The sequence below is a fragment of the Streptomyces sp. NPDC048002 genome, from assembly GCF_040653275.1.
GTDB lineage: Bacteria > Actinomycetota > Actinomycetes > Streptomycetales > Streptomycetaceae > Streptomyces.
The window spans coordinates 27,882-84,565 of record NZ_JBEZNL010000008.1 but is presented as its reverse complement, the minus strand read 5'-3'; the positions used below and the strand labels follow the sequence as shown (position 1 = coordinate 84,565).

Annotated in this window: 49 protein-coding genes, 8 tRNA genes and 1 other RNA gene (1 of these 58 only partly in view); 26 read left to right on the top strand and 32 right to left on the bottom strand. The window is 71.7% G+C overall.

Going from position 1 to position 56,684, the window contains the following annotated elements:
- Positions 1-145, bottom strand: partial view of a hypothetical protein gene (locus AB0E07_RS13510; RefSeq protein WP_362249860.1) — the 5' portion only. The gene continues 41 nt to the left of window position 1, outside the view; the window shows 145 of its 186 coding nt (coding positions 1-145); it begins with the start codon at positions 143-145; its stop codon lies beyond the left edge, outside the window.
- Between the two features lie 93 nt (positions 146-238).
- Between AB0E07_RS13510 and upp the strand changes: the two genes are divergently transcribed.
- On the top strand, positions 239-874 hold the full coding sequence (upp, locus tag AB0E07_RS13505) for a uracil phosphoribosyltransferase (RefSeq protein WP_015659394.1): 636 nt from the start codon (positions 239-241) through the stop codon (positions 872-874).
- Positions 875-1,107: 233 nt separating this feature from the next.
- Here upp and AB0E07_RS13500 read toward each other — a convergent pair whose 3' ends face one another.
- Both AB0E07_RS13500 and AB0E07_RS13495 read right to left on the bottom strand, forming a co-directional pair.
- Positions 1,108-1,755: a LytR C-terminal domain-containing protein gene (locus tag AB0E07_RS13500; RefSeq protein WP_362249856.1), complete on the bottom strand. Its 648-nt coding sequence runs from the start codon at positions 1,753-1,755 to the stop codon at positions 1,108-1,110.
- A 146-nt stretch (positions 1,756-1,901) separates the two neighbouring features.
- Positions 1,902-2,198 carry a type II toxin-antitoxin system VapB family antitoxin gene (locus AB0E07_RS13495; RefSeq protein ID WP_030420160.1) on the bottom strand — a complete coding sequence of 99 codons (297 nt, stop codon included), beginning with the start codon at positions 2,196-2,198 and terminating at the stop codon, positions 1,902-1,904.
- 104 nt (positions 2,199-2,302) lie between these two features.
- Between AB0E07_RS13495 and AB0E07_RS13490 the strand changes: the two genes are divergently transcribed.
- Complete coding sequence (locus AB0E07_RS13490; RefSeq protein ID WP_362249853.1) at positions 2,303-3,967, top strand: helicase HerA-like domain-containing protein; 1,665 nt, start codon at positions 2,303-2,305, stop codon at positions 3,965-3,967.
- 19 nt (positions 3,968-3,986) lie between these two features.
- Here the strand turns inward: AB0E07_RS13490 and AB0E07_RS13485 are convergent, their stop codons facing one another.
- The 5 genes from AB0E07_RS13485 to AB0E07_RS13465 form a co-directional block, all read right to left on the bottom strand.
- The gene (locus tag AB0E07_RS13485; protein ID WP_362249850.1) at positions 3,987-4,118 is read right to left on the bottom strand and encodes a hypothetical protein; all 132 of its coding nucleotides are present in this window, start codon (positions 4,116-4,118) and stop codon (positions 3,987-3,989) included.
- 54 nt (positions 4,119-4,172) lie between these two features.
- On the bottom strand, positions 4,173-4,475 hold the full coding sequence (locus tag AB0E07_RS13480; protein ID WP_362249847.1) for a hypothetical protein: 303 nt from the start codon (positions 4,473-4,475) through the stop codon (positions 4,173-4,175).
- Between the two features lie 373 nt (positions 4,476-4,848).
- A complete protein-coding gene (locus tag AB0E07_RS13475) occupies positions 4,849-5,517 on the bottom strand; it encodes an HdeD family acid-resistance protein (protein ID WP_362249844.1) in 669 nt (222 codons plus the stop codon).
- A gap of 73 nt (positions 5,518-5,590) precedes the next feature.
- On the bottom strand, positions 5,591-6,184 hold the full coding sequence (locus AB0E07_RS13470; RefSeq protein WP_362249841.1) for an HhH-GPD-type base excision DNA repair protein: 594 nt from the start codon (positions 6,182-6,184) through the stop codon (positions 5,591-5,593).
- 47 nt (positions 6,185-6,231) lie between these two features.
- Positions 6,232-6,939 (bottom strand): siderophore-interacting protein, encoded by a 708-nt coding sequence (locus AB0E07_RS13465; protein ID WP_362250260.1) that lies wholly within the window; start codon positions 6,937-6,939, stop codon positions 6,232-6,234.
- Between the two features lie 96 nt (positions 6,940-7,035).
- Here AB0E07_RS13465 and AB0E07_RS13460 point away from each other — a divergent pair, with 96 nt between their 5' ends.
- From AB0E07_RS13460 to AB0E07_RS13450, 3 genes are all read left to right on the top strand, one after another.
- Positions 7,036-9,090: a penicillin acylase family protein gene (locus AB0E07_RS13460; RefSeq protein ID WP_362249839.1), complete on the top strand. Its 2,055-nt coding sequence runs from the start codon at positions 7,036-7,038 to the stop codon at positions 9,088-9,090.
- A complete protein-coding gene (locus AB0E07_RS13455) occupies positions 9,083-9,682 on the top strand; it encodes a GNAT family N-acetyltransferase (RefSeq protein ID WP_362249836.1) in 600 nt (199 codons plus the stop codon). Before AB0E07_RS13460 ends, AB0E07_RS13455 begins: the two co-directional genes overlap by 8 nt.
- Positions 9,683-9,850: 168 nt before the next feature.
- Positions 9,851-11,635 (top strand): copper resistance protein CopC, encoded by a 1,785-nt coding sequence (locus AB0E07_RS13450; RefSeq protein ID WP_362250257.1) that lies wholly within the window; start codon positions 9,851-9,853, stop codon positions 11,633-11,635.
- A gap of 36 nt (positions 11,636-11,671) precedes the next feature.
- Here AB0E07_RS13450 and AB0E07_RS13445 read toward each other — a convergent pair whose 3' ends face one another.
- A complete protein-coding gene (locus AB0E07_RS13445) occupies positions 11,672-12,175 on the bottom strand; it encodes a DUF4396 domain-containing protein (RefSeq protein WP_362249834.1) in 504 nt (167 codons plus the stop codon).
- Between the two features lie 203 nt (positions 12,176-12,378).
- Between AB0E07_RS13445 and AB0E07_RS13440 the strand changes: the two genes are divergently transcribed.
- Together AB0E07_RS13440 and AB0E07_RS13435 are read left to right on the top strand one after the other, a co-directional pair.
- Positions 12,379-14,598, top strand: coding sequence for a nitrate- and nitrite sensing domain-containing protein (locus AB0E07_RS13440; RefSeq protein WP_362249831.1), 2,220 nt, complete (start codon positions 12,379-12,381; stop codon positions 14,596-14,598).
- Between the two features lie 2 nt (positions 14,599-14,600).
- Positions 14,601-15,011 carry a roadblock/LC7 domain-containing protein gene (locus AB0E07_RS13435; protein WP_362249827.1) on the top strand — a complete coding sequence of 137 codons (411 nt, stop codon included), beginning with the start codon at positions 14,601-14,603 and terminating at the stop codon, positions 15,009-15,011.
- A 257-nt stretch (positions 15,012-15,268) separates the two neighbouring features.
- Here AB0E07_RS13435 and AB0E07_RS13430 read toward each other — a convergent pair whose 3' ends face one another.
- The 4 genes from AB0E07_RS13430 to AB0E07_RS13415 all read right to left on the bottom strand — a co-directional run bounded on the left by AB0E07_RS13430 (position 15,269) and on the right by AB0E07_RS13415 (position 19,525).
- Positions 15,269-15,691 (bottom strand): PIN domain nuclease, encoded by a 423-nt coding sequence (locus tag AB0E07_RS13430; RefSeq protein ID WP_362249824.1) that lies wholly within the window; start codon positions 15,689-15,691, stop codon positions 15,269-15,271.
- Positions 15,688-15,903, bottom strand: a complete 216-nt coding sequence (locus tag AB0E07_RS13425; protein ID WP_053752751.1) for a type II toxin-antitoxin system VapB family antitoxin — start codon at positions 15,901-15,903, stop codon at positions 15,688-15,690. Before AB0E07_RS13425 ends, AB0E07_RS13430 begins: the two co-directional genes overlap by 4 nt.
- A gap of 93 nt (positions 15,904-15,996) precedes the next feature.
- Entirely contained in the window at positions 15,997-18,426 is a 2,430-nt protein-coding gene (locus AB0E07_RS13420) for a helicase-associated domain-containing protein (RefSeq protein WP_362249820.1), read from the bottom strand.
- A gap of 1,011 nt (positions 18,427-19,437) precedes the next feature.
- Positions 19,438-19,525: transfer RNA gene (locus AB0E07_RS13415), tRNA-Ser, on the bottom strand.
- Between the two features lie 72 nt (positions 19,526-19,597).
- Between AB0E07_RS13415 and ffs the strand changes: the two genes are divergently transcribed.
- The 6 genes from ffs (at position 19,598) to AB0E07_RS13385 (ending at position 28,351) form a co-directional block, all read left to right on the top strand.
- An RNA gene (ffs, locus tag AB0E07_RS13410) (signal recognition particle sRNA small type) lies at positions 19,598-19,696 on the top strand.
- 43 nt (positions 19,697-19,739) lie between these two features.
- On the top strand, positions 19,740-22,007 hold the full coding sequence (locus tag AB0E07_RS13405) for a DNA polymerase III subunit gamma and tau (protein ID WP_362249817.1): 2,268 nt from the start codon (positions 19,740-19,742) through the stop codon (positions 22,005-22,007).
- A 105-nt stretch (positions 22,008-22,112) separates the two neighbouring features.
- Positions 22,113-23,363: a phosphoribosylamine--glycine ligase gene (purD, locus tag AB0E07_RS13400; RefSeq protein WP_362249814.1), complete on the top strand. Its 1,251-nt coding sequence runs from the start codon at positions 22,113-22,115 to the stop codon at positions 23,361-23,363.
- Positions 23,364-23,687: 324 nt separating this feature from the next.
- Positions 23,688-25,631, top strand: a complete 1,944-nt coding sequence (locus AB0E07_RS13395) for a hypothetical protein (RefSeq protein ID WP_362249811.1) — start codon at positions 23,688-23,690, stop codon at positions 25,629-25,631.
- A gap of 174 nt (positions 25,632-25,805) precedes the next feature.
- The gene (locus tag AB0E07_RS13390; protein ID WP_362249808.1) at positions 25,806-27,323 is read left to right on the top strand and encodes a N,N-dimethylformamidase beta subunit family domain-containing protein; all 1,518 of its coding nucleotides are present in this window, start codon (positions 25,806-25,808) and stop codon (positions 27,321-27,323) included.
- 128 nt (positions 27,324-27,451) lie between these two features.
- On the top strand, positions 27,452-28,351 hold the full coding sequence (locus tag AB0E07_RS13385; RefSeq protein WP_362249805.1) for a phosphoribosylaminoimidazolesuccinocarboxamide synthase: 900 nt from the start codon (positions 27,452-27,454) through the stop codon (positions 28,349-28,351).
- A gap of 44 nt (positions 28,352-28,395) precedes the next feature.
- On the opposite strand, the gene AB0E07_RS13380 is transcribed toward AB0E07_RS13385, so the two are convergent.
- From AB0E07_RS13380 to AB0E07_RS13345, 8 genes are all read right to left on the bottom strand, one after another.
- Positions 28,396-28,468 (bottom strand) — tRNA-Gly (locus AB0E07_RS13380).
- 22 nt (positions 28,469-28,490) lie between these two features.
- Positions 28,491-29,105: a response regulator transcription factor gene (locus tag AB0E07_RS13375; RefSeq protein ID WP_351922458.1), complete on the bottom strand. Its 615-nt coding sequence runs from the start codon at positions 29,103-29,105 to the stop codon at positions 28,491-28,493.
- Positions 29,102-30,418, bottom strand: a complete 1,317-nt coding sequence (locus tag AB0E07_RS13370; RefSeq protein WP_362249801.1) for a histidine kinase — start codon at positions 30,416-30,418, stop codon at positions 29,102-29,104. The genes AB0E07_RS13375 and AB0E07_RS13370 overlap by 4 nt, the downstream gene beginning before the upstream one ends.
- A gap of 50 nt (positions 30,419-30,468) precedes the next feature.
- Entirely contained in the window at positions 30,469-31,248 is a 780-nt protein-coding gene (locus tag AB0E07_RS13365) for an ABC transporter permease (protein WP_362249798.1), read from the bottom strand.
- Complete coding sequence (locus tag AB0E07_RS13360; RefSeq protein WP_362249796.1) at positions 31,245-32,207, bottom strand: ABC transporter ATP-binding protein; 963 nt, start codon at positions 32,205-32,207, stop codon at positions 31,245-31,247. The genes AB0E07_RS13365 and AB0E07_RS13360 overlap by 4 nt, the downstream gene beginning before the upstream one ends.
- A gap of 140 nt (positions 32,208-32,347) precedes the next feature.
- Positions 32,348-32,420, bottom strand: a tRNA-Gly gene (locus tag AB0E07_RS13355).
- An 80-nt stretch (positions 32,421-32,500) separates the two neighbouring features.
- Positions 32,501-32,572, bottom strand: a tRNA-Gly gene (locus AB0E07_RS13350).
- Positions 32,573-32,711: 139 nt separating this feature from the next.
- The gene (locus AB0E07_RS13345; RefSeq protein WP_186286515.1) at positions 32,712-33,029 is read right to left on the bottom strand and encodes an Lsr2 family protein; all 318 of its coding nucleotides are present in this window, start codon (positions 33,027-33,029) and stop codon (positions 32,712-32,714) included.
- Between the two features lie 309 nt (positions 33,030-33,338).
- Between AB0E07_RS13345 and purS the strand changes: the two genes are divergently transcribed.
- Genes purS through purL form a run of 3 tightly spaced genes read left to right on the top strand, consistent with a single transcriptional unit; the run spans position 33,339 to position 36,534 of the window.
- Positions 33,339-33,602: a phosphoribosylformylglycinamidine synthase subunit PurS gene (gene purS, locus AB0E07_RS13340; protein ID WP_020124274.1), complete on the top strand. Its 264-nt coding sequence runs from the start codon at positions 33,339-33,341 to the stop codon at positions 33,600-33,602.
- Positions 33,599-34,279: a phosphoribosylformylglycinamidine synthase subunit PurQ gene (purQ, locus tag AB0E07_RS13335; protein WP_362249792.1), complete on the top strand. Its 681-nt coding sequence runs from the start codon at positions 33,599-33,601 to the stop codon at positions 34,277-34,279. The genes purS and purQ overlap by 4 nt, the downstream gene beginning before the upstream one ends.
- The gene (gene purL / locus AB0E07_RS13330; protein WP_362249789.1) at positions 34,276-36,534 is read left to right on the top strand and encodes a phosphoribosylformylglycinamidine synthase subunit PurL; all 2,259 of its coding nucleotides are present in this window, start codon (positions 34,276-34,278) and stop codon (positions 36,532-36,534) included. The genes purQ and purL overlap by 4 nt, the downstream gene beginning before the upstream one ends.
- A 52-nt stretch (positions 36,535-36,586) precedes the next feature.
- On the opposite strand, the gene AB0E07_RS13325 is transcribed toward purL, so the two are convergent.
- Positions 36,587-37,171 carry a Uma2 family endonuclease gene (locus tag AB0E07_RS13325; protein WP_362249786.1) on the bottom strand — a complete coding sequence of 195 codons (585 nt, stop codon included), beginning with the start codon at positions 37,169-37,171 and terminating at the stop codon, positions 36,587-36,589.
- A gap of 162 nt (positions 37,172-37,333) precedes the next feature.
- Here AB0E07_RS13325 and AB0E07_RS13320 point away from each other — a divergent pair, with 162 nt between their 5' ends.
- From AB0E07_RS13320 to purM, 4 genes are read left to right on the top strand one after another with little or no spacing between them, the layout of a single operon-like run.
- The gene (locus AB0E07_RS13320; protein WP_362249783.1) at positions 37,334-38,131 is read left to right on the top strand and encodes a sterol carrier family protein; all 798 of its coding nucleotides are present in this window, start codon (positions 37,334-37,336) and stop codon (positions 38,129-38,131) included.
- A gap of 59 nt (positions 38,132-38,190) precedes the next feature.
- Positions 38,191-39,093, top strand: a complete 903-nt coding sequence (locus AB0E07_RS13315) for an META domain-containing protein (protein WP_362249780.1) — start codon at positions 38,191-38,193, stop codon at positions 39,091-39,093.
- Positions 39,094-39,150: 57 nt separating this feature from the next.
- On the top strand, positions 39,151-40,677 hold the full coding sequence (gene purF / locus AB0E07_RS13310; protein ID WP_362249777.1) for an amidophosphoribosyltransferase: 1,527 nt from the start codon (positions 39,151-39,153) through the stop codon (positions 40,675-40,677).
- A gap of 33 nt (positions 40,678-40,710) precedes the next feature.
- The gene (gene purM, locus AB0E07_RS13305; protein ID WP_362249774.1) at positions 40,711-41,784 is read left to right on the top strand and encodes a phosphoribosylformylglycinamidine cyclo-ligase; all 1,074 of its coding nucleotides are present in this window, start codon (positions 40,711-40,713) and stop codon (positions 41,782-41,784) included.
- Between the two features lie 75 nt (positions 41,785-41,859).
- Here the strand turns inward: purM and AB0E07_RS13300 are convergent, their stop codons facing one another.
- A complete protein-coding gene (locus AB0E07_RS13300) occupies positions 41,860-42,114 on the bottom strand; it encodes a DUF3073 domain-containing protein (RefSeq protein ID WP_362249771.1) in 255 nt (84 codons plus the stop codon).
- A gap of 297 nt (positions 42,115-42,411) precedes the next feature.
- Positions 42,412-43,515 carry a Glu/Leu/Phe/Val dehydrogenase dimerization domain-containing protein gene (locus AB0E07_RS13295; RefSeq protein ID WP_362249768.1) on the bottom strand — a complete coding sequence of 368 codons (1,104 nt, stop codon included), beginning with the start codon at positions 43,513-43,515 and terminating at the stop codon, positions 42,412-42,414.
- Between the two features lie 219 nt (positions 43,516-43,734).
- Here AB0E07_RS13295 and AB0E07_RS13290 point away from each other — a divergent pair, with 219 nt between their 5' ends.
- Both AB0E07_RS13290 and bldC read left to right on the top strand, forming a co-directional pair.
- The gene (locus AB0E07_RS13290; RefSeq protein ID WP_362249765.1) at positions 43,735-44,577 is read left to right on the top strand and encodes a hypothetical protein; all 843 of its coding nucleotides are present in this window, start codon (positions 43,735-43,737) and stop codon (positions 44,575-44,577) included.
- 528 nt (positions 44,578-45,105) lie between these two features.
- Positions 45,106-45,312: a developmental transcriptional regulator BldC gene (gene bldC, locus AB0E07_RS13285; protein ID WP_003949541.1), complete on the top strand. Its 207-nt coding sequence runs from the start codon at positions 45,106-45,108 to the stop codon at positions 45,310-45,312.
- 450 nt (positions 45,313-45,762) lie between these two features.
- Here the strand turns inward: bldC and AB0E07_RS13280 are convergent, their stop codons facing one another.
- From AB0E07_RS13280 to AB0E07_RS13245, 8 genes are all read right to left on the bottom strand, one after another.
- Positions 45,763-45,975 (bottom strand): DUF6274 family protein, encoded by a 213-nt coding sequence (locus AB0E07_RS13280; protein ID WP_362249762.1) that lies wholly within the window; start codon positions 45,973-45,975, stop codon positions 45,763-45,765.
- A 295-nt stretch (positions 45,976-46,270) separates the two neighbouring features.
- Positions 46,271-46,345, bottom strand: a tRNA-Asp gene (locus tag AB0E07_RS13275).
- A gap of 95 nt (positions 46,346-46,440) precedes the next feature.
- Complete coding sequence (gene hrpA / locus AB0E07_RS13270; RefSeq protein ID WP_362249759.1) at positions 46,441-50,385, bottom strand: ATP-dependent RNA helicase HrpA; 3,945 nt, start codon at positions 50,383-50,385, stop codon at positions 46,441-46,443.
- Between the two features lie 121 nt (positions 50,386-50,506).
- Positions 50,507-50,580: transfer RNA gene (locus AB0E07_RS13265), tRNA-Phe, on the bottom strand.
- A 24-nt stretch (positions 50,581-50,604) separates the two neighbouring features.
- A tRNA-Asp gene (locus AB0E07_RS13260) sits at positions 50,605-50,679 on the bottom strand.
- 37 nt (positions 50,680-50,716) lie between these two features.
- A tRNA-Glu gene (locus AB0E07_RS13255) sits at positions 50,717-50,789 on the bottom strand.
- 80 nt (positions 50,790-50,869) lie between these two features.
- On the bottom strand, positions 50,870-52,444 hold the full coding sequence (locus AB0E07_RS13250; RefSeq protein ID WP_362249756.1) for a metallophosphoesterase: 1,575 nt from the start codon (positions 52,442-52,444) through the stop codon (positions 50,870-50,872).
- A gap of 217 nt (positions 52,445-52,661) precedes the next feature.
- Positions 52,662-53,012: a metallopeptidase family protein gene (locus AB0E07_RS13245; protein ID WP_362249753.1), complete on the bottom strand. Its 351-nt coding sequence runs from the start codon at positions 53,010-53,012 to the stop codon at positions 52,662-52,664.
- A 423-nt stretch (positions 53,013-53,435) separates the two neighbouring features.
- Here AB0E07_RS13245 and AB0E07_RS13240 point away from each other — a divergent pair, with 423 nt between their 5' ends.
- The 4 genes from AB0E07_RS13240 to AB0E07_RS13225 form a co-directional block, all read left to right on the top strand.
- Positions 53,436-53,789: a hypothetical protein gene (locus AB0E07_RS13240; RefSeq protein WP_362249751.1), complete on the top strand. Its 354-nt coding sequence runs from the start codon at positions 53,436-53,438 to the stop codon at positions 53,787-53,789.
- 209 nt (positions 53,790-53,998) lie between these two features.
- The gene (locus AB0E07_RS13235) at positions 53,999-54,055 is read left to right on the top strand and encodes a hypothetical protein (protein ID WP_362250254.1); all 57 of its coding nucleotides are present in this window, start codon (positions 53,999-54,001) and stop codon (positions 54,053-54,055) included.
- An 88-nt stretch (positions 54,056-54,143) separates the two neighbouring features.
- Positions 54,144-54,683 (top strand): hypothetical protein, encoded by a 540-nt coding sequence (locus tag AB0E07_RS13230; RefSeq protein ID WP_362249748.1) that lies wholly within the window; start codon positions 54,144-54,146, stop codon positions 54,681-54,683.
- Between the two features lie 224 nt (positions 54,684-54,907).
- Positions 54,908-56,684, top strand: a 1,777-nt coding sequence (locus AB0E07_RS13225; RefSeq protein ID WP_362249745.1) for a DEAD/DEAH box helicase, incomplete at its 3' end; no start/stop codon positions are given.

The window sequence follows — 56,684 nt, the reverse complement described above, 5'->3', positions numbered from 1 at the left end:
GCGCGGCCTTGGCGCGGCGGGGCTGGACGCGGTCCCGCAACTCACGGGCCTCGGCCAGGTCGCGCAGGAACTGGGCGCGCCGCCTCCGGCGTTCCGCGTCGGTCTCCGGCCGCGCGGCACCCTCCCGGGACTCCCTGTCAGGCATGTTCACACCCCCAGTACGTCCCTCCCACTTTCCCTCTGATGGGCGGTTTGATGCCAGCGCGATGGACGCGGTGACCCGGTTACTGTTAGAGCCATGCGTCTCCACGTCGTCGACCACCCTCTGGTCGCCCACAAGCTCACCACGCTGCGCGACCAGCGCACCGACTCCGCGACCTTCCGCCGTCTCGCCGACGAACTGGTCACCCTGCTCGCCTACGAGGCCACGCGTGACGTGCGCACCGAGCAGGTCGACATCCAGACGCCGGTCGAGCGGACCACGGGCGTCAAGCTCTCCTACCCGCGCCCGCTGGTGGTGCCGATCCTGCGGGCCGGCCTCGGCATGCTGGAGGGCATGGTCCGGCTGCTGCCGACCGCCGAGGTGGGCTTCATGGGCATGATCCGCAACGAGGAGACCCTCCAGGCCTCCACCTACGCCACGCGCATGCCGGAGGACCTCTCCGGGCGCCAGGTGTACGTCCTGGACCCGATGCTGGCCACCGGGGGCACCCTGGTCGCGGCGATCCAGGAGCTGATCAAGCGCGGCGCCGACGACGTGACCGCGGTGGTCCTGCTGGCCGCCCCCGAGGGCGTCGAGGTCATGGAGCGCGAGCTGGCGGGCACCCCGGTGACCGTCGTGACCGCCTCGGTCGACGAGCGCCTCAACGAACACGGCTACATCGTCCCGGGCCTCGGCGACGCAGGCGACCGCATGTACGGCGCAGCCGAGTAACCCCGCTCACCCCCTCGGCCCCCAAGGCGCGAAGCGCCCCTTGGGGGCGCGGGATCAGCGCACCCACCCCTCGATGGCGCGAAGCGCCACCAAGGGGCGCGGGGAACCGCGCGACCAACCACGACGCACCCGCACCCGCTGACCAACACCGCGCGGCACTCACCCCAGGGGCGCGGGGAACTGCGCGACCAACCACGACGGCGCCGCGGACAAAGCCGAACCCCGCGAGGACCTCAGCAGCCCTTCTTCGCCCCGGCGGCAGCCGCCCGCGCGGAGACCAACACCCCCAGCGCCTTCTCCGCCTCCGCCTCACTCGCGAGCTTCTTGAAGGACGTACCGAGGATCAGATCGACCTCGGCCCCCTTCCGCCCCGCGTCCGTCCGCCGCTCCGCCCCGCTCACCCGAGCCCCGACGACCGGCAGCGACGTATCCAGCGAGGCCGAGGGACCGAGCAGGATCCCGGCGCCCTTGACCTTCTTGTCGTACTCCTTGGTCGCGTTGCCCACGTCACCGATCTTGAAGCCGCGCTTCTTCAGTTCGTCCGCGGTCTTCTTGGCGAGGCCGCTGACCGGCGTCGCGTTGAACACGTTGACGGTGATCACGCCCGGCTTCGGCAGCGCGGCGGGGCTCGGCGAGGCGGCAGCGGGGGCGGCCTTCTTCGCGCACTCCGCCTTGGATCCGGCCGCAGACGCCTGGTCGCCGCCGCCGGTGAAGAGGTCGACGAGTTGCAGCGTGCCCCAGCCGAGCAGGCCGAGCGCGGTGACGGAGGCGACGGCGGCGAGAACGAGCCTGCCGCGCCGCCGGGGGCGGCGCATCCGCGGGTACTTGTCCCCCGTGATGCGGTACTGGCCGCCCATGCCGGGGGGAGTCAGCATGCTCATGGGCGCAGCGTAGTGCGCCACGGCGGCCGTGCCTACTAGATGATCATTCGACAGGGGTCAGGAGAACCCGAAAGGGCCAACCCTTCACCGCACGGCCACGCGATCCGCGACCGCCGAAGGAGTCGGCCCGTCACCCGGAGAGTGGGTCAGTCCAGTTCCAGGACGCGCGCGTGCAGCACCTGGCGCTGCTGGAGCGCGGCGCGCACGGCCCGGTGCAGGCCGTCCTCCAGGTACAGATCGCCCTGCCACTTGACGACATGCGCGAACAGGTCGCCGTAGAAGGTGGAGTCCTCGGCGAGCAGGGTTTCCAGGTCGAGCTGGCCCTTGGTCGTCACGAGCTGATCGAGGCGGATCGGGCGCGGCGCGACGTCCGCCCACTGCCGGGTGCTCTCCCGGCCGTGGTCGGGGTACGGCCTGCCGTTTCCGATGCGCTTGAAGATCACACGGAAAGCCTACCGGTCCAGACGTTCCGGGCGCAGCCATGGCGACGGAGTGCGACGCTGGAAAAGATGCCGTGAATCGGGGCGAATCGGAACAGGTGCCTGAGATGAGTGACAGCGAAACCATGCCGTCGGCCGCCGCTCCCGAGAAGTCGGCCGCCGCTCCCGAGAAGCCGGGGAGCGCCCCCGCCCTCCCGGAGGAGGCGCTGGCGATCGCCTCCGGATACGCCTTCACGGGGCCCGCGCTGGATCTGGGCGCCCTGATGTGGGACGGGACGTGCCTGGCCGACGCGCAGATCCGGATCCCGCTGCCGATGCTCAACCGCCACGGGCTGGTGGCCGGCGCCACCGGCACCGGCAAGACCAAGACGCTCCAGCTGATCGCCGAACAGCTCTCGGCGCAGGGCGTGCCGGTGTTCCTCGCCGACATCAAGGGCGACCTGTCCGGTATCTCGGCGCCGGGCGTGGCGAACGACAAGGTCACCGCCCGCGCCGGCGAGGTCCACCAGCAGTGGACGGCGACCGGCTTCCCCGCGGAGTTCTACGCCCTCGGCGGCCTCGGCCAGGGCATCCCGGTACGGGCCACGATCACCAGCTTCGGCCCGGTGCTGCTGTCGAAGGTGCTGGGGCTGAACCAGACCCAGGAGCAGTCCCTCGGCCTGATCTTCCACTACGCCGACACCAAGGGCCTGGAACTGGTCGACCTCAAGGACCTCAGGGCCGTCATCACCTTCCTGACCTCGGACGAGGGCCGGGGCGAGCTGAAGGACATCGGCGGTCTGTCGACGGCGACGGCCGGGGTCGTGCTGCGTTCGCTCACCGCCTTCGAAGCGCAGGGCATGGCGGACTTCTTCGGTGAACCGGAGTTCGACACGGCGGACTTCCTGCGCACGGAGCGGGACGGCCGGGGCATGGTCTCGGTGCTGGAGCTGCCCGCGGTGCAGGACAAGCCGCAGCTGTTCTCCACCTTCCTGATGTGGCTGCTGGCCGATCTCTTCCACGACCTGCCCGAGATGGGCGACGCCGACAAGCCGAAGCTGGTCTTCTTCTTCGACGAGGCGCATCTGCTCTTCAACGACGCCTCCAAGGCGTTCCTCGACTCCATCACCCAGACCGTCCGGCTCATTCGCTCGAAAGGGGTCGGCGTCTTCTTCGTCACGCAGACCCCGAAGGACGTACCCGGCGACGTCCTCGCCCAGCTCGGCAACCGCGTCCAGCACGCCCTGCGCGCGTTCACCCCGGACGATCAGAAGGCGCTGCGGGCGACGGTGAAGACCTTCCCGAACTCCGGCTACGACCTGGAGGAACTGCTCACCGGGCTCGGCACCGGCGAGGCCGTGGTGACCGTGCTCAGCGAGAAGGGCGCCCCGACCCCGGTCGCCGCGACCCGGTTGCGCGCCCCCGAGTCCCTGATGGGGCCGGTGGCCCCGGAGGCGCTGCGGCAGGCGGTGACGGGGTCGCCGCTGTACGGGCGGTACGCGCAGGCGGTCGACCGGGAGTCGGCGTACGAGAGGCTCCAGCGGCCGCCGGCGGGCAAGGGGCCCGACGAGGTGACCACCCCGGACGAGCGGACGGCACCCGGAAAGGGGACGGCTCCCGAGAAGGGGACCGGGAGGCGGAAGGCCGCGCCGAAGGCGGCCGAGGAGGAGCGGTCGATGGTCGAGCAGGTCGTCGGCAGCGGCATGTTCAAGTCGCTGGCCCGCTCCATCGGCACCCAGATCGGGCGGGAGATCACCCGTTCGGTCTTCGGTACGGCGCGGCGGAGGCGGTAGGCCCGCCTCCGCCCACGGCTCAGCGGTCGCTCTTCCTCACGGGCCGCTCGTCCCGGTTCAGCCGCGGTCGCGGCTCGGGCTTGGGCTCGCCGCTGCGGGCGGCCTCCGCGCGCAACAGGGCGCGCAGGACGGCGTAGGGATCGACGGGCATGGGGGTGCTCCTTGCGTCGTGCTGAATCTGATGAACCGGCGGTGACCGGTCCGGTCAGCAGCGCAGGACCACCGAGCGCCGGGCGAAGGGGGTGCGCGGCCGCGGCACGCGGACGGGGGCCGCGGTGCGGGGGCGCGGCGCGGGAGGCGGCGGGAGGACCGCGGTGCGGTGCGCGCGGCGGGCCGCCGCCGGTCTGGGGACGGCGTCCAGGACGTCGTACTCGATGATCTCGGCGGCCGTGGCGGCGGCGGGGGAGACGGGGGTGCCGGCGGGTGCCGTCGGTACGCACAGGGCGAGCAGCAGGACGAGGGTCCGCAGCCAGGCGCGGCCGTGCGGGAGGCTTCGGGCGGTGCTCACGGAAGGTCACCTCCCCGGCCGGCGCGGCCCATTCGCCACGCCGCGCCCGAGAACCGCCCACACGGCCGAGCGCCACGCCAGGCGCCACGCGCCCCGCGACGACCGGCGACACGCGCCCTGTCACGGCAGGTGGCACGCGCCCTGCCAGGGCAGGCGCCACGCGCCCTGTCACGGCGTCCGGCACACGCCCTGTCACGGCGTCCGGCACACGCTCTGTCACGGCAGGCGGCACGCGCCCCGCCGCGGCAGGCGGCACGGTCCCCGCCGCGGCGCCCGGCGCGCCCTCGACCGTGGGGCACCCCCACGTCATCGCGGGCGTGGGGCGCCCCCACGTCATCGCGGGCGTGGACCGCCACGGCGCTCCCGGTGCCGGTCACAGGGTGCGCGGGAGCCGTCGGACCCGGGCCCGTACCCGCAGCCCGGTCACGATCTCGACGACGCCGACCACGACGAGCCAGCAGCCGCCGAGGAGGGTGAGCACGGCGACCGACTCGACCGGCGAGACGATCAGCACGATCCCGGCGATGAAGGTGACGATGCCGAGGAACTCCTGCCAGCCGCGGGCCGGCACGGCCGGGTCGGAGGCGGCGGCCAGGGTCTGGGTGATCCCGCGGATCACCCAGCCGATGCCGATCCACAGCCCGAGCAGCAGGATCGAGCGCATGGGGCCGCGGAAGCAGAACAGTCCGAGCAGCAGGGTGAGGGCACCACTGACGAAGGCCAGCACGCGCAGGGAGGTCGTCCGGTGCGTGCCGAACGCGGCGATGAGCTGGAGCACGCCGCTGACCAGCAGATAGAGGCCGAACAGCACCCCGGCGACCAGTAGGGAGGCGTCGGGCCAGACCAGGACGAGCACCCCGAGGAGCAGTGCGAGCGCCCCGGCGGTCAGGACGGTCTGCCAGGCCGCGCGGGAGAGCAGGTGCAGCGGCCCCTCCAGGGGCGGTTCGGCTTCGAGGCCGCCGCGCGGCACGGGATGCTGCGCGTGGACCCTGCGGTCGTCGTACTCCGGTCCCCAGGAGGGTCCGGACGGTGCCTCGCTCATGGTTCATGCTCGAACCGGGCGCGGAGCCCCTGCCACCTGGGGAGGGCTGGACGACGTACGGCCGCCCCGGGCGCTACTCGCCGGCGGCCTTCGCGGCCTTCGCGGCCGCCTTCATCTCCTGCTTGTGCGCCCGCACCTTCGCCAGGGACTCCGGTCCGGTGATGTCCGCGACCGAGCGGAAGGACCGGCTCTCGCCGTACGCCCCGGCGGCCTCGCGCCAGCCCTTGGGGGCCACGCCGAGCTGCTTGCCCAGCAGCGCCAGGAAGATCTGTGCCTTCTGCTTGCCGAAGCCGGGCAGCTCCTCCAGACGCCGCAGCAGCTCCTTGCCGTCCGCCACGCCCTTCCAGACCAGCTCGGCGTTCCCGTCGTAGTGGTCGACGAGGTACTGGCACAGCTGCTGGACGCGCTTGGCCATGGACCCCGGGTAGCGGTGCACGGCCGGCTTCTCGGCCAGCAGCGCCGAGAACGCCTCCGGGTCCTGCGCGGCGATGTCGTGGGCGTCCAGGTCGTCGGCGCCGAGCCGGTCCGCGATCGTGCGGGGGCCCTTGAACGCCCACTCCATCGGAACCTGCTGGTCCAGCAGCATCCCGACCAGCGCGGCGAGCGGACTGCGCCCGAGCAGCGCGTCGGCTTCGGGTTCCTGGGCGAGGTGAAGGGTGACGTCCATGCGTCGATGATGCCCCCGGGCGTTCGGGGGCACATCTTCGCGGGCGGTCAGGGCCGCCAGTACCCGAGCGCGTGCATCCGCTCCTTGGCCACGCCCAGTTCCTTGCGGGCGTACGCCGACAGGGTCCGGGTCGTCAGGGTGTCGCAGGCGATCCAGAGGTAGGGGTGCTCGGTCTCGTTCAGCAGGCCGGGCAGGTCGGCGCGGACGGTGTCGGCCAGTTGGTGGCGGGCGACCGTGCGGACCTCGTGGCGGGACGGGTCGCCCCGGTAGGGCAGGCCGTCGAGGTCGCCCTCGAACCAGATCGTGGCCGGGGCCGAACCCAGTTCGTCGAGGAGGGAGTTGAGCGCGGGCAGCGAGGCGGGGTCGGCCATCGCGAAGACGTGCGTGGGCTCGGGCCGGGGATGCTGGAAGCCCGTGCCCTGGACCGTCGCCTCGATGGTGTTCCCGGCTTTCGCCGCCCGCGCCCAGTCACTGGCGCGTCCCTCGTGGAGCGCGAATTCTAGGCTGAAGGTGCCGGCCTCGGGGTCGGGGTCGACCAGGGTGTAGGCCCGCTGGTGCGGCTTGCCGCCGTCGTCGAACCAGAGCCTGACCCACATCGTCGGGTGGACGCCGGTGGCCGTGAGCAGGCCGCCGTCGGTCAGGTGCAGCCGCCGGTACGCGGAGGAGACGTCCTCGGCACCGGTGACCGTCAGTTCGAAGTCCTTCGCGCCCATCAGTTTCAGGACCGTGCCCTGCCAACCGTGCCCCTGCCCCACCGTCATGTCCCCCTTCACGCGTCGCGTACGATTCCGCCACAGATTAGTTAGGCAAGCCTAACCTAAAGCACAGCGACTAGCACAGGAGGGTGACAGGTGACCGCAGAGATCCACCGCGACGCCTGGGGCATCCCGCATCTGCGCGCGGACGGCGTCCGCGAACTGGCCCGAGCCCAGGGACATGTCACGGCACTCGACCGGGCCTGGCAGCTGGAGGTGGAGCGGCGCCGCGCCGAGGGCACCTCCGCCGCCCTGCTCGGCCCCGAGTCCCTGCCCTGGGACCGCTTCGTCCGGCAGGCCCGGCTCGACGACACCGCCCGGCGCTGCTGGGCCGCGCTGGAGCGCGAGGACGCCGAGACGGCCGACTGGATCAGGGCGTACGTCGACGGAGTCAACGAGGGGCTCGCCGAGACCTCCCTGCCGCTGGGCACGCCCGGCCGCTGGGCACCGTGGACGCCGTTCGGGATCTGGCTCGGCGTGCACATCCTGTTCGCCGGCTTCCCGGCCAAGCTCTGGCGCGAACAGGCGGTGCGGCACCTCGGCGAGGAGGCCGTCGGCCTGTTCGCGGTCGACGGCCCCGGCAGCTCCGGCAGCAACGGCTGGCTGGTCGGCGGCGACCGCTCGGTCACCGGCCGGCCGATCGTCGCGGGCGACCCGCACCGGTTCATCGAGGACGCCGGCGTCTACCAGCAGATCCACCTCTCCTGCCCCGAGTTCGACGTCGTCGGCCTCGCCGTCCCCGGCATCCCGGGCATCGCGCACTTCGGGCACACCGGCTCGGTCGCCTGGTCCATCACCAACGCCATGGCCGACTACCAGGACCTGTACCGGGAGCGGCTGCGCCGCACCGGCGCGGGGGTGGAGGCGCTCGGCCCGGACGGCGGCTGGCACCGGGCCGTCCGGCACACCGAGACCGTCGAGGTGGCCGGCGAGGAGCCGGTCGAGATCGAGGTCGTCGAGACCGAGCGGGGCCCCGTCGTCATCGGCGGCCCCGAGGGACTCGACGACGGCTCCGACGCCGAGTGCGCCATCAGCCTGCGCTACCCGCCCCGCGTCACCGGTGACCTGGGCTTCTCCACCCTGCTGCCGCTACTGCGGGCCCGCCGGGTCGCCGACGTGGACCGGGCCTTCGACCGCTGGGCCGAGCCGGTCAACGTCGTCCAGGCCGCCGACACCGAGGGCGGACTGCTGCACCGCGTCGCCGGGAAGGTCCCGCTGCGCGGCACGGCCAACCGCACCCGGCTGGTCCCCGCCTGGGAACCCGGCCACGAGTGGCGGGGCTGGCACGAGATGCCGTACGGCGAACTCACCGACGGGGTCGCGGTGATGGCCAACCAGCGCGGTCCGGCCACCCCGCTCGGCGTGGAGTTCGCCGCGCCGCACCGCGCCGACCGCATCACCGAACTGCTGGCCCAGCGGCGCAAGTGGGCGCCCGGCGACATGCCCGCCGTCCACACCGACACCCACCTCGGCTCCGCGGCAGCCCTGTTGGAGCAGGTCGCCGCCCTCGACGGCCTCTCCGCCGAGGCGGAGCGGGCCCGCGACACCCTGCTCGCCTGGGACCGCCGGATGGACGCCGACAGCCGGCCCGCCGCCCTCTTCGCGGCCGTGCGGCACGGTGTCGTACGGCGGATCGCCGCCCACCCCGCGCTCGCCGCGCTGACCACCGCGCCCGCCTACCCCGAGGTGCTGCTGCCCTGGCTGGCCCTCGTCCCACGCGTCGGCTTCGCCCTCGAACACCTGCTGCGCGCCGAGAAGTTGTACGGGATCGACCGCCCCGAGGCGGTGCGCGCCGCGCTGGAGGAGGTGGCCGCCCGGCCGCCCGAGGGCCCCTGGGGCGCCACCCACCGCCTCGCCCCCTGGCGGGCGCTGCCCGCCGAGTACGAGGAGCCCGCGCTCTCCGGCGACCACGACTGCGTGCTGTGCACCTCCTCGGTGCCCGGCATCACCGACCTCGCCGCCCGCGGTCCCGCCGCCCGCTACGTATGGGACCTCGACCGGCGCGAACACAGCCTGTGGGCCGTGCCGTTCGGCGCCTCCGGAGTGCCCGGCACCCCCCACCACCGTGACCAGCTGCCCCTGTGGACGGACGGAGAACTGGTCCCCGTCGTCACGGACTTCGACCGACTGGAGAAGGAAAGAGATGTCTGAGCCCCGCGAGACGCTGTACGAGCAGCCGGTCGACGGATTCGGCACCGTGAGCGTCCAGCGCCTCGACCCGCGTGCCGACGCCGACGTCGTGCACACCTGGGTGAGCGGGGAACGCGCCGCGTTCTGGGGCATGAACGGCCTCACCCGCGAGCAGGTCACCGAGATCTACGCCCATCTGGACACCCTCGACACCCACCACGCCTTCCTGGTCCGGCGCGACGGCGTCCCGGCCGCCCTGCTCCAGACCTACGAGCCCGAGGCCGACCGGGTCAGCGAGTGCTACGACGTCGAACCCGGCGACATCGGCGTCCACCTGCTGCTCGCCCCCGCCGGACCGGAGGGCGCCCGGACCGGCTGGACCACCGCCCTGCTCACCGCGCTCACCCGCTACGTCCTGGTCGGACTCGACCGGCGGCGCGTCGTTGTCGACCCCGACATCGCCAACGACAGGGCCGTCGGCCGCTTCCTGCGCCAGGGCTTCGAGGCGGGTCCCGTGGTCACCCTCCCCGAGATCGACCTCCCGGACGTGTACCTGCCCGAGAAGAAGGCCCAACTGGCCTTCCTGCGCCGGGAGGCGGCCTTCCCCGGGTGACCCTCCCGCGGGCCGGCTCGGACGGCGCGGGGCTGGACGCCGGACCGGGCACCGTGGTCGCCTGAGCGGCGAGCCCGCGACGTACGTACGTATCCGTGTGGCGGAGACCGGGGAACCCTGGGAAGACGGAGAGACGACGTGGGCGGACGGCGCGGAGTTCAAGGGCTGGTGCTGCTGGGAGCCGTGCTGGTCCTGCTCGTCCTCGGCGGCGCGGGAACGGCGTCCGCGCACGCCGCCCTCAGCGGCACCGACCCCGCCGACGGATCCGTCGTGTCCACGGCCCCCCGTCAGCTCACCCTGACCTACACGGAGTCCGTGGGGCTCCTCGCCGACTCGGTCCGGGTCCTCGGACCCGACGGACGGCGGCTGGAGCTCGGGGACGCCGAGCACGCGGGCGGGTCGAGCAAGGTCCGGGTCACCCTGCCCCGCTCGCTGGACCAGGGCACCTACACCGTGGCCTGGCGGGTGGTCTCGGCGGACAGCCATCCGGTGTCCGGCGCGTTCACCTTCTCCGTCGGCAAGCCCTCGCCCACCCCGGTCGCCCTGGACACGGGCCCCACCGAGGACCCGGCGACCGCCGCTCTGCACAAGATGGCCCGCTATCTGGCGTACCTGGCGGTCGCGCTGCTCATCGGCACGGCCGTCTTCCTCGCCGTGTGCCGGCCACCTGACCCGGCGGCGCTGCGCCGGCCGCTGCTGACCGGCTGGTGGACCCTGCTCGCCACCACCGTGGCCCTGCTCCTGCTGCGCGCCCCCTACGAAACCGGGGAGGGCCCGGCCGCCGCCCTCGACGCCGACGCCCTGTCCCGCACCCTCACCGGCCGCCCCGGCCTGGCCCTGCTGGCCCGTCTCGCCCTGCTGCTGCTCGCCGCCGCGCTGCTCCTGCGGCAGTCCCGGCGCGGCCACCGCTGGGCCCGCGCCGACGCCGTGGCCGGCGGTGCCCTCGCCGTCGGTCTCGCGCTGACCTGGGCGGCGGCCGAACACGCCTCGGCGGGCATCCAGGTGCCCCTGGCGATGACGTCCTCGGTGCTGCACCTGCTGGCCACCGCGGTCTGGCTCGGCGGGCTCGCGGCCCTGCTCATCACCCTGTTCCGGGAGCAGATGCCGTCCCCCGCGACGGTGATCCGGTTCTCCCGGCTCGCCTTCGCCTCGGTGACCGTCCTGGTCGTCACCGGCGTCTACCAGTCCTGGCGCGGCCTCGGCTCCTGGGACGCGCTCACCGGCTCCCCGTACGGCAGGCTCCTCGTCCTGAAACTCGCCGCGGTCACGCTGCTCCTCGCGGCCGCGGCCCTCTCCCGCCGCTGGACCGTACGGGCCGCGACGACCGCCGCGACCGCCGCGACCGCCGCGACCGCCGCCGAGACTGCCGTACGGGAGAAGGTGCCGGAGCCGGTGGGCGGTCCTGCCCTGCCCCCGGTGGGCGGTCCGGACCTGCCTGAGGCGCCGCCCCCGCCGCCGCCCGCAGACGACCACCGGCGCGCGCTGCGCCGCCCGGTGCTGGCCGAGGTGGGCCTCGGAGTCGTGGTCCTCGTGATCACGACCGTGCTCACCGGGACCCTGCCGGGGCGGGCCGAGGCCGAGGCCGCCGCGGCCGCCGCCGCGCCCCCGACCGGCGGCACGCTCTCCGTCACCGTTCCCTTCGACGTCGGCACCCCGGGCGGCAAGGGCAAGGTGGAGATCGGCCTCGCCCCCGGCCGGGTCGGCGACAACTCGCTCCAGGCCGTGGTGATCGGCCCGGACGGCGGGCTGTCCGCGGTCCCCGAGCTGAAGGTCACCTTCACGCTGCCCGCCCAGGACATCGGCCCCCTCGACGCGGGCCTCACCGACCAGGGCGGCTACTGGGCCAACAGCTTCGTCAAGCTGCCCCTGGCCGGGACCTGGACCATGAAGGTCACGGTGCGGGTCTCGGACATCGACCAGGTGAGCGTGGAGCGGCGGGTCGAGGTCCGCTGACACCCCGGCCCGCCGCCCCGCCGCTGCTCCGGGCTGTCAGTGGTGGGCGTGCACGACGGCGTGCCCCTTGCCGCGCCCGATCATCCACTTGTTGACGGGCGTGGTGACGACGAACGCCACGGCGAACCCGCCCAGCAGGGCGCCCCAGAACAGGCCCTCGTCCAGATGGGCCTCCATCGCCCCGGGCGTCAGGGCGATGATCGCGTTGTCGACCAGTTCCATCACGGCGATGGAGACGGTGTCGGCGGCCAGCGCGACCTTGACGGCGGACCGGAGGTCCAGCCCGGCGCGCACCACGGCGAACAGGGTGAAGGAGTAGCCGAACAGGAACGCCAGCGTGATCGCCAGCACCATGGTCGGGACGTTCCCCCAGCCCAGGGCGGTGCCGATCACCATGCCGAGGATCTCGCCGACGGCACACCCGGTGAGGCAGTGCAGTGTGGCCCGGACCGCCATGCCCCAGGAGGCGCCGTGGCCCGCGTGACCGTCCGTGTGCGCCGTCCGGTGAGTGCTGTGATCGCTGTGATCGCCGTGGTCCATGACTGTGTCCCCATTCCCCTGACGCGGCCCGGGTTCCCGGCGCCACCGCGTGGAACCATATACCCCCCTGGGGTATTCCCCACCCGCGTTGCGGGCGGGTCACACCGGCCGACCGCACGGTGTGAGAGCGGCGCAACGGAAAGTCCCACGCGGTCTAACAGCGGGGAAACCGGCTCTCACGGCGGCCGCACTAGCTTCGTGACATGAGGCTGCGCACGGCGGTACGGCCGCTCCACGCCAGGCTTGTCGCGATCACGGGGAAGGGGGCGGTGCCCCGTTCGTCCCCCGGCCGGCGGCCGGTGTTCGGCTGGCGCAGCATCGGCGGGCGGGTGGCCGTGGTGGTCACCGTGCCGATCTGCTTACTCCTCGCCGTCGCCGGTCTCGCGGTGCACGGCCGCGCGGAGGCCCTCGGCGAGGCCCGCGCCACCCGCGCGGAGGTCGGGCTCAGCCTGCGCGTCCAGGCGCTCGTGCACCAACTGCAACGCGAACGCGGCCTGACCAACGGCATGCTGGGCGGAGCGGAGGGATTCCGCTCCCCGCTCACCGCGACCCGCGCGCGCGTCGACACCGCGCTGCGCGGTCTGCGCGAGGAAGCCGAGGTCGAGGACGTCGTCCGGGACCACCTGCGGCGCCTGACCGCCGTCCGCGCCGCCGCGGACCGGGGCACCGCCGACCCGGCCGTGACGCTCACCTACTACAACGGGGCCGTCGACGCCCTGAACGCCGTCGACCCGGTGTCGGACACCGAGAGCGGCGTCGACCGCCAACTCCGGTACGGACTGGCCGCGTTGCGCGAACTGGCCGCGGCCAAGGAATCCGTCGCCCTCGAACGGGGCCTGCTCAACGGGGTGTTCGCCCGGGGGGCCTTCAGCGGCCGCGCCTACCTCGACTTCACCGAGGTGCGGGCCGCCCGGGTCGCCGCGCTCACCCGCTTCCGCCAAGTGGCCACCGCGCCGCAGCGAGCGGCCCTGGACCGGGCCTTCGCGACCCCGGCCGCCGAACGCGCCGCCGCCCACGAGCGGCGGGCCGAGGGCGCCGCCGAGGGATCCCCGCTGCGCGCCGACGCCGGCACCTGGTGGGACGCGATGACCGTGCTCGTCGACGACCTGTACGCCGTCCAGCGGTCGGTCGGTGACGACGCGCGGGACCGCGCCGACCGGCTCAGCCACGAGGCCGCGCGGGCCCTCGCCGCCTATCTGGCCGGGGGCGCGATCGTGGCCGCGTTCCTCGCGGCGCTCGCCGCCTTCGCCTCGCGTTCCCTCACCCGCCCCCTGCGCGCGCTCGCCGAGACCGCGCACGACGTGGCCCGGCACCGCCTCCCCGAGGCCGTCGCCCGCATCCAGCGGTCCCCCGAAGAGCCCACACGGCCCGGACCACTCTCCCAGCTCGGAACAGCCGTGCGGCCCGGAGCGCCCACGGCCGTCGGGGACACCCCGGCCCCACGGCTGCCCTCGGACACGCCCTTGGGCTCGGCCTCGAACACGGCCGCCGCCCCCGCCGCCCCCGACATACCCGCGCCGGGCGGTGCCGCCGAGATCGCCGAGGTCGCTTCCTCCTTGCGGCAGGTGGAACGCACCGCGCTCCAACTGGCCGCGCAGCAGGCCGCACTGCGCCGCAACACCACGGAGTCCCTGGCCAACCTCGGCCGCCGCAACCAGAACCTGGTGCGCCGCCAACTCGCCCTGATCACCCGGCTGGAACAGCAGGAACTCGACCCGCAGGCCCTCGCCGAACTCTTCGAACTCGACCACCTCGCCACCCGGATGCGCCGCAACGCCGAGAGCCTGCTGGTCCTCGCCGGCCAGAACCCGCCCAGGGCCACCGCGGCCCCCGCGCAGGGCCTGGAGATCGCCCAGGCCGCGGTCGCCGAGGTGGAGCAGTACCGCAGGGTCCTGGTCGCGGCCGTGGAGCCGGTGCGGGTGCGGGGGTACGCCGTCGCGGACGTCGTCCACCTCCTCGCCGAACTCGTCGAGAACGGGCTGAACTTCTCGCCCCCGGACCGGCCCGTCGAGATGCACGGCTGGCACGACCCCGACGACGGCGCCTACTGCTTCGCCGTCGTCGACCACGGCGTCGGCATGCCCGAGCCCGACCGCCGACGCGCGGGCGCGCTCCTGGCCGGCTCCGGCGAGGAGACGCTGCCCGCCGCGCCCACGCGATTCCTGGGGCACCAGGTCGTGGGCCGCCTGGCCCGGCGGCTCGGCGAGGGCACCCAGGTCCACCTCTTCGACACACCCGGCGGCGGCCTGTCCGCCCTGCTCACCCTCCCCGGCCGCCTCCTCGCCCCCGCGGCGGCCCCGGGAACCGACGGGACCCCCGCGGTTCCGGCCCCGCCCGCCGCCGGTCCCACCGTCTCCGCCCTGCTCAACGGCTTCCGGGCAGGTGTCGCCCGCGCCGAGGCCAGAACCCCCCAAGGAGCGTGACCATGACCACCGCCGTCCAGAGCTTCGGCTGGCTCGTCTCGGAGTTCGTCCGTACCACCGACGGCGTGACCGACGCCGTAGCCGTGTCGTCCGACGGCCTGCTCATGGCCGCCTCGGACAGCCTCGACCGCGACCGGGCCGACCACCTGGCCGCCGTCGTCTCCGGCATCACCAGCCTCGCCCAGAACGCGGCGACGGCACACGGCTTCCACGGCATGAAGCTCGTCATGATCGAAATGCTCGGCGGCTTCCTCATGGTCGGCCGCGTCCGCGACGGAAGCTGCCTGGGTGTCCTCGCCGCGGAGGGCTGCGACGTCGGCCTGGTCGGCTACGAGATGGCGGTCCTGGCCGACCGCGCGGGCGAACTCCTCACCCCGCAACTGATCCGCGAACTCCACTCCACACCCAGGTGAGGGTGGCAGCCGGACAACGTCGAAGGGCCCCACCGCGAACAGTGGGGCCCTTCGACGTTGGTGCCCGGTGAGGCACTGGCGGAGGATACGAGATTCGAACTCGTGAGGGGTTGCCCCCAACACGCTTTCCACCTGTTCGTCTGGGGGTTCGGCGAGGGGCATGGGTGTTCTGACCTGCGGGGACGCGGTGACTGGTGAGCCTCGTGAACCCGTGGCGTACGCCGGTGAATGCAATCAGAACCGCAACCGTCGCCCGCCTATTTGCCGCTCTCCGGGCCGTACCACTGGAGAGCCTGGCCGGTCACTGCCGCGATGCAGGCGAAGTCGTGGTCGCGGTGCAGGAGGGTGAGTCCTTGCAGCTCGGCCGTCGCGGCGACGACGAGATCCACCGCACCCGCACTGCGATGCTTTCCCTGTTTGGTGAGTGCTTCCTGGACCTGCCAGGCGCGGTCGTAGGCGCGGTCGTCGACGGGAACCCAGCCGAAGATCAGGCGTATGTCCTCGATGCCGCGCGCCCTGTCGGCGGCCGATCGGGCGCTGTAGAAGAACTCGAGCTCGGTGATCGGGCAGGTGGCGATGAGCCCGGCGGCTGCCGCCTGGTCCCAGCCGTACTGCTCGGCGTCCTCGCGCATGAACCGAGCGAGCGCGCTGGTGTCGATCAGGAACTGGGCCGCGTTCACCGGCGGTAGTTCCCCTTGTTCTCGAACAGCTCCAGATCGAATGCGCCGTCCCCGGCTGCGGCCCGCAGCCGGGCGAGAGCCAAGGCGCGACGCCGACTCTCCAGCACCTCGCGAAGAGCGGTGTTGACTGTCTCCTTCTTGGTGCTCGTACCCAGGGCTTTGGCCACGTCCGCGACCAGGTCGTCGTCCAGGTCGATAACCGTCCGACTCACGAGTGCCTCCCTGATATCAAATGTGGGGCCAAGTATATCTCGCGAGGCGCCTGCGGGGTGGCACCCTCGGGCACCCGGCCTGGCCGCCGAGTCCTACGCAGGCATCACGCCATGGATGCGGGAGAGAGTGAAGACGCGTTCCGCCTCGCGCAGGTGGCACCAGGCGTCGAGGTAGGGCGGGTCGAGCTCCAGGTCACTGAGAGTGCGTACCGTCCGGTTGCCCGAGGTGGCGATGTACTCGACCGTGATCGCCGCACCGTTGTCGATGGCATGGGCGACCTGGCGGATGTCGCTGTACGACAGGTGCTTCGCGTATCCGGCGACGATCTCCTCGGTGTCCGTCGCGAAAGGCACCCCGCTGCCGAACGGGTCGGGTTCCGGTGCGGTTGGCGGGGCCTTGAGCAGCCGGTCCGCCAGGACGTCCATCCCGGCGTCGGCGGGGATGTCCGCGGCGTGGGCTGCGGCGGTCCGGGGGCCGCGCCGCCCGGCGTTCCTTCGCGGGGGCGGGACGGCAGCGGCGGCCCTCTGCGGCAGGCGCTTTTCGATGCGTACCGTTCCCCCGGCGGTCTCGGCGACCGGGGCGTAGCCCACGGCACGGAGTGCGGCGAGAGCCGTCGCGGGTGAGCTGCCGCTGACCAGGACCGTCGGGGCGAGCTGCCGCAGGGCGAGCTTGGACAGCGCGCGGTGGGCGGCGAGTTCGGCCAGGAGCGCGGGTTCGTCGCCGTGGATGACACAGGCCGCGGGGGCGATGCGCACCCGCCCGTGACCTCGTGCGGTGTCGGCGATGAGATAGGTCAGAGGCTGTGGCAGCGCTGTGGCGGAGCCGGCTGCCAGGTCGGCTGTGATGTCGTCCGGGGTGCGGCCGGAGTCCAGGGCCCGGCGGATACTGCCAGCACTGAAGCGCCAAACCGACGCCGTGCCACTGGTCTCCCGGTCGGCCATCGAATCCAGCAGCGCCGCGAGTCGTGCGGACGGGGTGCCGGTGACGATGGCGGTGAGGTCGGCGCCGATCCGGGCCGTCGTGGTCGCGGGAGGCAGCAGCCGCCGGGCCGTGATGTCGAGCTCCTCGTCGGCGTGGGCCGCCAGGTGGGCACCGAGCGGGGACAGGGCACCCCGTGCCAGCACACCCAGCAGTTCGCCTTCGCGGATCACGGTGCTGAACGGTGCCGTGTCCTCGGGAGAGGCGTCGTCGGCGAGCGGACGGTGCCAGGCCACGAGCGGCCCCAGCTCCGAGGCAACCTTCACACCGTGTCCTGCAGGGAGCCCCGCCGCCGCGGTGAGCAGCCCGTGGCGGGCTTGCAGGCAGCCGCCACAGTCAGGTGCACCGGCGAGCGCGGGAAGCGCCTTGTTGTCTTCGTCGCGCGCCCGGGTGGGGGTGAGTGGCAGGTCCCGCCATGCCCGGAGCAGTACGGCGAGTTGTTCTGCGGGCTCCTGTTCGGCCCAGGCGTCGTACGCCTCGGTGGGAGGTACGCGATCGCCGTCGCGGGCCAGCAGCCCGGCGGCGTACGCGGTCTCCAGGGCGAGGCGCACGACGGCGTCGTCCGCTTGGGCTGCCTTGCTGAGCCGGGCCAGTTCACGCGCGCCGATCCCGCCCGACTTCAGCCGGGTAGGTGGAGCGGTCGCGCACGCCGAGAGGACGGAGGCGGCATGGGCCGCGAACGCGGTGGCGGACACCGCGGCCTCCCGCTCCACCTCCGAGGAGGTGATGGGCACCAACTGAGTGACGGGCGGCAGAGGTTCGAACGGAGCATGCCAATCGGGGCCCCGCAGGGCCAAGGCCACCTCGAGCGGCATCCGGACGGGCCCGTACTGGTGACGGTCCTGGAGCAGAAGCCCGCGGTCGAGTGCCCAGCGGGCGCCTGGTTGGAGGTCGCGGCCAAGAGCCCCGAACACGACGAACAGTGGCTGACGCGGCGTGGACCTGGTGCTCTGCTCAAGCAACTTCCGTGTGGCCGCCGGTGCGTCCGCCACCAACGCGGCGACCCGTTCCGCGTCACTGTGGTGCTCCACCAGAGCCGCGAGTCGTTGCTGCTTGGTGCCGGGCGGCTTGACACCCAGGACCGCCAGCATGCCGCGCAGTTCCTCCGATGTGGTGCCGGCCAGCAGCTCTTCCAGCGGGGCGTCAAGTCCCAGGGGCGTGCTCCACGCCTGCCGCAAGGGCGTGGACATGCGGAGTGCCTCGTTGCCGTCGTGCCACACGAGCGCCCGATCCGACAGCGCCTCCAGGGTCGCGTCCAGGGCGTGCACCGCCGCAGGGGAGGCCGAGCCGAGCAACTCCGCGAGGCTGTCGCGGGTCGCTCGTGCTCCCAAGGCCGCCAGCGCCTCGGCGGCCTGCAAGCACGGCAGCGTGAGGCGCGGCAGGACGAGCGCCACGGACCCCGGACGTTGGAGACGGTCCGCCAGTTCTCCCAGCGAGCGTGGTTCCGGCGAGGAGGCTGCGTCCTTCCGCATGGCGAGTACGCGTGCCAGGCGGGAACCGTCGAGTCCGCTCAGCCAAGCCGCAAGCGTCGATCGGGACTTCATAAGGGTGCACCTCGACAGACAGGAAACGTCACAGGCGAGCCGAAGCTGCTTCGGCGCCAAGGCCAAGGATGGAGCAGTTCCGGGGGCGCCGAAGGGATGACGGGATATAAATGCAACCAAAACTGCAACCAGCGCACGACGAAGATCCGAGCCGCGATCGCGGCTCGGATCTTCGTTTCGCCTAGTCAGGCGGCGGAGGAGGATACGAGATGCGAACTCGCGAGTGGTTGTCCCCAACACGCTTTCACGGCCGACAAGATCGGTGGGCTCCTCTGGCCGCTGCCCGAGGTGCCGCCCGAACTCTCGTTCAAGGAGATCCTCACTCGGCGGCGGTCTGAGCGCCGCGCACTACATCAGCGTGGCTGTCGGCCCGAATGCGTCTGCATTCGGGCCGACTTGGGCTGTACCCCCTACGGGTCCCGCCCCCGAGGGGGTGAGGAGGTTATTCGGGGCTGCCTTCGTCTGTAGTGGTCTCGTCGTCGATCAGCCCGTAGGGGGGTACTGAGCGCCGCCACCTCAGCGTCGCCCTCGGGGCTAAGCAGCTTCTTCCGGAGGGCGGTCTCGTCCCAGAGCTGGATGACGAGGCTGTGTTCCTTTTTCCTCGCCTTCGACCACGTGTCCCACCATGCCGTCATGGGGCCGTCCATGCTGGAGGGGATGCACAGAATCCAGCTGGCGCCGCCGAGGTTCCCGGCGAATTGGCTGGACACCCGTCGGCACGGCTATCGAGTCAGGCACAGCCCACCCCCCTGCGCCGGTAGTTGCACACAAGACGTTCCTTGTGGTCACACAGCGTATTGGTTGAGCGTAACCAACTCCCACTTATCTGATCAACAAGTGGAACGTGCTGGAGCCACGGTTCAGGCATGCAGATCGTCTTGGCGAGAGGGCTGCAGGCAGCCCTCTCCCGCAGGGAGCCGTCGCCGCCTGATCGCGGCAACTGCAACCCTCAACGTCGAAGGGCCCCACCGCGAACGGTGGGGCCCTTCGACATCGTGCCCGGTGAGGCACTGGCGGAGGATACGAGATTCGAACTCGTGAGGGGTTGCCCCCAACACGCTTTCCAAGCGTGCGCCCTAGGCCTCTAGGCGAATCCTCCGCTCGGAACATTACATGACCGAGGGGAGTGCTCGCGAACTCGTTCCCACCCCCTGACGTCGGGTACTCTGTGCGGAGCCCCTCACGCGGCGCTATCTGACTGAACTCCCCCAGGGCCGGAAGGCAGCAAGGGTAGGTCGGCTCTGGCGGGTGCGTGGGGGGCGCTTGCGTTCCCGTGGGCCGGGATGTCAGTGGGCGCCTATAACCTCGTAGGCGTGTCGTCTCTCGCGCTGTACCGCCGCTATCGCCCGGAGTCGTTCGCCGAGGTCATCGGGCAGGAGCATGTCACCGACCCGCTGCAGCAGGCGCTGCGGAACAACCGGGTCAATCACGCGTACCTGTTCAGCGGTCCGCGCGGCTGCGGCAAGACGACCAGTGCCCGGATCCTCGCGCGCTGCCTGAACTGCGAGAAGGGGCCCACGCCCACCCCGTGCGGCGAGTGCCAGTCCTGCCAGGACCTCGCGCGCAACGGCCCCGGCTCCATCGACGTGATCGAGATCGACGCCGCCTCGCACGGTGGCGTGGACGACGCCCGTGAGCTGCGCGAGAAGGCCTTCTTCGGGCCCGCGAGCAGCCGGTACAAGATCTACATCATCGACGAGGCCCACATGGTCACGTCGGCGGGCTTCAACGCGCTGCTCAAGGTCGTCGAGGAGCCCCCGGAGCATCTGAAGTTCATCTTCGCCACCACCGAGCCCGAGAAGGTCATCGGGACCATCCGGTCGCGGACCCACCACTACCCCTTCCGGCTCGTCCCGCCCGGGACCCTGCGGGACTACCTCGGCGAGGTGTGCCAGAAGGAGGCCATCCCGGTCGAGGACGGCGTCCTGCCGCTCGTCGTGCGCGCGGGCGCCGGTTCCGTGCGTGACTCCATGTCCGTCATGGACCAGCTCCTCGCCGGGGCACGGGAGGAGGGCGTGACGTATGCCATGGCCACCTCCCTCCTCGGCTACACCGACGGCTCGCTCCTCGACTCCGTCGTCGAGGCGTTCGCCACCGGTGACGGCGCCGCCGCCTTCGAGGTCGTCGACCGGATCATCGAGGGCGGCAACGACCCCCGCCGCTTCGTCGCCGACCTGCTGGAGCGGTTGCGGGACCTGGTGATCCTCGCCGCGGTGCCGGACGCCGTGGAGAAGGGGCTCATCGACGCCCCCGCCGACGTCCTGGAACGGATGCAGGCCCAGGCCGGCACCTTCGGCGCCGCCGAGCTGAGCCGCGCCGCCGACCTGGTCAACGAGGGGCTCACCGAGATGCGGGGCGCGACCTCGCCCCGGCTCCAGCTCGAACTGATCTGCGCGCGCGTGCTGCTGCCCGCCGCGTACGGGGACGAGCGGTCCCTGATGGCCCGGCTGGACCGGCTGGAGCGCGGGGTGAACTTCTCCGGGGGCGGCGGCGCCCCCGCGGCGGGGTACGTACCCGGTCCCGAGGCGCATGTTCCGGGGCCGGGGCCGGGGCCCGTTCAGGATGCCCCGGGCGCCGTCGCGCCCGGTGGCGGCGCGGCCGCGGCCCGCGCGGCGGTCCGGGGCGGGGCGGCGGCCCCGACGGGCCGGCCCGTGCAGGCGGCCCAGCCCGTCCAGGCCACCCCGGTCGCCGAGCCCCCGCCGCCCGCCCAGCCCCAGGCTCCGGCTGCTCCCCAGGTTCCGCAGGCCCCCGAACCGGCTCCGGCCGCCCAGGCCGCCCCCGGCGCCTGGCCCACCGCTGCCTCGGCCGGAGCGGGCGCCGCCCGCCGCCCCGGTGGCTGGCCCACCGCGGCCCCCACCGGTACCGGCGGGCGTCCCGCGCCCGCGCCGAGCGCACCCCCGGCGCCCGCCGCCCCCGCGCACACCCCGGCGCCGCACACCCCGGCGCCGCACACCCCGGCCCCGCAGCCCGCGGCACCCGCACCGGCCGGCGGTCCCGATCCCCGTACGCTCTGGCCGAACATCCTGGAGGCGGTGAAGAACCGCCGACGCTTCACCTGGATCCTGCTCAGCCAGAACGCCCAGGTCGCGGGCTTCGACGGCACCACCCTCCAGATCGGCTTCGTCAACGCCGGCGCCCGGGACAACTTCTCGGGCAGCGGCAGCGAGGACGTGCTGCGGCAGGCTCTCGCCGAGCAGTTCAACCTCCAGTGGAAGATCGAGGCGATCATCGACCCCTCGGGCGGCGGCTCCGCGCCCCCCGCCCAGGGCTACGGCGGCCCCGGTGGCCACGGCGGCGGTTACGGCGGTGGCGCCCCGGCCGCGCCCGCCCGTCCCGCCCCCGCCCCGTCCGCGCCCGCCCCCTCGGCGGCCCCCGCGTACACCCCGCCCGCCCCGGCGGCGGCCCCCGCTCCGGCCTCCGCACCCCGGCACTCCGCGCCGGAACCCCCGGCTCCCGTCGCCCCCGAGGACGACATCCCCGAGGACGACGACCCGGACCTGAACGAATCGGCCCTCTCCGGCCACGACCTGATCGTCCGGGAACTGGGCGCGACGGTCGTCGAGGAGTTCAACAACGAGTGAGCGTGCCGCCCTCGCGAGGATTGTGCGAAGCCACAACCCCGGCCCCCGTGCCGCTTCGGCGGCCCGCACAATCCCGCCGCGCCCGCTCCGGATAGGCTGACCCCCGTGAAGGTCCTCGTCATCGGCAGCGGCGCCCGCGAACACGCCCTGTGCCGCTCCCTGTCCCTCGACCCCGACGTCACCGCGCTGCACTGCGCCCCCGGCAATGCCGGCATCGCGGAGGTCGCCGAGCTGCACCCGGTCGACGCCCTCGACGGCGCCGCGGTGACCGCGCTGGCCACGGAACTCGGCGCCGAACTGGTCGTGGTCGGCCCGGAGGCGCCCCTGGTCGCCGGTGTCGCCGACGCCGTGCGCGAGGCCGGCATCCCGGTCTTCGGCCCCTCCGGGGAGGCCGCGCGGATCGAGGGCTCCAAGGCCTTCGCCAAGGACGTGATGGCGGGGGCCGAGGTCCCCACGGCACGGTCGTACGTCTGCACCACGCCGGAGGAGGTCGACGAGGCCCTCGACGCCTTCGGCGCCCCCTACGTCGTCAAGGACGACGGCCTCGCCGCCGGCAAGGGCGTCGTCGTCACCGCCGACCTGGAGGCCGCGCGGGCACACGCCAACGCCTGCGACCGCGTGGTCATCGAGGAGTTCCTCGACGGCCCCGAGGTCTCCCTCTTCGCCATCACCGACGGCGAGACGGTCCTGCCCCTCCAGCCGGCCCAGGACTTCAAGCGCGCCCTCGACAACGACGAGGGCCCGAACACCGGCGGCATGGGCGCCTACTCCCCGCTGCCCTGGGCCGATCCGAAGCTGGTCGAGGAGGTCATGGAGACCGTCCTCCAGCCCACCGTCGACGAGATGCGCCGCCGCGGCACGCCCTTCTCGGGGCTGCTCTACGCGGGCCTGGCCATCACCTCCCGCGGTGTCCGCGTGATCGAGTTCAACGCCCGCTTCGGCGACCCCGAGACGCAGGTCGTGCTGGCCCGCCTGAAGACCCCGCTCGCCGGAGTCCTGCTCGCCGCCGCCAAGGGCGACCTCGCCGACCTGGAACCGCTGCGCTGGAGCGCCGACGCCGCCGTCACCGTGGTCGTCGCCTCCCACAACTACCCCGGCACCCCGCGCACCGGCGACCCGATCACCGGTCTGGACGAGGTCGCAGCCGAGGACGCCCCACACGCGTACGTCCTGCACGCCGGCACCCGGACGGACGGCGACGCCGTGGTCAGCGCCGGCGGTCGCGTCCTGTCGGTCACCGCGACCGGCGGAGACCTGGCGCAGGCCCGCGAGCGCGCCTACCGCGCGGTCGCCCGGATCGGCCTCGACGGCTCGCAGCACCGCACGGACATCGCGGCGAAGGTGGCGGCCGAGTAGACCGGGCGCGGTCCCTCCGATGAACCCCGCAAGCCCCGGATGAACCCCGCAGGCCCCGGATCCGTCTCAGGATTCGGGGCCTGATGCTTGCGGTCCGTCATCCACCTTTCCCCAAGGCCATTCCATCGAGTGACCGATCCCCCATCCGGCTGACGGGCGCCCGAGCCCCAACTATGGTGCGGCGCAAGCGTTCCGGCACTTGGCCCACCGGCATTGCGATGTCAGCGCCGGGTGCCACAGTGGGGGAGTGACCAACACCAGGACAGGTGGGACAGGCAGCGCAGCCGTGACGGCACGCGCATCGGGGAGGGGGTGAGTTCGGTCGTGACCGGTATCGGTGTGGAGGCGGGCGCGCAGGGCGCGCGCTCCCGGGCGCTGGCGGTCCTGCGGATCCGCGGCCGGGCGGTGGCCGTCGCCCTGCTGCCCGCCGCGTTCGCCGTGGTGCTGCTGGCCGGCGGTTCCACCGGCCACCTCGTGGGCTCCGGCTGGGACGCCGCCCGCTGGGTGGTGGGCTGTGTCGCCGTGCTCGTGCTGCTGGCCGCAGGCGTGGTCGCGCTGGTCGTCGCCCGGGCCCGGCCCGCGCTCAGTCCCACGGTCGCGATCCCCGAGGACTCGGCCCCCGATCTGTACCGGATGGTCCGTGACCTCGCCGACCGGCTCGACGTGCCCGCTCCGTCCGCGATAGCGCTCACCCCGGACTGCGACAGCTGGCTGGAGGACCGGACCCACCCGGCCCTCGGCCCGCCCCCGCCGGACACGGGCGACGAACTCACCGGCGGGCTGCGCGGCGCGCACCGCCGGGCCACCGCGGCCCCGGTCCTGGTCATCGGCTCCCCGTTCCTGTGGTGGATGCGGGTCGGCGAACTCCGGGCCGTCCTCGCCCCGGTGGTCGCGGGCACCGGCCCCTCCGCCCACCCCGACATAGCCGCGGCCCGCCGCTTCGTACGGGGGCTGGACGCGGCGGTGGCGGTCGCCGCGGCCCCGCACCGCGGACCGCTGTCCCGGGCGCTGCTGTCCGGCGTCGGCCGGGTGGCCCGTCTGCTGCTGCGCAGCTGTCGGGAGCACGCGGCGCAGATGGAGCGCGGAGTGGCCGCGGCGGCGGCCGAGCGGGCCCAGGCCGTGGACTACGGGCTGCGCATCGTCGCCCAGGAACAGGTGGGTCTGGCCTACGCGGGCTGGGACCGGCTGCTGACCCGGGTCGCGCTGCCGGCCTGGCGGATGGGCCGTTGGCCGTCCCGGCTGGACGCGGGCGTGGTGGCTGCCCTGACGGAGCTGTCCCGGCGCGACCGGCTGGCCGAGGGCTTCGCCTCCCGCCTGGGCGAACGCCCGGCGTGCGACCTCCTGGAGGAGCCGGGCGCGGTGGACGCGGCCGCCTCCCTGCTCGCCGCGCGCCTCTTCCACGGAGGCCCGGCCGAGTCGGGGCCCGACTGGTCGCCGGTGGACTGGCAGGAGTACCCGGAAGAGGTCGTGGACCGGAAATGGCGCACCGACGCGGCCCGCCTCCATCGCGTCCTGGACTCCCTGGGCGTCCGCCCCGCCGCCCCGCAGTCCGACGGCCCGACCCTGGCCCGCGTCCTGGACCACCTGTCGACGCCGCAGACCTCCGCGACGCCGCAGGCCTCCGCGACGACGGCGGGCTCCGCGACGACGGCGGGCTCCGCGACGGCGGCGGGCTCCGCGACGGCGGCGGGCTCCGCGACGGACCGCACCCCCGCGGCTGACGACGAGCCCACGGCGGACGCAACCCGCGCCGACGCCGTGACCGGTGCGGACCCTGCCACGGACGCCGCCACGGACCCCGCCGCATACACCGACCTCGCCCTCGACAGCGAGGCCGACACCGACGCCGACGCCGACCCCGACGAGCCGGAGAACGAGCGCTCCGCCGCCCTCGCCGCGGTCCTCACCGCTGAACTCGCCCGCGAGGAGGCCGCCGCCCCGGACGGCCCCACCGCCCCGGCCGCCCAGGACACCCCCCTCTGGGACGACGGCACCCTCCCGCTCTTCCCGCTCCAGCCCCCGCGCTCCGCCCGCGAACTCCTCACCGACCACGTCACCGCGATGGTCTGCTGCGCCGCGATGGACACCGCGGGAGGCGCCCCCGGCCTGGACTGGCTCGACGGCCCCACCCTCCTGGTCAACGGAGAGCGCGCCGTCGACCTCACGCCCCGCGTCCACAGCCTCGTCGAGGACGGCGACCCCGCCCCCCTGAAGGCATGGCTGGTCGAATCCGGCATACGTCCCGAGAAGCCCGTACGCCTCGTCTGACCGCACCGGAAGCCGACCGCCGTCGGACCGGAACCGGTACTACCGGAATCTGTTATTCCTCTTTCGGCCAATTCGCAACGAGTAGTGACAGCATGCGTGCGCAATGTGATGTGCTGGGACCGATCGCGCACCTGGCAAGGGCAGGCGACATAGGCGCGGAGGAGGGGAGCGACCATGGGATCGGAGCGGATCCGCCGTTGGGAGTCGGGGGCACTCGCGCACGGCGTCACAGACCCCTTCGGCCAGGGCCCCGTCCCCTGGCTGCGCGGTACCGAGACCTACTTCGGCGACACGGGCCAGGTCGTCCCCTGGTACGTGGACGCCGCGGACACCGCCCAGGACGCGGCCCCGCCCCGGTCCGGACACCGTGTACCCGGACCGCGCAGGAGCAGCCGCCCGACCGAGGGCCCCCGCTCGGCCGACGACGTCAACCGCCAGATCAAGGGCTTCATCTCCACCGGCGCGGTCATGCCCGGCCAGGCCGTCGACTTCCACGTCACCGTCGACCCGCCGCAGGAGTTCAGCGTCGACATCTACCGGATCGGCCACTACGGCGGGGACGGCGCCGCGAAGATCACCACCAGCCCGCGGCTCTCCGGCATCGTCCAGCCCCCGCCGCTGACCGCCGACCGTACGGTCTCCTGCCACCACTGGTGGCTCTCCTGGCGCCTGCAGATCCCGTCGTCCTGGAGCATCGGCGCGTACGTGGCGGTGCTGACCACCGTCGACGGCTACCGCTCCCACATCCCGTTCACCGTCCGCGACAACCACCCCGCCGACCTGCTGCTGCTCCTGCCCGACATCACCTGGCAGGCGTACAACCTGTACCCGGAGGACGGCCGGATCGGCGCCAGCCTCTACCACGCCTGGGACGACGACGGCCGGCTGCTGGGCGAGGCCGACGCCGCGACCACCGTCTCCTTCGACCGCCCGTACGCGGGCGCGGGCCTGCCCCTGCACGTGGGCCACGCCTACGACTTCATCCGCTTCGCCGAGCGCTACGGCTACGACCTCGCCTACGCCGACGCCCGCGACCTGCACGCGGGCCACATCGACCCCACCCGCTACCGCGGCCTGGTCTTCCCCGGCCACGACGAGTACTGGTCGCCGCACATGCGCCGCACCGCGGAACTGGCCCGGGAAAACGGCACCTCGCTGGTCTTCCTCTCCGCCAACACCCTCTACTGGCAGGTCGAGTTGGGCCCCTCCCCGTCCGGCGTCCCGGACCGTCTGCTGACCTGCCGCAAACGCCGGGGCCCCGGCAGGCCGGTCCTGTGGCGCGAGATCGACCGCCCCGAGCAGCAGCTGATCGGCATCCAGTACGCGGGCCGGGTCCCCGAGCCGCACCCCCTGATCGTCCGCAACGCCGACCACTGGCTGTGGGACGCCACCGGCGCCCAGGACGGCGACGAACTGACCGGCCTGGTCGCGGGCGAGGCCGACCGCTACTTCCCGCGCACGGCCCTGCCCGAGCACGACGAGCGGATCCTGCTGGCCCACTCCCCGTACACCGACGCCGACGGAGCCGCCCGCCACCAGGAGACGTCCCTCTACCGGGCCCCCTCGGGCGCGCTGGTCTTCGCCTCCGGCACCTTCGCCTGGTCCCCGGCCCTGGACCGCCCCGGCCATGTCGACACCCGCGTCCAGCGCGCCACGGCTAACCTCCTGGACCGCATCTGCAAGCGGGACTGAACCCACCGAGCGGACCCCGAGCAGACCCCGAGCCGACCCCGAGCAGACCGCCGAAGAGACCCCGAGTCCGAGGTCAGCCGCTGAATACGGGACAATCGACCCGTTGGACAGAACCACGGGGAGGAACCGTGTCCGGATTCGTAGAAAAGCCCGAGCCGATCCAGGTTCCGGGCCTGGTGCACCTGCACACCGGCAAGGTGCGCGACCTCTACCGGGACGAGGCGGGCGACCTCGTGATGGTCGCCAGTGACCGTATGTCGGCGTACGACTGGGTGCTCCCGACCGAGATCCCCGACAAGGGCCGCGTCCTCACCCAGCTCTCCCTGTGGTGGTTCGACCAGCTCGCCGACCTGGTCCCCAACCACGTGCTGAGCGCCGAGCTGCCGGCGGGCGCCCCGGCCGACTGGGCGGGCCGCACCCTGGTCTGCAAGTCGCTGCGGATGGTCCCGGTGGAGTGTGTGGCCCGCGGCTACCTCACCGGCTCGGGCCTGCTGGAGTACAACGACTCCCGCACGGTCTGCGGTCTCGCCCTCCCCGAGGGCCTGGTCGACGGCAGTGAACTGCCCGCCCCGATCTTCACCCCGGCCACCAAGGCCGCCGTCGGCGAGCACGACGAGAACGTCTCCTTCGAGGAGGCGGCCCGTCAGGTAGGCGAGGCCGTCGCCGCCGAACTGCGCGAGGCCACCCTCGCCGTCTACTCCCGGGCCCGGGACATTGCCAGGGAACGCGGCATCATCCTCGCGGACACCAAGTTCGAGTTCGGCTTCGAGGACGACACCCTCGTCATCGCCGACGAGGTCCTCACCCCGGACTCCTCCCGCTTCTGGCCGGTCGACGGCTGGCAGCCGGGCCGCGCGCAGCCCTCGTACGACAAGCAGTTCGTGCGCGACTGGCTCACCTCGCCGGAGTCCGGCTGGGACCGCGGGAGCGAGCAGCCCCCGCCGGCGCTGCCGCAGCGGGTGGTGGACGCCACCCGCGCCAAGTACGTGGAGGCGTACGAGCGTCTGACGGGCACGGGCTGGAAGTAGGGAACGAAGAAACCCCCCGGTCGATGACCGGGGGGCTCATTCAGAGCGAACGACGAGGTTCGAACTCGCGACCTCAACCTTGGCAAGGTTGCGCTCTACCAACTGAGCTACGTTCGCATGCGCCGTGGCGCGAGAACCACTATACCCAACCTCGCTCCCGGGCGAGACGCACCGCGGCGTGACGGTTCTCCGCCCCCAGTTTGGAGACGGCCGAGGAGAGATAGTTCCGCACGGTCCCCTGGGACAGCGCGGCCCGCTCCGCGATCTCCGCGACGGGCGCCCCGTCGGCCGCGAGTTCCAGCACCTCGGCCTCCCGCGCGGTCAGCGGGGAGTCCCCGGCGGAGATCGCGTCGGCGGCCAACTCCGGGTCCACGTAGCGGTTTCCGGCGCGGACGGTGCGGATGATCTCCGCGAGCCGCTGGGCGCTGACGGTCTTCGGGACGAACCCGCGCACACCCGCCGCAAGCGCCCGCTTGAGGTGTCCCGGGCGGCCGTGACTGGTCACGATCATGACCTGGCAGGACGGCAGTTCCGTCCGCAGCGATGTGGCCACCTTCACACCGTCGGCGCCGGGCATCTGGAGATCCAGCACGGCCACGTCGGGTTCGTGCGCGCGGGCCATCGCCAGCGCCTCCGGTCCCGTCGCCGCCTCGGCGACGACCACCAGGTCGTCCTCCAGCGAGAGCAGCGCGGCCAGCGCGCCCCGGATCAGATGCTCGTCGTCGGCGAGCAGGACCCGTACCCGCTCGCTCATGCCACCACCGCCGTCAACGGCACCTCGGCCACCACCCGGAACACCCCTCCCTCGACCGGACCCGCTTGCAGGGTCCCGTCCACCGCCAGCAGCCGCTCCCGCAGCCCGGCGAGCCCGGAACCCTCCTGCCGCGCCGCGGCGGCGGGCAGCCGGGCCGCCCGTACGGCACGCGCGGGCCCCTCGGACTCCCGGGCGCGCGCACCGGCGCCGGCCTCCTCGGCCATCCCGTTGTGCTCCGTCAGCCCGTTGTTCTCCACCACCAGCACCACACGCCCCTCCCGCACCCGCAGCGAGACCGCGCACCGCTCGGCGTCACCGTGCCGCAGCACATTGGTGGTGGCCTCCCGGACCACCCAGCCGAGCGCCGACTGCACCTGCGCGGGCAGCCCCTCGACCGGCGCGCTCACCTCGCAGTCGATCCCGGCGGCCGTCAGCACCCCCTTGGCACCGGCGAGTTCGACCCCGAGGTCGGTCTCGCGGTAGCCGCGTACGACATCGCGCACCTCGCGCTGCGACTCCCGTGCGATGCGCTGCACCTCGATCATCTGCTCCACCGCCTCGGGCCGCTCGCGCCGGGCGAGCTGGACGGCCAGCTCACTCTTGAGCGCGATCACGGCCAGGTTCCGGCCCATCACGTCGTGCAGGTCCCGGCCGAAGCGCAGCCGTTCCTCGGCGACGGCGAGCCGCGCCCGCGTCTCGCGCGCCTCGTCGAGTTCGTAGACCGCGTTGAGCAGCCAGACGGAGAACGCGGAGGTGAAGGCGATGAATCCGCCGCCGAGCAGCACCACGAGACCGGTGGCCAGGGAGGCGGCCGCGGGCAGCCCCAGCGGCCAGGTGACGGCCGCGGCGCCCGCGGCGAAACCGCCCACGACGGCGAGCATCCGGCGGCGTTCCCGCACCCCGAGCGCCAGCGTGCCCGCCCCGAAGGCGGTCACCCCGCCGAAGACGGTGCCCGCCGCGGTCTCGACGTCCTTGCCGCCGGGCCCGTGCTCGACGAGCGCCAGCGCCGCCACCGCGATCACCGCGGTGATCACGGCGAGCGTCCACATCAGCCGCACCGGCTGCTCGCGCCGCCCGCGCGTCCAGTCCAGCGCCCGCGAGGCGGTCAACATGGTGAGCGCCGAGTGGCCGCACACGGCGACCAGCAGCCAGCCCCCGATCAGCGTGCCGCCCTGGTTGAGGGCGGCCACCCCGATGGAGAAGATCTCGGCCACCCCGAAGAAGTGGAACGACCAGCGCGTGTACGTCTCGACCTTCGCCGGTGTGCTCTTGCGCCGCCACCATCCCCCGGACACGCGCGCCTCCCTCTTCATCCCGGTTCTTCCGGCGCTTCAGCGCCTGGTTCGTCCGTTTTCTTCCCGCCTCAGCGTCGCGGTTCCCAGCGGAACCACCGGCGTACAGCAAACACGGCCAGCGCGGTCCAGGCCAGCGCGATCAGCACCGGTCCGGCCGTCTCGGACAGTGCCAGGTCGCCGGTCCAGCCGCCGCGGATCAGCGTGATCACCGGGGTGAGCGGCAGCAGTTCGCACACCGAGGCCGCCTTGTCGGGCAGCATCTCCAGCGGGAAGGTCATGCCGGAGCCGAGCATCGAGACCAGCAGCAGCGGCAGCGAGGTGACCTGGGCGCTCTCGGTGGTCCGGGTGAACGCCGAGGTGAGCGCGGCGAGCGCGGCGCACAGCACCAGGCCCACGAGCACGGCCAGCACGGCGAGATGGGGCGCGCGGGGCGCGGGGATGTCGAGGACGAGCGTGCAGCCCACCACCAGCAGCAGCGACTGGGCGAGCCCGGTGGCGACGGCGGGCAGGGAGGAGCCGACGAGGATCTCGTTGTCCCGCAGCTCACCGGTGCGCAGCCGCTTCAGCACGAGTTCCTCGCGCCGGGCGGTGAACACGCCCACCAGCGCGCCGTACACCGCGAAGAGCAGGGAGAAGCCGACGGCGGCGGGCAGGACGACGGTCCCGGCGGAGAGGCCGTACTCGTCGAGGTCCATGTCCTTGGTCGCCGACCACACGCTGAGCGGGAGGACCAGAGGGACGAACAGCGCGGCGAAGAGGGTGCCCCGGGTCCGGCCCAGCAGGGTCAGCTCGGCGCGGGCCAGTGCCTTCAGCCGGCCGGCCGGGGTGGTGGTGACGGTGCCGCTCATGCCGCGTACTCCTTCGTCTCGGGCGTGCTCTCGGACGCCTCCCGCGCGATGCCCAGGAACGCCTCCTCCAGCGAGGCCGACCGCACGTCCAGCCGCCGCAGTTCGACCCCGGCCCGCGCGGCCCAGGTCAGCAGTTCGGTGGCGGACCGCTGGAGTTCGTGGGTGCGCAGCCGTACGGTCCGGCCCTCGACCTCGTGGCCCGTGATCCCCAGTTCGGCCAGCGGGGGCAGGTCGCCCAGGAAGTGGTTCTCGGGCAGTTCGAAGGAGATCCGGGAGGGCTGGGCCGCGGTCACCTCGGCCGGGGTGCCGGCGGCGGCGATGCGTCCCTCGTGCAGGATGGCCAGCCGGTCGGCGAGGTCCTCGGCCTCCTCCAGGTAGTGCGTGGTGAGCAGCACCGTCGTACCGGCGTCGCGCAGTTCCCGCACCAGCGCCCAGGTCTCCCGCCGTCCCTCGGCGTCCAGGCCGGTCGTCGGCTCGTCGAGGAACAGCACCTCGGGGTCGCCGAGCAGCGCGAGCGCCAGGTCCAGGCGCCGCCGCTCGCCGCCGGACAGCTGCTTGACCCGCACCCGGGTCTTCGAGCCGAGCCCGACCCGCTCCAGCACCTCGCCCTCGGGGCGCGCCCCGCTCACGCAGCCCGCCCACATCCGGGCGGTCTCCGCGACGGTCAGCTCGGAGGGGAAACCGCCCTCCTGGAGCATCACGCCGGTGCGCGGCCGGACGGCGTCCCGCTCGGCGAACGGGTCGTGCCCGAGCACCCGGACGGTTCCGGAGGCCGGCCGGGCGAGGCCCTCCAGCAGTTCGACGGTGGAGGTCTTGCCCGCGCCGTTGGTGCCGAGCAGGGCGAAGACCTCGCCGCGCGCCACCGAGAAGCCGATGCCGCGCACCGCCTCGAACCCGCCCCCGTACACACGCCGCAGGTCGGTGACCTCAATCACGTGTTCGTGTTCGTTCCTGTCCATGCCCTCAGCCTCCCGGTGTTCCGGGCGGCGGGGCAGTGCGGGGTGTCACCGGCGCACATGACAAATGTCAGAAGGGAGTCGGGGAGATCGGTGGGAAACACGAAAAGACCCCGGTCACTTGGACCGGGGTCTCATTCCCGAGCGGACGACGAGGCTCGAACTCGCGACCTCAACCTTGGCAAGGTTGCGCTCTACCAACTGAGCTACGTCCGCATTGCCTCCGACCGGCTCTCACCGATCGGCGCGAGCACCAGCCTACCTGATCCAGAAGGATGCCCGGTACGGCGGTGCAGAGCGGGTGACAGGAATTGCACGCTGCGCCTTCCCCCTGGAAGGGGGATGTTCTACTACTGAACTACACCCGCATGTACTCCGTGAGCCGGGATTTTCCGTCCCCGCCCTCGGCGTGCTCCAGACTCTAGCTGATCGGGAGGGGTGCAGCGCAAGTCGGTTGTCCTCAGGGCCCGCTGACGCACCCTGAGGACGGAGCCCGCCGGGGGGCCGTCACTGCGCCGCGGCGAACGCCTCGTAGACCTTCTTGGGGATCCGGCCGCGGGCCGGTACGTCCATCTTGTTGGCCTGGGCCCAGGCCCGTACGGCCGCCGGGTCCGGGGCGACCTCGGTCTGCCGGTAGGCCTTGCCGGAGCGCGACCGCTTGCGGCCGGCCTCCACGTACGGCTCGAGCGCCTTACGCAGTTTCTCGGCATTCGCTTGGTTCAGGTCGATCTCGTACGACTTGCCGTCGAGTCCGAAGGCGATCGTTTCCGCCGCTTCCGAGCCGTCGATGTCGTCAAAGAGGGTGACCACGACCTTCTGCGCCACGAATATCGGTCCCTTCGGATGGCACCTCATACAGCTCATCTGCGATGACGTGCCGAGTATCGGCTATTGCCAATTCATTTGTACAGTGCCCGGCATTGCAATGTGAAGCCCGACTAAATCTCTCCGCGTGTCCGAAGGCAATACGTATCCCGAACTGATCGAGGATCTTTCCCGGAACTTTTCCCGAACGCCCCCCTCCGATACCGGATCGTGACTGCCGTCACGTAGTTTCCTACAACTCTACTCGCGTAGAAATTTTGTACGGGTAGTCTGAAGGAACCTGCTCAGCACCACACACCGGGAGTGCCAGTGGCACGCGTCGTAGTCGACGTCATGCTCAAGCCGGAGATCCTCGACCCCCAGGGCCAGGCGGTGCAGCGCGCACTGCCGCGACTGGGTTTCGAAGGCATCTCGGACGTACGTCAGGGAAAGCGATTCGAACTGGAAGTTGACGGACCGGTCGACGAGGCCGTGCTCGCCCGCATCCATGATCTTGCGGAATCCTTCCTCGCCAACACCGTGATCGAGGACTTCACCGTCAAGGTGGAGGAAGTCGCGGAGGCCGCGAAGTGACCGCTCGTATTGGCGTCGTCACTTTCCCGGGGAGTCTCGACGACCGGGACACCCAGCGCGCGATCCGCCTCGCGGGTGCCGAACCGGTCGCTCTCTGGCACAAGGACAAGGATCTCCACCAGGTCGACGCCGTGGTGCTGCCCGGCGGTTTCTCCTACGGCGACTATCTGCGCGCCGGAGCCATCTCCCGCTTCTCGCCGGTGATGGAGACCCTCATCGAGCAGGCGAAGGCCGGTCTGCCGGTCCTCGGCATCTGCAACGGCTTCCAGGTCCTCACCGAGGCCCACCTGCTGCCCGGCGGCATGCTCGGCAACGACCACCTGCACTTCATCTGCCGCGACCAGAAGCTGCGGGTGGAGAACGCGGACACGGCCTGGACCAGCGACTACGAGGCGGGCCAGGAGATCCACATCCCGCTGAAGAACATGGACGGCCGCTACGTCGCCGACCAGTACACGCTGGACAAGCTGGAGGCGGAGGGCCGGGTCGCGTTCCGCTATCTGGGCTTCAACCCGAACGGCTCGCTGAACGACATCGCCGGCATCACCAACGAGGCCGGCAACGTCGTGGGCCTGATGCCGCACCCCGAGCACGCCGTGGAGCCGCTCATCGGCACCGGCCGCACCGACGGCCTCCCCTTCTTCACCTCGATCCTCAAGAAGCTGGTCAACGCATGAGCCGGACGCCTCTGGACACGGTCGAGCACGCGGCCGCGACCCCCGACGTCGAGCTGCCCTGGGCCGAACTCGGCCTGAAGAAGGACGAGTACGAGCGCGTGGTCGAGATCCTCGGCCGCCGGCCCACCGGTGCCGAGCTCGCCATGTACTCCGTCATGTGGTCCGAGCACTGCTCCTACAAGTCGTCGAAGGTGCACCTGCGCCAGTTCGGCGAGAAGGCCCCGCAGTCGGACGCCCTCCTCGTCGGCATCGGCGAGAACGCCGGTGTCGTCGACGTCGGCCAGGGCTACGCGGTCACCTTCAAGGTCGAGTCGCACAACCACCCCTCGTACGTGGAGCCCTACCAGGGCGCGGCCACGGGCGTCGGCGGCATCGTGCGCGACATCATCGCGATGGGCGCCCGCCCGGTCGCGGTGGTGGACCCGCTGCGCTTCGGTGCGGCCGACCACCCCGACACCAAGCGTGTCCTCCCGGGCGTCGTCGCCGGCATCGGCGGCTACGGCAACTGCCTGGGCCTGCCCAACATCGGCGGCGAGGTCGTCTTCGACTCCTGCTACCAGGGCAACCCGCTGGTCAACGCCGGTGCCATCGGCGTCATGCGGCACGAGGACATCCACCTCGCCAAGGCGTCCGGCGCCGGCAACAAGGTCATCCTCTACGGGGCCCGCACCGGCGGCGACGGCATCGGCGGCGCCTCCATCCTGGCCTCCGAGACCTTCGACGACGCCAAGCCGTCCAAGCGCCCCGCGGTGCAGGTCGGCGACCCCTTCCAGGAGAAGCTCCTCATCGAGTGCACCCTGGAGGCGTTCGCCGAGAAGCTCGTCGTCGGCATCCAGGACCTCGGCGCGGCGGGCCTGTCCTGCGCCACCTCGGAACTGGCCTCCAACGGCTCCGGCGGCATGCGCGTCACCCTCGACGACGTCCCGCTGCGCGACTCCACGCTCTCGCCCGAGGAAATCCTCATGAGCGAGTCGCAGGAAAGGATGTGCGCGGTCGTCGAGCCGGAGAAGGTCGACCGGTTCCTGGAGATCTGCGAGAAGTGGGACGTCATCGCCACCGTCATCGGTGAGGTCACCGACGGCGACCGGCTGGAGATCTTCTGGCACGGCGGCAAGATCGTCGACGTCGACCCGCGCACGGTCGCGCACGACGGCCCGGTCTACGAGCGCCCCTACGCCCGCCCGTCCTGGCAGGACGAGCTCCAGGCGGACGACGCGAACAAGCTGCCGCGGCCCACGAGCGCCGAGGAGCTGCGCGCGCAGGTCCTGAAGCTGGTCGGCTCGCCCAACCAGGCGTCCAAGAAGTGGATCACCTCGCAGTACGACCACTTCGTGCAGGGCAACACCGTCCTCGCCCAGCCCGAGGACTCCGGCATGATCCGGATCGACGAGGAGAGCGGCCTCGGCGTCGCCATCGCCACGGACGGCAACGGCCGGTACGCCAAGCTCGACCCGTACCACGGCGCCCAGCTCGCCCTCGCCGAGGCGTACCGCAACGTCGCCACCACCGGCGCGAAGCCGCTGGCCGTCTCCGACTGCCTGAACTTCGGCTCGCCCGAGGACCCGGCGGTCATGTGGCAGTTCGCGGAGGCCATCCGCGGTCTGGCGGACGCCTGCCAGCAGCTCGGCACCCCGGTCACCGGCGGCAACGTCTCCCTCTACAACCAGACGGGCGAGGTCGCCATCCACCCGACCCCGGTCGTGGCCGTCCTCGGCGTCATCGACGACGTGGCCCGCCGCACCCCGGTCGCCTTCCAGGAGGAGGGGCAGCTGCTGTACCTCCTCGGTGACACCCGCGAGGAGTTCGGCGGCTCGGCCTGGTCCCAGGTCGTCCACGACCACCTCGGCGGACTGCCCCCGAAGGTCGACCTGGAGCGCGAGCGGCTGCTGGCCGAGATCCTGATCTCCGCCTCCCGCGACGGCATGATCGACTCCGCGCACGACCTGTCCGACGGCGGTCTGATCCAGGCGGTCGTCGAGTCGGCGCTGCTCGGCGGGAAGGGCGCCCGCCTGGTCGTCCCGGACGGCCTGGACGCCTTCACCTTCCTCTTCTCGGAGTCGGCGGGCCGCGCGGTCGTCGCCGTGCCCCGCTCGGAGGAGCTCCGCTTCAACGACATGTGCGGCGCGCGCGGCCTCCCGGTCACCCGCATCGGCGTGGTCGACGGCGACGAGGTCGACGTCCAGGGCGAGTTCTCCCTCCCCCTGGCAGAACTCCGCGAGACCCACGAGGCCACGATCCCGGCCCTGCTGGCGTAGTAGCCGTACGGCAGAAGGGTCCCGTCCGCCCCACGGCCGGGACCCTTTCCGTTCAGCGCACGTAGTTCTCCAGGACCTCGGTGTCGAGTTCGATGCCGATCGGATCGGGAAGCCGCACGGTCTCGCCGAACTTCGTCGTGTGCCGGTCGCGATAGCCGCCGACGGTCCGGTCCGGTCCGCTGTGCACCGTCACCGTGCAGGAGTCCCGGTCGATCAGGAGGTACAGCGGGATCCCGCACCGCCCGTAGGCGGCCGGCTTCTCGTGCCGGTCCCGCCGGTCGGTGTCCGAGTCGTACGAGGTCACCTCGACGACCATCAGTGCCCCCTCGGGGTCAGCCCACTCGCCGTGCCCCGCGAAGTGGGCCTCGGGCGCGACCACCGCGTCCGGTTTCGCCCTGCCCTCCCGGTAGGCGTCGACGCGTAGTCCCTGGCCGCTGTAGAGATCCAGGTCGGGCCTGGTCTGCATACAGCGCCGGGCGAGCCAGGCCACGATGGTGTTGTGATCCCCGTCCGTCACCCGCTTGACCTCGATCCGTCCGTTGATGAACTCCAACGTGACGGTCTCGGGAGCGGTGGCGGCGATCGATTCGAACTCCTCCACCGACATCTGAGACGTGTGCTCGGCCATAACCGTCATGTTCCCCTCCTTCCTTGCGCGTACCAGCGTTGTGGGCAGCCGGAGCGGCTGTGGGGCGTTTCCGAGCGGAACACACGTACGAGTGGCGGTTTCCCGGGCGGCCCAAGATGAGATCCTCCAAGCCCTCACCCCCCGCCGCCCGTCCTGCCTAACCTTGATCGCATGCCCCCCGCCAAGAAGCGCCCCCGCAGTTATGACCCCGTCAGGACCCGTGCCGCCGTGTTCGCTCAGCTCGGGCATGTGCGGGAGGCCGTGCGGGGGCTCACGGGCGAGCAGCTCGCGTCGCCCACGCGGCTCGGCGCGTGGACCGTGCGGGAGCTGGTCGCGCACATCGGGATGGCGCTGACGGCGATCGGGCGGGCCCTGGACCTGCCGGAGCCGGACAGGCCGGACGCGGTGCTCCTGGACTGGCCGTTCGCCACCGCCGTGCACTCCGCCGCCATCGACGAGTTCACCAGGGGAGTGGTCCGGGACCACCCCGACCTCGGCGTCTACCTCGCCGAGGTCGCGGACACCCTGGAGCAGCAGCTCGACACCCACCCGGGCGGCCGGCTGCTGCGGACCAACGCGGGTGCCCTGCCGCTGGCCGACTACCTCGTCACCCGCGCCGTGGAACTCGTCGTCCACACCGACGACCTGAACGCCGCGGTACCGGGCCTGGACGTGCCCCAGGACCGGCAGGCCCTCGCCGCCTGCACCCGGCTGCTCGCCGACGCCCTCGCCGCCAAGGCGCCCGGCGGCTCGACGGAGGTGCGGATCCCGCCGTACGCCGTCGTGCAGTGCGTCGAGGGGCCCCGGCACACCAGGGGCACCCCGCCGAACGTCGTCGAGACCGACCCGCTGACCTGGATCAGGCTCGCGACCGGACGGCTGGAGTGGCGGCGGGCCCGGGACGAGGCCAGGGTCATGGCGAGCGGCGAGCGCGCCGATCTCGGCGCACTGCTGCCCCTGATGAGCTGACGGCACAACGGACCGGTAACGGCACCGAACCCAACAGCCGCCTCGTGCGTCGAAGAGACATGAAGCGGACGACACAGGCCAAGTACACCGCCGCGGCCCTGACCGGCATCGCCGTGCTGGCCGCCTGCGGCACGGAGTCCGGCAGCGGCAGCGGCAGCGGCGCGGTCGGCGGCGGAGAGACGACCAGGAAGGCCACCGGCATCACGGACACCCGCTGGGTGCCGCAACAGGTCACCGTCGACGGCAAGGAGTACGCGCTGCCGGCCGACGTGAAGGAGTTCCGCGTCGACGAGGCGCACATCGTGCTCAAGCCCGACACCACCGAGCCGGGCGTCGGCGGCGGCAAGTCGGGCGGCACGGTCGGCTGCAACGGCTTCGGCGCCGACGTCACCGTCGAGGGCGACACCGTGAGGATCACCGACCTCGCCTCGACCGCGATGGGCTGCCCCGGCCCGGTCCAGGAGTTCGAGGAGCGCTTCCTGAGCGTGTTCACCGGCACCCTCAAGGCCGCCGTCCAAGGCCGTGACGGTGCCAGGACCCTCACCCTGACCAGGGGCGACGGCGATTCGATCACCTTGAAGGAGGGACCCGTGAAGAACGAACCCGAGCCCGCCCTGAAGGGCACGAAGTGGACCGTCGACACCCTCACCGACGACGAGCAGGCGCAGTCCCTGCCCAAGGGCGTGAAGGCCCACTTCACCCTCGCCGAGGACGGCACCGTCAGCGGCAACCTCGGCTGCAACAACTTCCGCGGCGAGGCCACCGTGACGGACGGCACCATCGACTTCGGACGTCTGTCCACCACCCGCATGCTGTGCGAGGGCCCGGCGACGAAGACCGAGCAGGCCTTGCTCGACATCCTCGCCGGCAAGGTGTCCTACCAGCAGAAAGACCGGACGCTGACCCTCACGAACCCCCCTGGGCGCGGTCTGATCGCCAAGCCGGCGGCCCCGGAGAAGTAAGAAAGCCCACTCCCAGCGAATTCGGACCAGTGGTCGATCTCGCCTACACTCGGAGCCGTGCCACGTGGTGACGGTCGACTCAATCACGATCTGCTCCCCGGCGAGAAAGGCCCCCAGGACGCGTGTGGCGTCTTCGGTGTCTGGGCTCCGGGCGAAGAGGTCGCAAAGCTCACGTACTTCGGGCTCTACGCCCTCCAGCATCGGGGCCAGGAATCCGCGGGAATCGCGGTCAGCAACGGCTCCCAGATCCTCGTCTTCAAGGACATGGGCCTGGTCTCCCAGGTCTTCGACGAGACCTCTCTCGGTTCGCTCCAGGGTCATATCGCGGTCGGACACGCCCGCTACTCGACCACCGGCGCCTCCGTGTGGGAGAACGCCCAGCCGACGTTCCGCGCCACCGCGCACGGCTCGATCGCGCTCGGCCACAACGGCAACCTCGTCAACACCGCCCAGCTCGCCGAGATGGTCGCCGACCTCCCCAAGCAGGAGGGCCGCACCCCGCGCGTCGCGGCGACCAACGACACCGACCTGCTGACCGCGCTGCTCGCGGCCCAGGCGGACGAGGACGGCAAGCCGCTGACCATCGAGGAAGCCGCCCACCAGATCCTCCCGCAGGTCAAGGGCGCCTTCTCGCTCGTCTTCATGGACGAGCACACCCTGTACGCGGCCCGCGACCCGCAGGGCATCCGCCCGCTGGTCCTCGGCCGCCTGGAGCGCGGCTGGGTCGTCGCCTCGGAGTCCGCCGCCCTGGACATCTGCGGCGCCAGCTACGTCCGCGAGATCGAGCCCGGCGAGTTCATCGCCATCGACGAGAACGGCCTGCGCACCTCCCGATTCGCGGAAGCGAAGCCCAAGGGCTGCGTCTTCGAGTACGTGTACCTCGCCCGCCCCGACACCGACATCGCCGGCCGCAACGTCTACCTCTCCCGTGTGGAGATGGGCCGCAAGCTCGCGAAGGAAGCCCCGGTCGAGGCCGACCTGGTCATAGCGACCCCGGAATCCGGCACTCCCGCCGCCATCGGCTACGCGGAGGCGTCCGGGATTCCGTTCGGCGCCGGCCTGGTGAAGAACGCGTACGTCGGCCGTACGTTCATCCAGCCCTCGCAGACGATCCGGCAGCTCGGCATCCGTCTGAAGCTGAACCCGCTGAAGGAAGTCATCAAGGGCAAGCGGCTGGTCGTCGTCGACGACTCCATCGTGCGCGGCAACACCCAGCGCGCCCTGGTCCGCATGCTCCGCGAGGCCGGCGCCGCCGAGGTCCACATCCGGATCTCCTCGCCGCCCGTGAAGTGGCCCTGCTTCTTCGGCATCGACTTCGCCACCCGCGCGGAGCTGATCGCCAACGGCATGACCATCGACGAGATCGGCACCTCGCTCGGCGCCGACTCCCTGGCGTACATCTCCATCGACGGCATGATCGAGGCGACCACCATCGACAAGCCGAACCTCTGCCGTGCCTGCTTCGACGGCGAGTACCCGATGGAGCTCCCGGACCCCGAGCTGCTCGGCAAGCAGCTCCTGGAGACCGAGCTGGCCGCCGGACCGGCCGCCACGGCCGCGGCCGACGCGATCCGTCGCCCCTGAGCCTCGTATCACCAACCCGAAAGATCCCAGGCAATGTCTGAGACTCCTGTCACCGGTGCTTCCTACGCTGCCGCCGGTGTCGACATCGAGGCCGGCGACCGCGCCGTAGAGCTGATGAAGGAGTGGGTGAAGAAGACCCAGCGCCCCGAGGTCCTCGGCGGCCTCGGCGGTTTCGCCGGCCTCTTCGACGCCTCCGCCCTCAAGCGCTACGAGCGTCCGCTGCTGGCCTCCGCCACCGACGGTGTGGGCACCAAGGTCGACATCGCGCGCCGGCTGGGTGTCTACGACACCATCGGCCACGACCTGGTCGCGATGGTCATGGACGACATCGTGGTGTGCGGCGCCGAGCCGCTGTTCATGACCGACTACATCTGCGTCGGCAAGGTCCACCCCGAGCGCGTCGCCGCGATCGTGAAGGGCATCGCCGAGGGCTGTGTGCTGGCCGGCTGCGCCCTGGTGGGCGGCGAGACGGCCGAGCACCCCGGCCTGCTGGGCGAGGACGACTTCGACGTCGCCGGCGCCGGTACGGGCGTGGTGGAGGCCGACCGCCTGCTCGGCCCCGATCGCATCCGTACGGGTGACACGGTGATCGCCATGGCGGCCTCCGGTCTTCACTCGAACGGGTACTCGCTGGTCCGCCACGTCCTGCTCGACCGGGCCGGTTCGGCGCTGGAGGCGCGGATCGAGGAGTTCGGCCGCACCCTCGGCGAGGAGCTGCTGGAGCCCACCAAGATCTACTCGCTGGACTGTCTGGCGCTGACCCGGACCACCGATGTGCACGCGTTCTCGCACATCACCGGTGGTGGCCTCGCCGCCAACCTGGCCCGGGTGATCCCCGACGAGCTGCACGCCGTCGTGGACCGCTCCACCTGGACCCCGGCCCCGGTCTTCGACCTCGTCGGGAAGACGGGCCAGGTCGAGCGGCTGGAGCTGGAGAAGACCCTGAACATGGGCGTCGGCATGATCGCGATCGTGCCGCAGGAAGCGACGGACGCGGCCCTGGCGACACTGGCCGACCGCGGTGTCGAGTCCTGGGTCGCCGGTGAGATCACCGACCGCGGTGAGCACACCACGGGCGCCGAGCTGGTGGGCGACTACGCCGGCTGACGTTCGCGAAGGCAGCGCAAAACCCGGTCCGGCGGCGGGTGACCGCCTCGGACCGGGTCGAGCACAGCAGAGTCGTCAAGCGCCTCGGCGCTGCGACGCGGGACCGGACTCGTCGTCCTCATCGTCCTCGTCGTCGTTGTAGAGATCCGCGTACTGCGCGTACGGGTCGTCTTCGTCCTCGTCGTCCTCGAACGGCTCGCCGTTCGGCGGCTGGCTCGAAGTCGAAGCGCCCAGCTCGTTGGCCAGACGCGACAGGTCAGTCCCGCCGCTGTTGTACTTCAGCTGGCGGGCGACCTTTGTCTGCTTGGCCTTGGCCCGGCCGCGCCCCATGGCTCGACCCCCTCGGTGACGGGGCTCGACGGCCCCAGAGTCTTGACACGCGTTCATGATCCGGAACGGGCTCTCCGCAGAGAGACCGGCCCGTAGGGCTTCCACGGTACCTGAGCCCACGCGCATACGGTACGTCGCCCGCAGCACGTGCCTGAGCCCACAACCCTCGGGACGCCCCGTACCCGCTGGTCAACCGCGATTTTAACTACTTCTTCGCGGGCGACCCGCCGACGAACGTGAGAGTTCTCTCTAAGTGCCCGCCGGCGGGTACCGGACCTAACTCCGGGACCGGTCGGATCAGACCGCCCGGCGGGCCGTCGCGGCCTCGTGCATCCGCTGCTCGGCGATCCGGTCGGCCGCCGCGGCCGGCGGAATCCCGTCCGCCTTCGCACGTGCGAATATGGCGAGCGTGGTGTCGTAGATACCGGCCGCCTTCGCCTTGCACCGCTCGAAGTCGAAGCCGTGCAGCTCGTCGGCGACCTGGATGACCCCGCCCGCGTTCACCACGTAGTCCGGCGCGTAGAGGATCCCGCGGTCGGCGAGGTCCTTCTCCACACCCGGGTGGGCGAGCTGGTTGTTGGCCGCGCCGCAGACCACCTTGGCGGTCAGCACCGGCACGGAGTCGTCGTCGAGGGCCCCGCCCAGCGCGCAGGGGGCGTAGACGTCCAGCCCCTCGACGCGGATCAGGGCCTCGGTGTCGGCCACCGCCGTGACCTGCGCGTGCCGCTCGGTGATCCGGCGCACGGCGTCCTCGCGGACATCGGTCACGAAGACCTCGGCGCCCTCCGCGACCAGGTGCTCGACCAGGTGGTGCCCGACCTTGCCGACCCCGGCGATGCCGACCTTGCGGGCCCGCAGCGAGGGGTCGCCCCACAGGTGCTGGGCGGAGGCGCGCATGCCCTGGTAGACGCCGAAGGCGGTGAGCACCGAGGAGTCGCCGGCGCCGCCGTTCTCGGGGGAGCGGCCGGTCGTCCAGGGGCACTCGCGGGCCACGACGTCCATGTCGGCGACGTACGTGCCGACGTCGCAGGCGGTGACGTAGCGGCCGCCCAGGGAGGCCACGAAACGCCCGTAGGCGAGCAGCAGCTCCTCGGTCTTGTCCCGCTCCGGGTCACCGATGATCACGGCCTTGCCGCCGCCGTGGTCGAGCCCGGCCATGGCGTTCTTGTACGACATCCCGCGCGCGAGGTTCAGGGCGTCGGCGACGGCCTCCGCCTCGCTCGCGTAGGGGTAGAAGCGCGTCCCGCCGAGGGCGGGGCCGAGCGCGGTGTTGTGGAGGGCGATGACGGCCTTCAGGCCGCTGGCGCGGTCCTGGCAGAGCACGACCTGCTCGTGTCCGCCCTGCTCCGAGTGGAACAAGGTGTGCAGTACATCAGCAGGTGCGCCGGTTACGTCGGTCACTGTGGTGACTCCTGGGTAAGTAGCGGCGATCGGGTCCAGCTCCCTGGGGTGGCGGGAACTGTGAGCAAGAGAGTAGAGCCTGGGGCGCCCCGCCACCTCGACGTGCTCAGGATCACCTACTCCCGGAGTACCCCCGTGCGACGATTTGCATAGTTTTCCCGCGTCTTTGTGAGCGGGTTTCCCAGGTTTTCCCGGCGGACGGCGGGGGATGGAGCAGGCGTGCCCAAGGTGTCCTCGGTGATCGTCCCGTACGCGGTCTACTTGCGCGTCTACGAGCCGCTGGCCGCCTTCCCCGAACCCGAGCGCAGCCACTGGGCGCGCTACGCCCGGCGCCCCGACCGCCCCTCCTACCAGGACGAACTGCGCCGCGCCCTCGCCGACTTGCTGCCCACGCCGCCGGTCCCGGTGCCCGTGCACGAGAGCCTGGACGCGTTCGTGGTGGAGGTGGACGGCGTGGTGTGCGTCTGCCCGTGGCGGACCCGGCTGCGCGGCTGGCTGGCGCTGGAGGACCTCGGCGAGGAGCTGCCCGCCCCGGTCCTGGACGCGGTGCTCCCCCCGCTGCTGCGGCAGCAGGCCGCCCAGGACTACGAGCGGTGGCTGGGCATCAACCCCGACGCCCGCCCCTGGATCCGCACCGCGACCTGGCAGGTGCCGCTGCACTGGTTCGTCCTCGTCTCCGACGAGGAACGGCGCTACGACAAGGGGACCGGCGAGATTCCGCCATTGCTGCGCTACCGGACGCCGATGGTCCAGGCGCGCCGCCGGGTGGCCCGCGCGCTGCGGACGCTGAAGGACACCGTGGACGAGGGGCCGCTCGTGGACGGCCTGGTGGACGTGGGCCGCTGGCTGGAGGAGTTCCATCCGCGCTCCCTGGTCGAACTCGACTACGGCGGCCTCGTGCACGTGCTGCCGGCCGGCGAGCTGGAGGACGACCACTCGGCCGCCGACGTGGCCGAGGGCATCGCGGCGCTGCGGTCCGGGGACGGGGCGGCCGCGGGCGCGGCGTACGGGCGGCTGGTGGAGCGCTGGCGCTCGGTGCGCGAGCGCCGGTCGGCCAACTGACTGTGGGCCAGGTCACGAACTGACGTTTGACCTGACGCCCGTTTTGGGGTTTCGTCCTCCTTCTGGTGCGCCCGGGGTTCCTGAAGTTTCGTCAACATCGGACGTAGGACCCGATCCGGGCTTTCTCCTCAAGGTGTGTCAAGCGTGATGGACCGCACTTACGCGGCCCTTGCGTCCCTTCCCCTCCCTCATGCCAAAATAGGACAAGGAGTCCGGGGAGGACTCTGCTCGCATTGCACGCTTTGGGGGGTCTGGTGACTCCTGATCGCCCTGTGACTGATCGTCACAGTGGCGTGACTGTCCGCTATGGCATGGTCCATCGGCTTCCGTCGCTGATGAACACCTGGAGGGGCAATTCCATCGGTTTGGCCGACGCGGCTGGACAGATGGTGTAGTTGTAGTGCCGAGGACAAGCCGTTCGTCCTATAACCGACTCGACTCGCGTCCGCCATTTCGGGCAACGCGGGTCAAGGTGCAGAATTTAGAGGAAAGAACCGAGAAGGTTCGGTTCTCCCGAGGAGGCCGCTCATGACCGCTCGCACCCCTGATGCCGAGCCGCTGCTGACCCCGGCTGAGGTCGCCACCATGTTCCGCGTCGACCCCAAGACGGTCACGCGGTGGGCGAAGGCCGGAAAGCTCACGTCGATCCGCACGCTCGGCGGGCATCGCCGCTACCGCGAGGCCGAGGTCCGCGCTCTGCTCGCGGGCATCCCGCAGCAGCGCAGCGAGGCCTGAACAACTTCATAACCGGACAAATCGGCGGGTCCCCCAACGTGCCGAGGCGTCCGGAACCCACAGCTCCAAGCGACGCGGGTCCTGCCCCAACAGGGCCCACGCCCAGGGCTTCAGGCAACTGACAGGGTGCGTCGTAGATCGCGCTGGACTCCGCCGGGTCCAGCGCGATCTTTTTTGTGCGTGGACGCGGGCTCGCCGGGTGCCCTGTGTGTGGCCTTGTCGGACCCTGGGCAGGGGTGTCGGATCTCCTGTGGATCCGACCCTCGGGGCGGTGCAATTGCACATATTAAATTGACTAGTTGTAGGACGGGTGTAAGTACCGCCGTTTTCAAAACTCATGCGGTGACACCCGTCACATGCCAGGGCGCTTGTTGCCTCCGGCGTATGTGCGCTAGAGGAGCCGCACCTTCCAGCACCCCCTGGCGGCAGGGGTGTTGGGGCTCGGGAGGGTCACGCGGGCGACGGGCTCTCGTCCTCGGTGGGCGCCGCGGACCCGTCGTCCTCGGCCGGGGCGTGGTCCGCGGCCGGCGGCGCCGAGTCCATCGCCAGCCTCAGCAACTGATGGCAGATCGGACAGTGCCGGGTGAGATGCCGGTAGGAGGAAGCGGCAGACAGATGCGCGCGGAGCAGGGCCCGCGTCTCGTGCCTGACCGAAGCCGCCATACGCCACCCCCAGGGGCCCTACAGGGAAGGGGCCCTGGTTTCTGGGTACCGAGCGAACGGGACGCCGTCAAGACGGCGCGAGGCGCCTCGGTGCCCCTCGCGGGCCCTGACCGGCCCCTCGCCGGCCCCGGTGCGTCCCTGTCGGAACGCTGTCGCCCGCCCGCGCTACCCTTCTGCCCCTCGCGCGGGCGGGCCGGCCCTTCGTGCGGGCGGGTCAGCCCCCGTACGAGCGCGCGCAGTTGTACGGGCACACGCAGAAGGACCCGGGGCGTGAGACCCGGGTCCTTCGGTCATGCGGTCCTGACGGGATTTGAACCCGCGGCCTCCACCTTGACAGGGTGGCGAGCACTCCAAACTGCTCCACAGGACCAGGTTTCGCGGCGCTTTTTCCTGCGTTGCGCTGCGAGATGAGACTGTACAGGACCCTGGGTGTCCTGGTCGAACTCACCGTCCGTGCAGGCTCCGTCACGGTGCCAGGGCGTCGATCGCCTTCACGATCCGCTTGTCCGAGACCGGGTAGGCCGTGCCCAACGCGTGCGCGAAATAGCTGACCCGCAGCTCCTCGATCATCCACCGGACGTCCAGGACCTGACGCGGCACCGGACGCCCCTGCGGCATCTGCTCCAGCAGCCACGCGTACTCGTCCCGCATCTCGTGGACCTTCTCCATACGGGTCGTGTCCCGCTGCACGTTCGACGGCATCTGCTGCAGCCGACGGTCCACCGCCACCAGGTACCGCAGCAGATCCGGCAGCCGGCCCACCCCCGACGCCGTCACGAAGCCGGGTTTCACCAGCGCGTCCAACTGCCCCCGCACATCCGCCAGATTCGCCAGCAGCGCGGTGCTGCGGACGCCCTTCAGCCGCCGCTCGCACGCCTGCCAGGCCGACAGCACCTGCTGCACCTGCCCGACCGTACGCACCGTCGTGTCGACGATCTCCGCCCGCACCCGGTCGAACAGCTTCCGGTACGACTCCTCGTCCCAGGCCGGCCCGCCGAAGTCACCGATCAGCTTGTCCGCCGCCGCCATCGCGCAGTCGTCGAACAGCGCCTGCACCGAACCGTGCGGATTCGCCGACAGCGCCAGCTTCTGCGCGTTCGACAGACGATCGCTCGCGAACTTCCCCGGATTGACCGGAATGTTGCGCAGCACCAGCCGGCGCGTGCCCTGCCACATCGCCTGCGCCTGCTCGGCCTCCGAGTCGAACAACCGCACCGAGACCGTGTCGCCGTCGTCCACCAGCGCCGGGAACGCCTTCACCGGCTGACCGGCCCGACGGGTCTCGAAGACCCGCGCGAGCGTCCCGATCGACCAGTCCGTCAGCCCCTTGCGCTCCAGCGACTCGCCGCCCTCCCGCGACGCCGTCGCCGCGGCCGCCTGCGACAGCGCCTTCTGCGCCCGCGGCTTCAGCTGGAGCCGCAAGGCCTCCAGATCCTTGGCCTCCGCCAGCTTCCGCCGCCGCTCGTCCACGATCCGGAACGTGATCCGCAGATGGTCCGGCACCCGCGCCCAGTCGAAGTCGTCCGCCTCGAACGGCACCCCGACCATCCGCTTCAGCTCACGCGCCATCGTCACCGTCAGCGGCTCCTGCAAGGGCACCGCCCGCTCCAGGAACGCCTTCGCGTAGTTCGGCGCCGGGACGTAGTGCCGGCGGATCGGCTTCGGCAGCGAACGGATCAGCTCCGTCACGACCTCCTCGCGCAGACCCGGGATCTGCCAGTCGAAGCCTTCCCCCGTCACCTGGTTCAGCACCTGCAACGGAACGTGCACCGTCACACCGTCCGCGTCCGCACCCGGCTCGAACTGGTACGTCACCCGGAACTTCAACGGACCCTGCCGCCACGAGTCCGGATAGTCGGCCTTGGTGACCGCCTCCGCCGACTCCCGGATCAGCATCTCCCGCTCGAAGTCCAGGAACTCCGGCTGCTCCTGCCGCTTCCGCTTCCACCACGAGTCGAAGTGCGCCCCGGAGACCACGTGCTCCGGCACCCGCTGCTCGTAGAAGTCGAACAGCGTCTCGTCGTCCACCACGATGTCCCGGCGCCGCGCCCGGTGCTCCAACTCCTCGACCTCGCTGAGGAGTCGGCGGTTGTCGGCGAAGAACTTGTGATGGGTACGCCAGTCGCCCTCGACCAGCGCGTTGCGGATGAACAGCTCCCGGCTGACCTCCGGGTCGATCCGCCCGTAGTTCACCTTCCGCTGGGCGACGATCGGCACGCCGTACAGCGTCACCTTCTCGAAGGCCATCACCGCCGCCTGGTCCTTCTCCCAGTGCGGCTCGCTGTACGTCCGCTTCAGCAGGTGGCCCGCCAGCGGCTCGACCCACTCCGGCTCGATCTTCGCGTTGACCCGGGCCCACAGCCGCGAGGTCTCCACCAGCTCCGCCGACATCACGAAACGCGGCGGCTTACGGAACAGCGCCGAACCCGGGAAGATCGCGAACTTGGCGCTCCGGGCCCCCAGGTACTCGTTCTTGCTGCCGTCCTTCACGTCCTTCATCCCGATGTGGGACAACAGGCCGGCCAGCAAGGACACATGCACCCGGTCGCCCGGGGCGTCCTCCTCGTTCAGCTCGATCCCCATCTGCTTCGCGACCGTGCGCAACTGCAGATAGATGTCCTGCCACTCACGGATCCGCAGGAAGTTCAGGTACTCCTGCTTGCACATCCGCCGGAAGGAGCTCGAACCCCGCTCCTTCTGCTGCTCGCGCACGTACCGCCACAGGTTCAGGTACGCCAGGAAGTCACTGGTCTCGTCCTTGAAGCGGGCGTGCTGCTGGTCGGCCTGGGCCTGCTTGTCCGCCGGCCGCTCCCGCGGATCCTGGATCGACAGCGCGGCGGCTATCACCATGACCTCGCGGACACAGCCGTTGCGGTCCGCCTCCAGCACCATCCTCGCCAGCCGCGGGTCCACCGGCAGCTGCGCCAGCTTGCGGCCCGTCTCCGTCAGCCGCTTCCGCACGTCCTTCTGCGCCGGGTCCAGCGCGCCCAGCTCCTGGAGCAGCTGGACACCGTCGCGGATGTTCCGGTGGTCCGGCGGATCGATGAACGGGAACTTCTCGATGTCCCCGAGCCCCGCCGCGGTCATCTGAAGGATCACCGACGCCAGGTTCGTCCGCAGGATCTCCGCGTCCGTGAACTCCGGACGCCCCTCGAAGTCGTCCTCGGCGTACAGCCGGATGCAGACACCGTCGCTCGTACGACCGCACCGGCCCTTGCGCTGGTTCGCGCTGGCCTGCGAGATCGGCTCGATCGGCAGCCGCTGCACCTTGGTGCGATGGCTGTAACGGCTGATCCGGGCGAACCCCGGGTCGATCACGTACTTGATGCCGGGCACCGTCAGCGAGGTCTCGGCGACATTCGTCGCCAGAACGATCCTGCGGCCCGTGTGCGGCTGGAACACCCGGTGCTGCTCCGCGTGCGAGAGCCGCGCGTACAGCGGCAGCACTTCGGTGAAGCGGTACTTCTTCCGCTCCAGCGCGTCCGCGGTGTCCCGGATCTCCCGCTCACCCGAGAGGAAGACGAGGATGTCGCCCTTCCCCTCGCCCATCAGCTCCTCGACCGCGTCCGTGATCGCGGTGATCTGATCGCGGTCCGCGTCCTCGGAGTCCTCCTCCAGCAGCGGCCGGTACCGGACCTCCACCGGATACGTCCGCCCGCTCACCTCGACGATCGGCGCGTCCCCGAAATGCCGGGAGAACCGCTCCGGGTCGATCGTCGCGGAGGTGATGACGACCTTCAGATCCGGCCGCTTCGGCAACAGCTGCGCCAGGTACCCGAGCAGGAAGTCGATGTTCAGCGACCGCTCGTGCGCCTCGTCGATGATGATCGTGTCGTAGGCGCGCAGCTCACGGTCGGTCTGGATCTCCGCCAGCAGGATGCCGTCCGTCATCAGCTTGATGAACGTCGCGTCCGGGTTCACCTGGTCCGTGAAACGGACCTTCCAGCCCACGGCCTGTCCGAGCGGGGTGTCCAGCTCCTCGGCCACCCGCTCCGCCACCGTGCGCGCCGCGATCCGCCGCGGCTGTGTGTGCCCGATCATCCCGCGGACCCCGCGGCCCAGCTCCAGACAGATCTTCGGGATCTGCGTCGTCTTGCCCGACCCGGTCTCACCGGCGACGATGACCACCTGGTGATCACGGATGGCGGCCGCGATCTCGTCCTTCTTCTGGCTGACGGGCAACTGCTCGGGGTACCCGACGGCCGGAACCCGGGCACGCCGCACCCCCATCCGCTCCTCGGCCCGGACGACCTCCGCCTCGATCTCGGCGAGAACGGCGTCCCGGGCCTCCGGCTTACGGATCTTGCGCGCACCTTCGAGCCGCCGCCCGAGCCGGTGCGCGTCGCGCAACGACAGCTCGGTCAGACGGGGGGCGAGGGCGCCGAGGGCGGGGGCAGGATGCGTAGACATACGCGGTCCAGGATCTCATCCCGGCCAAATTCATGGCGAACGCTTTTGCCGTCGCCGTCCGCCGGGTGTCGTCGCCCGGCAAGAAAGAAGCCCCGATCCGTGAGGATCGGGGCTCTCGCTGTGGCTGGGGCCGGGGTCGAACCGGCGACCTATCGCTTTTCAGGCGATCGCTCGTACCAACTGAGCTACCCAGCCACGAGGCTTCCGGGGAAACCTCAGCGGTCCTGACGGGATTTGAACCCGCGGCCTCCACCTTGACAGGGTGGCGAGCACTCCAAACTGCTCCACAGGACCTTGCTTTGCGTACGACAGTGTCGCACACCGTACTGCGTGCCCCCAACGGGATTCGAACCCGTGCTACCGCCTTGAAAGGGCGGCGTCCTAGGCCGCTAGACGATGAGGGCTATCGGCCCGCCTGCGCGCTTTCCAGCGCGTCGGGGACGTGAGAAGCATATGGGATGGCGGGAGGGATCGCCAAAACGGTTTACGGGGAGGGGCTCGGGGTGGGTGTGGGGGTGACGGTCGGGGGCGGTGTGACGCCCGGGTGGTTCTCCTCCGGGAGGTGGCGGCTGACCTCAGCCGTGGTCAGCCCGAGGCCGCCCAGCTCGATCTCGTCCCAGGCCTGGAGGCGGCGGCTGTCCCGGTCGAAGTAGAGGATCGAGGTCTCGATGGGGTCGGGGTACTTGCCCTCGATGGCGCGCAGCCCGCTGCCGCCGGTGGAGCCCTCGATGCGCAGCCGGGTGCCCTGCTCCAGGACCTCCATCTCGTCGTGGTGGAGGTGGCCGGCCAGGACCAGGGGGACCTCGCCGTCGACCTCGCGTGCGGCGGCGGGTTCGTGGGCGACGGCCACGTCGGCGGGGGTGCCGGCGGCGCGCTGGTCGCGGAGGGCGGAGGCGAGGCGGGCGCCGGCGAGTTCCTGGGAGGCGCCGGCGCCGGGCTGGGCGGTGCGGTCGGGGGTGAACTGGGGGTCGCCGATGCCGGCGAAGCGCAGGCCGGCGACGGTCCTGGCCCTGCCGTCGTCGAGCACGTGCACGTTCTTGAGCTTCTCCAGATAGCGCTGGGTGGTCATGGAGTCGTGGTTGCCGCGGACCCAGACGTAGGGCGCGCCGAGGTCCTCGATGGGGTCGAGGAAGCCGTTCTCGGCGGCGCTGCCGTGGTCCATGGTGTCGCCGGAGTCGACGATGACGTCGACCCGGTACTGCTCGACGAGCGAGGCGATGATCTTCCAGCTGGCGGGGTTGAGGTGGATGTCGGAGACGTGCAGGACGCGGATGGTGGTCGGGTCGGGCTGGTAGGCGGGGAGCGTGGAGGTGGCGTCGTAGAGCTTGGTGACGTTGGTGACGAGGCGGGCGAGTTCCTTCTGGTAGATGTCGAACTCGGTGACGATGCTGCGGGCGTCGCCGACCAGTGAGGGCGCCGAGGAGAGCAGCCCGGAGAACCTGGGTTCGAGGACCGAGTCGGGGTTCCAGGTGGCGGCGGCGGTGCCGCCGGAGGCGGCGAGCAGGGTGAGGGCGAGGCCGCCGGCGCCGAGGGCGCGGCGGGGGCGGCGGTAGACGGCGAGCCCGAGTGCGGTGGCGCCGGTGACGACGGCGACGCAGGAGCGCAGGGCGAGGTCGCGGGTGCCGTGGGCGATGTCCTGGGCGACTTCGTCCTGGAGGCCGGAGAGGCGTTCGGGGTGGTCGACGAGGGCCTGGGAGCGCTCGGGGTCGAGCTGGTCGATGTTGACGTCGAGGCGTACCGGGGCGGTGTGGCTGTCGAGCTGGAGCGCGCCCAGGGGAGAGACGTTGATCTTCGTGCCGCCGGTGAGGGAGGGGCGGAGGGTCATGGTGGTGTTCATGGGCCCGACGGGGACACGGACGTTGCCGACGACGAGCAGTCCGAGCCAGGCGCCGAGGAGGACGACCGCGACCAGGCCGAGGGCTCGGCTCCAGGGGTTGGGCCGGGGCGCGAGGTGCACGCCGGCCGGCCGTCGGCGGGCGCGGGGGCGGCGGGCCAGGGCGCGGGAGGCCCGTCGTACGTGGTGGGTGGGAGTGCGGAGTACGGCGGGGACGCGGACCATTGGTCGCGTATGCCCAAATGCGGGGGGCGATATGCCGGGCCGGTGGGGCTCTCGTACGGGCGTTCCGTGCCGGAGAACGGCGGTGTGCTGGAGATGACGCGTGAGGAGTTCGAGGAACAGGTCGCCGAGGCCCTGGACCGGATTCCGCCGGAGTTGAAGGGCCTGCTGTTACTCCTGGTCAGGGGGCCAGGTGGGGTGTCGGAAAGATGCCAGAAGGTCAGCCCCAGCCCAGTTCGTGGAGCCGCGCGTCCTCAATGCCGAAGTGGTGCGCCACCTCGTGGACGACCGTCACGGCCACCTCGTGCACCACGTCCTCCGCCGTCTCGCAGAAGCGCAGGGTCGGGCCCATGTAGATCGTGATGCGGTCCGGAAGGACTCCGGCGTACCACTCGCCGCGTTCCGTGAGCGGGGTCCCCTCGTACAGCCCCAGTAGCTCCGGGTCGTCGGCGGGCGGCTCGTCCTCCACGAAGACGGCCACATTGTCCATGACCCGCGTCAACTCCGGCGGGATCTGGTCCAGGGCCTCACTCACCAGTTCTTCGAACCTGTCGCGTGTCATCTCCAGCACAGGCCCATTGTCTGTGAGTGGTCACGTAATCGGAGCACTTACGGAGCCCTGACCTTCCGCCAGGCACACAGATACGGCTCAGTCGTCTTGGCTGTCCCGGCCGCCGGTGAGTACCAGTTGGCCCGGCTGGCCGGTAGGTCCCTGGCCGTGTCCTGGCCCGTACCGGTCCCGTCTTCGCCGTCCACGTGGCCATGGCGGGCCCTGTGATGGCACCCGGACCCCGTCATGGTCTCCGGGCCGGGAACGTCATCCTGGGATGCCGATGGCCCCTGACCGCCCAGGTGACTGCCCACCTGATGGCGGCCGGGTACGCCGTGTCCTCCGCGTGGTCGGCGGCCGCCATGTCGGCCGTCCCGTAGGTCGTGGTGGCCCACATGCTCCACCTGGCGGGCGGCCGTCCCCCACGTCCCGGAGTCGGACGCCGTGGACGGCCAGGGCCTGGAGGCCCCGGAGCCGGAACCGATGCACGTCGAGTCACGGCAAGCTGAGCTGTCCGTGACCGCTGGCCGCTCCGAATCGCTCCAGGCGTACACCCTTCCGGGTTTGGAGGAGCCGGTCACGGCCCTCAAGGCGGCCTCCAAGCCCGGCCGCTTCCTGGAGGACATCCGGGCGGCCGTGGCCAAGCTGAAGGCGGACGGCCAGCCGGTCAACGGAACCACGTACGCGGCCCTGGTGGGTGTGGCTCCCAGGACGGCCCGCCGGGACCTGGAGACCCTGGCCACGCGTCCCCGGCCGTGGCCGCATGACGCCCGCCGTACGAGCCGCACGGAACGGTGACGAGACGGCCACCCTGACCGCCCTGGACTCCGTGGAGGGCATCGTCCGCTGCGCGGTCCAACACCGGTGGCGGCCAGGGATGGACGTAGACGACATGGCAGCGCGTTCGGCCTCCACGGCCGGCTCCGCGATGCGGGCGTGCTCTCCCTCCAGGGCCTTCACCAGGGCGTCCCGCTCCTCCGCCATGACCGCCGGGTCCGTCTCCATAGATCGCGCATCACTTCGGGATCGACGACGACCGGTTGCATGCGCTGGGGTACGGGTGAGGGCCGGCTGAGGCGGGGCGCGTGTCCTCTTGTGGGCGGCGGGAGTTGGGCAGGTTGACTCCCGCGCCTTCCCCGGAGGTGGCTGCTCGTGCGCCCCTTGTCCGTCCCTGTCCGTCTGGCTGTCACGGTGGCGGCGGTCGTCGCCGCCGCGGGTTGTATGAGTGTGGGCGATGACGGCGCCGGCGGGGATGTGAAGCCGTCGCGTTCGGCCGGGCAGCGCGGCGGTGACGATCCGGGCGGGGACCGGGCCGTGTCCGGTGGCGGGGGCGGGTACGGGGCCGCGGGCGCGGACGGCGAGCGGGGCAGGGGCAAGAAGGCCGGGAAGGGCAAGGGGAAGGGCAAGGGCGACGAGTCCGCCTCTCCCTCGGCCTCCGCGTCGGAGGGGCCCGGCGGTGGCGCTTCGGTGCCTGGGCGGCCGGGGGTGTCGGAGCAGCCGGGCGGGCCCGGGGAACCGACGGACGTGCCGCCGACGCCGACCGTGGTGGAGCCCACGCCGACGCCGACCGTGGTGGAGCCGACGCCGACTCCGGAGCCGACGGTTGCGGAGCCGTCCTCGTCGGCGCACGGCGAGGCGGGACCGCAGCTGGGGCAACTGGAGCCGGCTCCGGAGGCGGGTGCGCCGGCCTAGTCGGCGGGGGTGTGACCTACGTCTAACCGGCTTGGTTTGCCTTGGGGGGTGTGGGGTGCGTATGGTGGTAGATCGTTTGATCCCATTTGCCCGGCGCCGATGCAGAGCGCGCCGTGTGGCGCGTACTCTCCCTTGCCGTGGCGGACCGCATAGAGGCGGTCGTGTAGCGAAACACGGAGTTGACGGGCGCGTGCCGACGAGACTCCGGAAGGTTTCGCATACGCATGTCCATTTCCAGTACTGATCACGTCGTCGTGCCCGAGAACGAGGACGAGACGGCCGTTCCCGAGATCACCTTCGCGGACCTCGGTCTGCCCGAGGGTGTCGTGCGCAAGCTGGCGCAGAACGGCGTGACCACCCCCTTCCCGATCCAGGCCGCGACCATCCCGGACGCCCTGGCGGGCAAGGACATCCTGGGCCGCGGTCGCACCGGCTCGGGCAAGACCCTGTCGTTCGGCCTGCCGACGCTCGCGCGTCTGTCCGGCGGCCGGACCGAGAAGCACCGCCCGCGCGCGGTGATCCTCACCCCGACCCGTGAGCTGGCGATGCAGGTCGCCGACGCCCTCCAGCCCTACGGCGACCAGCTCGGCCTGAAGATGAAGGTCGTCTGCGGCGGTACGTCCATGGGCAACCAGATCTACGCCCTGGAGCGCGGCGTGGACGTCCTCGTGGCGACCCCGGGCCGGCTGCGCGACATCATCAACCGCGGCGCCTGCTCGCTGGAGGACGTCGAGGTCGCCGTTCTCGACGAGGCCGACCAGATGTCCGACCTGGGCTTCCTGCCCGAGGTCACCGAGCTGCTGGACCAGGTTCCGGCGGGCGGTCAGCGGATGCTGTTCTCCGCGACGATGGAGAACGAGATCAAGACCCTCGTCGACCGGTACCTGAAGGACCCGGTCCTGCACGAGGTCGACGCGGCCCAGGGCGCGGTCACGACGATGTCGCACCACATCCTGATCGTGAAGCCGAAGGACAAGGCGCCGGTCACGGCGGCCATCGCCTCCCGCAAGGGCCGGACGATCATCTTCGTCCGTACCCAGCTGGGCGCCGACCGGGTCGCCGAGCAGCTGCGGGACGCGGGTGTGAAGTCGGACGCGCTGCACGGCGGTATGACGCAGGGCGCGCGGACGCGGACGCTGGCGGACTTCAAGGACGGTTACGTCAACGTCCTGGTCGCCACCGACGTGGCCGCCCGCGGTATCCACGTGGACGGCATCGACCTGGTGCTGAACGTGGACCCGGCCGGTGACCACAAGGACTACCTGCACCGCGCGGGCCGTACGGCGCGGGCCGGCCGGACCGGCACGGTGGTGTCGCTGTCGCTGCCGCACCAGCGTCGCCAGATCTTCCGTCTGATGGAGGACGCGGGCGTGGACGCCGGGCGTCACATCATCCAGGGCGGTGCCGCCTTCGACCCGGAGGTCGCCGAGATCACCGGTGCCCGGTCGATGACCGAGGTGCAGGCGGAGTCCGCGGGCAACGCGGCGCAGCAGGCCGAGCGTGAGGTCTCGCACCTGACCAAGCAGCTGGAGCGCGCGCAGCGTCGTGCGTCGGAGCTGCGCGAGGAGGCGGACCGTCTGGTGGCCCGCGTGGCGCGCGAGCGCGGCGAGGACCCGGAGGCGGCGGTGGCCGAGGCGCAGGCGGCGGTGGCCGCGGCCGAGGTCGCGGTGCCGGAGCAGCCGGACGCGCAGGACGCCGAGCGGATCGAGCGGGCCGAGGCGCCGTCGACGTACGAGCGTCGTGAGCGTCGGGACGACCGTCGGGACAACGACCGCGGTGGCCGTTCCTTCGAGCGTCGTGACAACGACCGTGGTGGCTTCCGCCGGGACAACAACGAGGGTCGCTCCTTCGAGCGCCGGGACAACGACCGCGGCGGTTTCCGCCGGGACAACGACCGTGGCGGTTTCCGTCGGGACAACGACCGCGGTGGCCGTTCCTTCGAGCGTCGTGACAACGACCGTGGTGGCTTCCGCCGGGACAACAACGAGGGTCGCTCCTTCG

What these genes read in the sequence shown, in the direction of transcription:
- upp (WP_015659394.1), top strand. Translation starts at nt 239, where the DNA reads ATGCGTCTCCACGTCGTCGACCACCCTCTGGTCGCCCACAAGCTCACC.
- AB0E07_RS13500 (WP_362249856.1), bottom strand. Translation starts at nt 1,755, where the DNA reads ATGAGCATGCTGACTCCCCCCGGCATGGGCGGCCAGTACCGCATCACG.
- AB0E07_RS13490 (WP_362249853.1), top strand. Translation starts at nt 2,303, where the DNA reads ATGAGTGACAGCGAAACCATGCCGTCGGCCGCCGCTCCCGAGAAGTCG.
- AB0E07_RS13485 (WP_362249850.1), bottom strand. Translation starts at nt 4,118, where the DNA reads ATGCCCGTCGATCCCTACGCCGTCCTGCGCGCCCTGTTGCGCGCGGAG.
- AB0E07_RS13475 (WP_362249844.1), bottom strand. Translation starts at nt 5,517, where the DNA reads ATGAGCGAGGCACCGTCCGGACCCTCCTGGGGACCGGAGTACGACGAC.
- AB0E07_RS13470 (WP_362249841.1), bottom strand. Translation starts at nt 6,184, where the DNA reads ATGGACGTCACCCTTCACCTCGCCCAGGAACCCGAAGCCGACGCGCTG.
- AB0E07_RS13455 (WP_362249836.1), top strand. Translation starts at nt 9,083, where the DNA reads ATGTCTGAGCCCCGCGAGACGCTGTACGAGCAGCCGGTCGACGGATTC.
- AB0E07_RS13445 (WP_362249834.1), bottom strand. Translation starts at nt 12,175, where the DNA reads ATGGACCACGGCGATCACAGCGATCACAGCACTCACCGGACGGCGCAC.
- AB0E07_RS13440 (WP_362249831.1), top strand. Translation starts at nt 12,379, where the DNA reads ATGAGGCTGCGCACGGCGGTACGGCCGCTCCACGCCAGGCTTGTCGCG.
- AB0E07_RS13435 (WP_362249827.1), top strand. Translation starts at nt 14,601, where the DNA reads ATGACCACCGCCGTCCAGAGCTTCGGCTGGCTCGTCTCGGAGTTCGTC.
- AB0E07_RS13420 (WP_362249820.1), bottom strand. Translation starts at nt 18,426, where the DNA reads ATGAAGTCCCGATCGACGCTTGCGGCTTGGCTGAGCGGACTCGACGGT.
- AB0E07_RS13390 (WP_362249808.1), top strand. Translation starts at nt 25,806, where the DNA reads ATGGGATCGGAGCGGATCCGCCGTTGGGAGTCGGGGGCACTCGCGCAC.
- AB0E07_RS13375 (WP_351922458.1), bottom strand. Translation starts at nt 29,105, where the DNA reads ATGAGCGAGCGGGTACGGGTCCTGCTCGCCGACGACGAGCATCTGATC.
- AB0E07_RS13370 (WP_362249801.1), bottom strand. Translation starts at nt 30,418, where the DNA reads ATGAAGAGGGAGGCGCGCGTGTCCGGGGGATGGTGGCGGCGCAAGAGC.
- AB0E07_RS13365 (WP_362249798.1), bottom strand. Translation starts at nt 31,248, where the DNA reads ATGAGCGGCACCGTCACCACCACCCCGGCCGGCCGGCTGAAGGCACTG.
- AB0E07_RS13360 (WP_362249796.1), bottom strand. Translation starts at nt 32,207, where the DNA reads ATGGACAGGAACGAACACGAACACGTGATTGAGGTCACCGACCTGCGG.
- purL (WP_362249789.1), top strand. Translation starts at nt 34,276, where the DNA reads ATGAGCCGGACGCCTCTGGACACGGTCGAGCACGCGGCCGCGACCCCC.
- AB0E07_RS13325 (WP_362249786.1), bottom strand. Translation starts at nt 37,171, where the DNA reads ATGACGGTTATGGCCGAGCACACGTCTCAGATGTCGGTGGAGGAGTTC.
- AB0E07_RS13320 (WP_362249783.1), top strand. Translation starts at nt 37,334, where the DNA reads ATGCCCCCCGCCAAGAAGCGCCCCCGCAGTTATGACCCCGTCAGGACC.
- AB0E07_RS13315 (WP_362249780.1), top strand. Translation starts at nt 38,191, where the DNA reads ATGAAGCGGACGACACAGGCCAAGTACACCGCCGCGGCCCTGACCGGC.
- purM (WP_362249774.1), top strand. Translation starts at nt 40,711, where the DNA reads ATGTCTGAGACTCCTGTCACCGGTGCTTCCTACGCTGCCGCCGGTGTC.
- AB0E07_RS13300 (WP_362249771.1), bottom strand. Translation starts at nt 42,114, where the DNA reads ATGGGGCGCGGCCGGGCCAAGGCCAAGCAGACAAAGGTCGCCCGCCAG.
- bldC (WP_003949541.1), top strand. Translation starts at nt 45,106, where the DNA reads ATGACCGCTCGCACCCCTGATGCCGAGCCGCTGCTGACCCCGGCTGAG.
- AB0E07_RS13280 (WP_362249762.1), bottom strand. Translation starts at nt 45,975, where the DNA reads ATGGCGGCTTCGGTCAGGCACGAGACGCGGGCCCTGCTCCGCGCGCAT.
- hrpA (WP_362249759.1), bottom strand. Translation starts at nt 50,385, where the DNA reads ATGTCTACGCATCCTGCCCCCGCCCTCGGCGCCCTCGCCCCCCGTCTG.
- AB0E07_RS13250 (WP_362249756.1), bottom strand. Translation starts at nt 52,444, where the DNA reads ATGGTCCGCGTCCCCGCCGTACTCCGCACTCCCACCCACCACGTACGA.